Genomic DNA, 53081 nt, shown 5'->3' with positions numbered 1-53081 from the left:
TACAACATCTTCATCGGCGGGCCGGACCAGATCGCCGGAATCCTGACCGGCGTGCGCGGAGAGAGCGCCACGGGCGTCTTCGCCCAGAAGCTCGACGTGGTCTTCCTCGCCGTCCAGCAGGCGAGCGGGGACACCAAGGACATCAGCGCCTTCTCGCCGCCCGGGATGATGTGGATCGGGGCGATGCTGCTCCTGCTCGGCACGGTCGGCCTGCTGGTGACAGCGCGGATCGCGCTGGCGCTGCTGCTGGCGGTCGGGCCGATCTTCGTGGTGCTGGCCCTATTCGAGGGCACGCGCGGGCTGTTCACCGGCTGGCTCAAGGGGCTGACGATGATGGCGCTGGCGCCGCTCTTCGCGTTGCTGGGCGGATCGATCATGCTCGAGATGGCGGTGCCGGTGCTGGCCGCGCTGGTCGCCGTGCCGGGCCAGATCGACCAGCAGGCGGCGATGGCGTTCTTCCTCGTCGGCGCGGTGCACATGGCGCTGATGCTGCTTTCGCTGAAGGTCGCGGGCACGATGGTGTCGGGCTGGCAGGTGTTCGGCCTCGTGCCTTCGAAGGAGCGCGAGCGCGGGCCGGAAGCGCCGCGAGCCGTGCCGGTCGCCGGCCCCGTTGTCGGCACCGCGCCGCGCGGCCCCGCCCTGACCCCTGCGAGCGCGTCGCTGGCCCCCCGCCGGGTCGATGTCGCCCCACTCCAGCCCGGCCTTGCCGCCAACGACGCGGGGCCGGCGGGCACCGTTTCGCGCGAAACCCGCGTCTATGCGACCGGCGGCGGCAGCGGACAGACTGGCCCTGCAGGCCCCGCCGCCTCGCGCACCCGCGGGATCGGCAACCGCTTCCGCACGGCCTCGTCCGCCGCCCCCGCGCCGGCGCCCAAAGCCCCCCCTCCGGAGACCTATCGATGACCCGCGCCGTGCTCCTCGCGAGCCTCGCCCTCACGCTTGCCGCGCCCCTGGCGGCGCAGGATGACCGCCTCCAGACGCTCGTCTTCGACGAGAACGCCGTGGTGCGGATCGACGGCAAGGTGAAGGTCCAGACCACCATCAAGTTCGCCCCCGACGAGGTGATCGAGAACGTCGCCATCGGTGACAGCGCCGCCTGGCAGGTGCAGCCCAACAAGGCGCAGACGATCCTCTTCGTGAAGCCGCTGGAGCCCGCCGCGCGCACCAACATGACGGTGGTGACGGACAAGCGCACCTACCTCTTCGACCTCGTCGCCAGCCCCCGGAATTCGGCGCTTTATGTGCTGCAGTTCCGCTATCCCGAGCTCGAGAAAGCCGCCGAGGAAGCGCGCCTCGCCGCGATCGCCGAGGCCGAGGCGCAGGCCCTGCGCGCGGCGGCGGAACCGGCCGCGATGGGGGGAGACCCGGGGCAAGCCGCCGATCCGACGAAGCTCAACTTCGCCTGGGCGAGCGCGGGGGCGGCGGAACTGATCCCCACCCGCACCTATGACGATGGCGACGCGGTGTTCCTCACCTGGCCGCAGGGCATCGCCATCCCCGCCATTCTCGTCACCAACGAGGATGGCGACGAGGGGCCGGTCAACTACACCGTGCGCGGAGCCACCGTCGTGGTCGAGGGCGTGCCGCCGCAGATCATCCTTCGCTCGGGCCGCGACACCGCGACCCTCACCAACACCGGCCCCATGCCGCCCTCGGCACGGCAGGCGGGGCTCTCCGCGCCGCGGGGCAAGAAGAAGTGACCGCAACCATGATCCATTCCGCCAAGGAGACCGTCTGATGCGTCTGGCCATGCGACTGCCGCCGAAGAAGGGCGAGGGCGGCGACGCCGCCGACCCGCGCGAGCGGGAAAGCGCCGAGATCATCGACCTCGCGAGCCGCGCCGCCTTCCCGGCGGTGACCGACCGCAAGGCCAAGGGCGACGGGCTGCAGCTCGCCGCCGGGGTGGCGGTGGTCGGGCTGCTCGGGGCGGTGACCTTCTGGGCGATGAACGCCGCGCGCACCCCCGAACCGCAGGGCATCGGCAACCCCGCCGTGGCACCGCCGCAGGCTGCCGCCGCGCCCGTGGTGGTTCAGCCGGTCGATCCGGCGCAGCAGCCCGGTGCCGTGCCGGTCGTCCCGCAGGGCGATCCCGCGCCCGCGCCGGTGCTGGTCAACAATCCGGGGTTGATGCCCGAGGCGGCAGTCAATCCCTATGCCAGCCCGCAGCTGGTCTTCGACGCAAGCTCGGCGCGCAGCGTGCGCGTTGCCGAGGGTGCTGCCGTGCCGGCCCCGGGCACGCCGGGCGCGGCGGTCGGCGGTGCGGGCGGCGCGGCGGAGTTCGCCAGCCGCGTCGGCGGGGTCGGCGGCGCGCCCGCCCAAGCCCGCGCCATGACCAACCCCTCGACCACCGTGACCGAAGGCACGCTGATCCCCGCGATTCTCGAGACCGCGATCAACACCGACGTGCCCGGCTATGTCCGCGCCGTGGTGAGCCAGGACGTCAAGAGCTTCGACGGCCGCCGCGTGCTGATCCCGCGCTCCTCGCGCCTGATCGGCCAGTATCAGGCCGGCGTCCAGCAGGGCCAGCGCCGCGCCTACGTGATCTGGACCCGCCTGATCCGGCCCGACGGGGTGTCGGTCAATCTCGGCTCGCCCGCAGTCGGCTTCGACGGGGCGACGGGGCTGGAGGGCGACGTCAACAGCCACTTCTTCAAGCGCTTCGGCTCGGGCCTGCTGCTCTCGGTGGTGGGCGGCCTCGGCGCGGTGGCGACGGGCGGCATCGGCGGCGTGATCGTCGCCGGGGGCGCGCAGGGCGCGGCCAATTCGGCGGTGCAGTCGCAGGGCCAGATCAGCCCGACGATCCGCGTGCGCATGGGCGAGCCGATCCGGGTCTTCACCGCCCGCGATCTCGATTTCAGCGCGGTCGGCGGCTGAGAGCTATGGGCGCGGACATCCACCGGCTGGACTCAGGGGAGGGCGGGGCACCCGCGCCGCTCCCGGCGGAGCGCAGCGTCTATCTCGACGCCTATCTCGCGCCGTTCCGCCGCTGGCTCGACCGCGACACCGTGACCGAGATCATGGTCAATCGCCCGGGTGAGGTGTGGATCGAGGATGCCGCGCAGCCGGGGATGCAGCGCATCGAGACCCCGGAGATCGACGACCGGCTGGTGCAGCGCCTCGCCGAACAGGTCGCGCGCGTCTCGCACCAGGGCATCAACCGCGAACACCCGCTGCTCGGCGCGACGCTGCCCGACGGCGCGCGCGTTCAGTTCTGCGGACCGCCCGCCAGCCGCAAGCACTGGACGATGGCGATCCGCCGGCACCGCCGGCTCGACCTGCCGCTCGACGCCTATGACACGGGCCCGCTCGCGGGGGAGATGCAGTTCGACCTGCCCGACCCGCAGACCCAGCCGATCGCCTTCCTGCGCGCGGCGATCCGGGCGCGGCGCACGATCCTGATCTCGGGCGGCACCAGCACCGGCAAGACCACCTTCCTCAACGCCATGCTGGGCGAGATCCCCAAGGCCGAGCGCGTGGTCCTGGTCGAGGATACGCCGGAGCTGAAGTTCCCGGGCGAGAACGCGGTGGGGCTGGTCGCGGTCAAGGGCGAGCTGGGCGAGGCCAAGGTCACCGCCAACGAGCTGCTCCAGGCCGCGTTGCGCCTGCGCCCCGACCGTATCGTGCTGGGCGAGTTGCGCGGCGCGGAGAGCGTGAGCTTCCTGCGCGCAATCAACACCGGGCACCCGGGCAGCTTCTCGACGATCCACGCCAACAGCTTGCGCGGCGCGCTCGAACAGCTGTCGCTGATGGTGATGCAGACCGGCATCGGCCTCACCCGCTCCGACACCATCGCCTATGCCGCGAGCGTGATCGACGTGATCGTGCAGCTTGGCCGCGATGCCAACGGCAGGCGCGGGATCACCAGCATCGCCGACAGCCGCTCGCTCCTCTGAGCGCGCGGGCGCGCGATTGACATTTGTGTGACAAGCCCCTCATCCTGATTTACACCGGCCCCGTCTGGTAACACATGGCGGCCCGGCGCATCCATGCGCCGGGGTCAGGCCTCGCCCTTTGCGCCCAGTGCGCGGCGGGCGGGTGGAACAGGAAATCGATGAGCACGTCACCGACCGGCAAGAAGCACCGTGCTGCCAGCGCAGGCGCCGCCCAGATGGTGGAGCTGGGACCGGACGAATCCCCCTATTTCAACCGCGAGCTTTCGTGGCTCCAGTTCAACCAGCGCGTGCTGGCCGAGGCCTGCAACGAGGCCTATCCGCTGCTCGAGCGCCTCAGGTTCCTGTCGATCTCGGGCAGCAACCTCGACGAGTTCATGATGATCCGCGTCGCCGGTCTCGTCGGGCAGGTGCAGCGCGGCCTTGCGACCCCCTCGATCGACGGGCGCAGCCCCTCGCAGCAGCTCGCCGCGATCCGCGCCAAGCTGGTCGAACTGAGCGCGATGCAGCAGTCGATCTGGCGCGGCTTGCGGGCAGGGCTGGCCGAAGCGGATATCCACGTCGCCGACGAGGAGCGGGTCAGCCCGGCCGCCCACAAGTGGCTCAAGAGCTTCTTCCTCAACGAGATCCTGCCGATCATCACGCCGCAGGCGCTCGATCCGGCCCACCCGTTCCCCTTCGTCCAGAACGAGGGGATGGGCCTGCTCTTCACCCTGACGCGCGATGCCACGCGCGAACAGCTGATCGAGATGGTGCTGATCCCGAGCGCGCTCCCCCGCTTCGTGCGCGTGCCCGACGAGGTGACCGGGACGGGCGGGGCGCTCTACATCTCGATCGCACGCCTGATCCAGCGCTATGCCGAGGCGCTGTTCCCGGGCTTCACCATCGAGGGCGACGGGCTGTTCCGCGTGCTGCGCGACAGCGACATCGAGATCGAGGAAGAGGCCGAGGATCTCGTGCGCACCTTCCGCAGCGCGATCCAGCGCCGCCGGCGGGGGCAGGTGATCCAGCTAGAGATCGAGGAGGATTTCGATCCGGCGGCAGAAGGCCTGCTGCTCGAACAGCTCGGCATCAACGAGGCAGCGCTGATCAAGACCGACGGGATGATCGGGATCGACGGCCTTGCCGAGATCGTCCGCGAGGATCGCCCGGACCTCAAGTTCGACGCCTATTCCCCGCGCTTTCCCGAGCGCATCCGCGAGCATGACGGGGATGCCTTCTCGGCGATCCGCGAGAAGGACATCGTCATCCACCACCCCTACGAAAGCTTCGAGGTGGTGGTCGATTTCATCCGTCAGGCCGCCGCCGATCCCGAAGTGGTGGCGATCAAGCAGACGCTCTACCGCGCAGGCTCGCAGTCGGCGGTCATCAACGCGCTGATCGAGGCGGCCGAGGCGGGCAAATCGGTGACCGCCGTGGTCGAGTTGAAGGCCCGCTTCGACGAGGAACAGAACCTCAAGTGGGCGAGCAAGCTGGAACGCGCCGGGGTGCAGGTGATCTACGGCTTCACCGACTGGAAGACCCACGCCAAGGTCGCGATGGTGGTGCGGCGCGAGGGCGAGAGCTTCCGCACCTACTGCCACTTCGGCACCGGCAACTACCATCCCGTCACGGCCAAGGTTTACACCGACCTCAGCTTCTTCACCGCCGATCCCAAGCTCGGGCGCGATGCGGCCAAGATGTTCAATTTCGTCACCGGCTATGTCGAACCGCACGAACTGGAGCGCATCCACATCGCCCCGATCGACCTGCGCCAGGAAATCTGCCGCCGCATCGATATCGAGATCGCCAATGCCCAGAAGGGCAGGCCCGCCGCGATCTGGATGAAGTGCAACCAGATCACCGACGAGGCCATGATCGACCGGCTCTATGCCGCCAGCCAGGCGGGCGTGCAGGTCGAACTGGTGGTGCGCGGCATCTGCTGCCTCAGGCCCGGCATCGTCGGCCTGTCGGAGAACATCCGCGTCAAGTCGATCATCGGCCGTTTCCTCGAGCACAGCCGCATCTATGCCTTCGCCAACGGCCACCCGATGCCGAGCGCCCATGCGGCGGTGTTCATCGCGTCGGCCGACATGATGAGCCGCAATCTCGACCGCCGCGTGGAGACGCTGATCCCGATCCTCAACCGCACGGTCCACGACCAGGTGCTCCAGCAGGTGCTGCTCGCCAACATGCTCGACAGCGAGCAGAGCTGGTGGCTCCACCCCGACGGGCACTATTCGCGGGTCGAGGCGGAGCCGGGGGTCAAGCCCTTCAACTGCCACCGCTATTTCATGACCAACCCCTCGCTTTCGGGCCGGGGTGGCGCGCTCGAGGCGGGGGCCGTGCCCAAGCTCTCCCTCAGACGGGGCGCCGCGGCATGATCTGGAACAGGCGGCGGGAAAACCGCGAGAGCGCCGTGAGCGGCGGGACGCCGGAACGCGCGATCATCGACATCGGTTCGAACACCGTGCGTCTCGTCGTCTACGGCGGCACGATGCGCGCGCCCACGGTACTGCTCAACGAGAAGGTGACGGCCAAGCTCGGGCGCGAGATCGCGAGCACGGGGCGCCTCGCCGACGAGGCGATGGGGCTGGCGCTGCGGGGCCTCAGACGCTTTGCGCTGCTGCTCGGCGATCTCGGGATCAGGGATGTCGAGGTGGTCGCCACTGCGGCGGTGCGCGATGCCGCGAACGGACCGGACTTCGTCGCCGAGCTGCGCGCGATCGGCCTGTCTCCGCGGGTCATCTCCGGCGAGGAGGAGGCGCTGCTCAGCGCCCACGGCGTCATCGGTGCCTTCCCCGAGGCGCGCGGGATCGTCGCCGACCTCGGCGGCGGGAGCCTCGAACTGGTGCGGGTCGCGGGCGGCACGACCGAGGGGGCGAGCACGCTGCCGCTCGGCACGCTGCGCCTGCCCGAACACCGCGGCAAGAACCGGGGCGAGATGAGGAAGTCGCTCGACAAGGCGATCCGCAAGGCCGGTTGGGACCTCGCCGCAAACCCGCCCGAGGTGAACGGGGCGCTCTATCTTGTGGGCGGCACCTGGCGGGCGATGGCGGTCTTCGCGATGGCCGCGCGCGGCTGGCCGCTGAGCGATCCCCACGGCTTCGAACTCGACGCCGCCGGCGCCCGGCAGCTTGCCGAGATGCTCGCGCTGTCCGAGAGCGATGCACTCAAGGGTCGCGACCGGATCTCGGCGATGCGCGCCGAGAAGCTGCCCGATGCCGCGGTGCTGCTGCAGGCGCTGCTGGCGCGGCTGGCGCCGGAGAAGGTGGTGTTTTCCTCGTGGGGCCTGCGCGAGGGGCTGCTCTACGATCGCCTGCCCGCCCACACCCGCGCGGCCGACCCGCTGCTTGCCGGTGTGGCGGTCTTTGCCGGGCAGCGCGGGACGCAGGCGACGCTGGCGACGCGGATGGCCGCGTGGACGCTCGACGCCGCGCCTGCGCGCGAACACGGTTCGGAACGGCTGCGGCTCGCGGCAACCATGCTCGCGCTCGCCTCGATGCAGATCGAGCCCAACATCCGCCTGCCGCAGGCGATCAACTGGGCGCTGCACAAGCGCTGGATCGGGATCGACGGCAAGGGCCGGGCGATGCTCGCCGCGGCGATCGCCGCCAACGGCAACCAGCTTTCCCTGCCCGAAGAGGTGCGCGCGCTGGCGAGCGAGGCGGCGCTCGAGGAAGCCGTGCGCTGGGGCCTCGCCCTACGGCTTGCGCGGCGGCTGGGCGCGCAGGCGCCCCGCTCGCTGGAGGTCAGCCGGCTGCGGGTCGACGGGGGCGCACTGGTGCTGGAACTGGCGGAAAGCCACGCCGCGCTATTCGGCGCGCCGACCGAGAAGGACATGAAGCTGCTCGCCGGCCGGCTCGGGCTCGGCTGGCGGGTCGATATCGTCAGCGAGATCGAGATGTAGGCCTGGCGTCAATCCGTTCGTGCTGAGCCTGTCGAAGCACCGTCCTTGTCCTTGGCCGTCAGCAAAAGGAAAGGCAGCCGTTGACGCTGCGCGTCAGCTTCGCTTCCGACAAGCTCAGGGCGAACGGATGCTGGATTACGCCGGCTTTTCGCTCCCGAAGGGCGAGAAGTCGGTGTCGATGTCGTAGAGATCCACGCCCTCGGCCGCCTTCAGCCGGTTCACCACCAGATATGTCACTGGCGTCAGCACAGCCTCCCACACGACCTTCAGCGCCCAGTTGGTGACCATCACGGTCAGCACCGCATCGGTCGTCCAGATGCCGTAGAAGGCGACCGGATAGAAGATGAGGCTGTCCACCCCTTGGCCGACGAAGGTCGAGCCGATGGTGCGCGTCCACAGGGCGTGGCCCCGGGTCCAGACCTTCATCTTGGCCATCACGAAGGAGTTCACGAACTCGCCAGCCCAGAACGCGGTGATCGAGGCGACGACGATGCGCCAGGTGCTGCCGAACACGCTTTCATAGGTCAGCTGGCAGATCGCCCCGCCGGGGATCGCCGGATCGGCATTCGACGTCGCCGGGCGCTCTCCGCCAAAGCCGCTCGCGGCGCACTCCCACCCGTCGAACGGGGGGAGGGCGGTGACGATGTAGGACATGAAGGCGAGGAAGATCATCGCCGCCGTCCCCACCCAGATCACGCGGCGCGCCTTGGCGAAGCCGTAGATCTCGGTCAGCACGTCGCCGATCACGTAGCCCAGCGGGAAGAACAGGATGCCCGCGCCGTAGATGAAGGTGCCGTCGGGCGCGGGCCACCAGCCTTCGGGCCAGAAAGGCACGCTGACATAGGTCAGCTTGGCCGCGCCGATGATGTTGGAAAGCAGCAGGATCGCCACGAATCCCGCCATGACGAGGTCGTAATAGCGGAAGGTCACCGGCGGACGCGAAGTGGCGATGATCCCGTCGGTCGGATCGCGGTCGAAGGCGGCGGCGGGATCGAGGGGCTCGGGGGCGGTCGGAGCGGCGTTTTCCATCGCCAGCACGCCTAGCGCGTTTCCCTTGTGCGGCAAAGCGCGCTATTGGCGGCTCCGGCGCGCGCCCGTAGCTCATCTGGATAGAGCGCGAGACTTCTAATCTTGAGGCAGCAGGTTCGAGTCCTGCCGGGCGCGCCACCGTCGCATCGCGGCGTTTGTCACACCCTGCGCGCCGTGCTAGCCGCCCGCCATGCACTCCCCCGCACGCGAACCCCCCGGCGAACCGGTGCCCGGCGCGGCCCCGCCTGCGGCGGATGTCAGCATCGTCATCGTCAATTACCGTGCGGCGGACGAGGTGATCGATTGCCTCGCCAGCCTCTACGGGCAGGATCACGGCCGCAGTATCGAGGTGATCGTGGTCGACAATGCCTCGGCCGACGGGGGGGCGGCGCGGATCGCGGCGGCCTACCCTCAGGCCCGGGTGCTGGAAATGGCCGAGAACCTCGGCTTTGCAGGTGGCAACAATGCCGGCCTCGCGGTGGCGCAAGGGCAGTTCCTGCTGCTGCTCAACCCCGACACGCAGTTGCCCGAAGGCGTGCTGCGCGCGGTGTGCGACCGGCTTGCGGCCGACCCCGGCATCGGCGTGATCGGTGTGCCGCAGGAGGTGGGAGGCGGGCAGATCGTCAGCTCCGCGCTGCGTGACCTCACGCCCGGACATTTCCTCGTCCGCGCCTTTCTGCCCGCAGGGGTCATCGCGCGGTTCCTGCCGCGCTACAACATCCGCTATCCGGAGCACGAGCCCCGCGCCGAGTTCGCGTGCGAGGCGGTGGTCGGCTGTTTCATGGCGATGCGGCGCGACGTGATCGACACGGTTGGCCCGCTCGACCAGCGGATATTCATCTACGCCGAGGAGCGGGAGTTCTGCCACCGTGTCCGCCGTGCGGGCTACCGGATCCTGCACATGGGGGGGCTGTCGGTGATCCATCACCAGGGCGTGACGACGCGCTCGATCCCGATCTGGCGCGATGTGCAGACGCAGCAGGGGCAGCTGGTCTATATCCGCCTCACCCAGGGCACCGGCGCCGCGCGGCTGGCGGGGGCAGCGATGAGCCTGTCGCACCTCGTGCGCCTTCCGATCGAACTGGCAATGGTCGGCCCGCTGTGGAAGCAGCGGCTGGAATGCCGGTTGAAGCGCCTCAGCCGCTCCCTGAAGGCGGTTCTCACCCCGCCCGAACAGACCCGGCAGGCGATCGACTGACGCCCCGTCTGGCGTTCAGCCCCGCGCCACCGTTTCCAGCAATTCGCCCGTCACCGGATAGCCGGCATCGGCAAGGATCGTCAGCCACGGCTTGCCGTCCTGCTCGACGATCTGGGGCATGATGGTGCGCACCGGGATCGCCTCGGCCTGGGCCTTCGCCTCGGCGAAGCTTGCGAACAGGGCGAGGCGTTCGAGATTGCGGCGGGTGGGGAAGATCAGCTTTATGTCACCCTCGGCCGCGGCATCGAGCGCGCCCTGCGCCGTGGTCCAGAACAGACGGGTGTTCTCCGAGGCGTCGATCGACACCTCGACCGCGCCGGTGCCGAGGTCGGCGAGGTAGAAGCGCGTGTCGTAGACGCGCGGGATGTTCTCGTTTTTGGGGAACCAGCGCGCGAAGGGGACGATCTGGGCAAGATCGAGCCGCCAGCCGAACGCCGCGAGCACCGGGGCGAGCGCGCCGGTCTCGGCCAGCATCGCCCGTGCCGCCGCCGCGCTGGCGGCGTCGATCGCGCCCGCAAGGCCGAGCGCGAGGCCGGTCTCCTCAAGGGTCTCGCGCACAGCCGCGATCTGGTGGGCGGCCTCGTCGGGCGCGAGGCCGTGCTCGGCCGCGACGGTGTCGGCGAGCGCATAGTCCGCAGGGTCCACCCTTCCGCCGGGGAACACCGCCATGCCGCCCGCGAAGGTCATTTCGCGCGAGCGCACGGTCATCAGCACCTCCGGCGCACCCCCGTCGGGGGCGTTGCGGAAGATGATGATGGTCGCGGCGGGGATGCCCTGGGGCGCGGAATCATGGGTCATTGCGGCAAAGGATGGCCTTGCGGCAGGCGCTTGCCAAGGGGGAAGGCGCATCCCTGCCGCTTTGGAGAGGGGTGTCGGCGCGCTTTACAACTGCTCCCGGCGCGGCGATGCGCATGGCGCGGAAAACCGCAGATTTCCGTGCTTTCGCGAGTTTGGCACGGGCCCTGCATAGTATGTGGCGGTCCCAATGGTCTTCGACGCGAGGCGCGACCCTTCCTGGTCTCCGGGTTGCGCCTCCCCGAAAATGAAGAAGCGCCCCGCACTGGTCCTGCGGGGCGCTTTTTTGTTGCGCCTCAGGCGCCGGCGCGGGCCGTCCGGCCCGCCTGGCTATCCTCCGGGGGCCCGGCCCCTTGCGGGGCCACCCCTTCGGGCGCGCGTTCGCGCTTGCGGCCCTTCGGGCCGATCAGTGCCAGTCTGCCATGGAGTGCTGATATCGGTCGCGCCAGCGACCGCAAGGCCGAACGGCCGCCCGCAGGCGCCCCGTAGCGAAGCGCAGGGAAAAACGCCGAGGACCCACCCGCGCAAGGCGGGTGCGGAAAACAAGAAATCAACCGACCTTGGCAACGCCCTGCTGGTCGAGCAGCTGCTGCAGTTCGCCCGCTTCGAACATCTCCATCATGATGTCGCTGCCGCCCACGAATTCGCCCTTCACGTAGAGCTGGGGGATGGTCGGCCAGTCGGAGAAGCTCTTGATGCCCTGGCGGATTTCCATGTCCTGCAGCACGTCGACGCTTTCATAGGCGACGCCGCAATGGTCGAGGATCGCCACCGCGCGGCTGGAGAAGCCGCATTGCGGGAACAGCGGCGTGCCCTTCATGAACAGCACCACGTCGTTGGCGGTGACGAGATCGGCAATGCGGGCGTTGACGTCGGACATTGAATGGGTGCCCCTGAAGGTGGGTTGATCGTTGCGGTTTACTTGGGGACCACGGTGGTGACTTGCAAGGCGTGCAGCACGCCCCCCATGCGTCCGCCCAGCGCGGCATAGACCAGCTTGTGCTGCGCGACCCGGCTGAGGCCCGCGAATTGCGGTGCGGTGACGGTCGCCGCCCAGTGGTCATCGTCGCCGGCGAGATCGGTGAGTTCGACCTCGGCCCCCGGCAGCGCGGCGAGGATCGCGCCCTCGATCTCGGCGGCGGTCATCGGCATGAGGTCACACCCCGCCGAGCAGCTGGCGGCGCGCCTCGATGGTCAGCTCCTCGAGCTTCATGCGGATGTCGGATTCGCTGACACTGGCCTGCGCTGCGGTGAGATCGCCGAGCAGCTTGCGCACCACGTCCTCGTCGCCCGATTCCTCGAAGTCGGCCTGCACCACCGCCTTGCGATAGGCGTCGGTTTCCTCCGGGGTGAGCTTCATCAGCCCGGCCGCCCATTCGCCCAGCAGCTTGTTGCGGCGCGCAGCGATGCGGAATGCGGTTTCTTCCTCGAGCGCGAAGTGGGCCTCCTCGGCGCGTTCGCGGTCCTTGAAATCGGTCATGCGATATGTGTCCCTTCGGGTACGATCCGCCTGATCCGATAAAGCGGGCAGGGCGCGGCTTCAAGCACGAAGCCGCACCCCGCCCGCACAATCACGATACATTATTCCATCGTCACCACGAGCTTGCCCACCGCCTCGCGCGCTTCGAGCTTGGCGATGGCATCGCCGGCGCGGGCGAGGGGGAAGGTCTCGGAGACGAGCGGGTCGATCTTGCCGGCCTGCATCAGGTCGAACAGCTCGGCAACCTGCGCGCGGAAGGCCTCGGGCTCGCGCGCGGTGAAGGCGCCCCAGAACACGCCGCAGATGTCGCAGGACTTCAGCAGGGTGAGGTTGAGCGGCATCTTGGCGATCCCCGCCGGGAAGCCGACCACCAGGAAGCGGCCCTCCCAGGCGATGGCGCGCAGCGCGGGCTCGGAATATTGCCCGCCGACGATGTCGTAGACGATGTTTGCGCCTTCGGGGCCGCAGGCCTTCTTGAAGGCGTCTGCAAGGGCTTTGGAGCCGTCCTTGTCCATCGCCTCGCGAGGGTAGATCACGACCTCGTCGGCCCCCGCCTTGCGGGCGACCTCGCCCTTGGCTTCCGAGGACACGGCGGCGACCACGCGCGCGCCGAAGGCCTTGGCAAGCTCGATCGCCGAGAGGCCGACACCGCCCGCTGCCCCGAGGATCAGCACGGTGTCGCCCGCCTTGATGTGCCCGCGGTCCTTGAGGCCGTGGATGGTGGTGCCGTAGGTCATCAGCAGCGAGGCAGCCTTCTCGAAGGGCACGCCATCGGGCACCTTGAACATCCGGCCCGCGGGCACCACGACCTTTTCGGCAAGGCCCCCGTTGCCGATCCCGGCGAGCACCTTGTCACCCACCGCGAAGCCCTCGACCCCTTCGCCGACCGCCTCGATCACGCCGCTGATCTCGCCGCCGGGCGAGAAGGGGCGCTGCGGCTTGAACTGGTACATGTCGCGGATGATCAGCCCGTCGGGATAGTTGATCGCGCAGGCCTTGACCGCGACCAGCACCTCGCCCTTGCCGGGGGTCGGCGCGTCGATCTCGTCGAGCGTCAGGGTCTCTGGCCCGCCGGTCTGGTGGGTGCGGATGGCTTTCATGGTCTCTCTCCGTGTTTGTCGAATGTCAGGCGGCGGTGCCGCGCATCAGCCATGGCTGGGTGGCGGTGCGCTGTGCCTCGAAGGCGCCGATCGCCTCGCCGCGCGCCATGGTAAGGCCGACCTCGTCGAGCCCGTTCAGCAGGCAGTGCCGCCGGAAGGGATCGAGTTCGAAGGTGAAGCGGTCCTGATAGGGGGTGGTGACGGTCTGCGCTTCGAGATCGACGGTGATCTCCAGACCCTCGCGCGCGACCTCGAGCAGCCGGTCGACCGCTTCCTGCGGCAGGACCACGGGCAGGATGCCGTTCTTCACGGCGTTGCCCGAATGGATGTCGGAAAAGCTCGGCGCGATCACCACGCGGATGCCGAGGTCGAGCATCGCCCAGGCCGCGTGCTCGCGGCTGGAACCGCAGCCGTAATTGTCGCCCGCGATCAGGATCGGCGCGCCCTTGTAGGCAGGGTCGTCGAAGACATTGCCCGGCTCCGCGCGCAGCACCTCGAACGCGCCCGCGCCCAGCCCCTCGCGGCTGATGGTCTTGAGCCACTTGGCGGGGATGATGATGTCGGTGTCGACATTCTTGAGGCCGAGCGGAATGGCGCGGCCTTCGACGCGGGTGAGGGGCTGCATCGGGGTCCTTCGGTCAGTCGGCCAGAATCAATCGGCTAGAATCAATCGGTCTGCGGCGGCTCGCCCGAGGGGATCGGGCCGGGCTGGGTCGGGGTGTTCGGCTTCTTCTTGCGCTTGCCGGCATAGAGCAGCGCGGCAGCGATCGCCGCCGATCCGATGGCGCCGGCCGCGGCGAGCGCGGCGTTGCGGGCGGTGTTGTTCTTGGGCTTGTCGGTCATGGCAATCTCTTGCGCGGCAATTGTGCGGCTTGCAAGCCGTTCGCCACCTCGATGCGGCTAAAATAGGTCAGGCGCAGGCTGACGTGAGCCGTCGAGGCGGTTCCAGGTTTCGCGGGCACCTGAGTGGTCTTGCGCGCCTGCCCGTACGAGCGGTCGCAGCGACGCCGAGCCGTCCTCGTCCTTCGCTCTGTCTGGGGGGAACAGGAAGACTTCGTCGCCAAGGAGGTGCATCTGCTCGTCCCTCCGGTAGGGCTGGATCATTGTCAGCACGTGCGCCCCCGTCTCGTCGGCGAGGTCGATGATCAGTGCGTCAATGGCGCGCCCATCGTGGCGGAGCAGTCCATCCCGCGCGAAGGCGCAGGCATCGTATTCCGCCGCCTTAACCTCCATGAAGGCTTTTCCTCTGGCGACTGCCTCCTCCTGCGTGTCCGCCTCGAAAGAGTTGAGTTCGAGCTCACCCTCCTTCAGGCACAGGGCTTGCGGGACGTAATTGTCGGCAGGGCCGAGGTCGTCGATGATCCAGCTCGCGTGGGCGAGAAGGAACCCGCCAAGCTTGAGCATGGGCCCGGACAGCGCGCTCATACCAGTTCGCGCACGTCGGCGAGCCGCCCGGTCACCGCCGCCGCCGCCGCCATCGCGGGGCTGACGAGGTGGGTGCGCGCGCCCGGGCCCTGCCGCCCGACGAAGTTGCGGTTGCTGGTCGAGGCGCAGCGTTCGCCCGCGGGCACCTTGTCGGGGTTCATGCCGAGGCACGCCGAACAGCCCGGCTCGCGCCATTCGAAGCCGGCTTCGGTGAAGATGCGGTCGAGGCCTTCCTCCTCGGCCATGGCCTTCACGAGGCCTGATCCGGGGACGACGATCGCCCAGCGCACGTTGTCGGCCTTGCGGCGCCCCTTGAGGATCGCGGCGGCGGCGCGCAGGTCCTCGATGCGGCTGTTGGTGCAGCTGCCGATGAAGACGTTCTCGATGGGAACTTGCGTCATCGGCGTGCCGGGGACGAGCCCCATGTAGTCGAGCGATTTGCGGGCGGCGACGCGCTTGGATTCGTCGGCGAAGTCATCGGGGTGCGGGACGCGCCCGCCGATGGGCACCACGTCCTCGGGGCTGGTGCCCCAGGTGACGCTGGGCTCGACAGCGGCGGCGTCAATGGTGACGCTCTTGGCGAAGGCGGCGCCCTCGTCGGTGTGGAGCGTGCGCCAGTATGCCACCGCCGCGTCCCATTCCGCGTCCTTCGGGGCCATCGGGCGGCCCTTCAGGTAGGCGAAGGTCACATCGTCCGGCGCGATCAGGCCTGCACGCGCGCCGGCCTCGATGCTCATGTTGCAGACCGTGAGGCGCTCCTCGATGGTCATGCGCTCGAACACCTTGCCGCGGTATTCGATGACGTAGCCCGATCCGCCTGCGGCGCCGATGCGGCCGATGATGTGGAGGATCAGGTCCTTTGCGGAGACCCCGGGGCCGAGATCGCCCTCGACCCGCACTTCCATCGGCTTCGATTGCTGGAGCAGCAGGGTCTGGGTCGCCAGCACGTGCTCGACCTCGCTCGTCCCGATGCCGAAGGCGAGGGCCCCCAAGCCCCCGTGGCAGGCGGTGTGCGAATCCCCGCAGACGATGGTGGTGCCGGGGAGCGAGAAGCCCTGTTCAGGGCCAACAACATGGACGATCCCCTGTTCCTTCGCCGTCGCGGGGATGTAGCGGATGCCGAAAGCGGGCGCGTTCACCTCGAGCGCGGCGAGCTGGGCGGCGCTTTCGGGGTCGGCGATGGGTATCGGCTTGCCGTCCGCATCCCGTCGCGCGGTCGTCGGCAGGTTGTGGTCGGGTACTGCGAGGGTCAATTCGGGCCGGCGCACCTTGCGCCCCGCCACCTTCAGCGCCTCGAAGGCCTGCGGGCTGGTGACTTCATGCACCAGATGGCGGTCGATATAGATGAGCGCCGTCCCATCATCGCGCGTCTCCACCACATGAGCGTCCCAGATCTTCTCGTAGAGGGTGCGGGGGCGGCTGGCCATGTGCGGTTCCATCGTGAAAGAGGGGCAGGTGCGACCCGAAACGAGACGCCCATAATCCCGTTCCGCGAGCCGTGGCAAGATTGCGGCGATTTACCGACAAGCAGTGATGGAATTTGTCATAATCTTGCGCTAGTTTACATTTATGTCAGCAACCGAATCCCTGTCGCCCGCCTTTCATCACCCGATCAAGGTCGAACCGGCTGACATCGACTTCATGGGTCACGTCAACAACGCGCGCTACCTGAACTGGGTGCAGGACGCGGTGCTGGCGCACTGGAACAAGCTCGCGCCGGCCGAGGATGTGGCGACGAAGGCGTGGGTCGCGCTGAAGCACGAGATCACCTATCGCAAGCCCGCCTTCCTCGAGGACGACGTGATCGCGCAGACCGTGCTCGAACGCTTCAACGGCGCACGCGCGTTCTATTCGACGCTGATCAAGCGCGGCGAGGAGGTGCTGGCCGAGGTGCAGTCCTCGTGGTGCTGCATCGACGCCGAAACCCTGCGCCCGGCGCGCATCGGCGAACACCTGCGCGAGTTCTTCTTCCCCAAGGGCGAATAGCACCGCGGCGGCCTTGCGCGATTTCGCCGCCATCATCTTCGATTTCGACGGCGTGATCGCCGATAGCGAGATGCTCGCCGATCTGGTGCTGGCCGAGGAGCTCTCCCGCCTCGGCCTGCCGACGACGCTGGAGCAGTGCTACGCGCGCTATGTCGGCACGCGCTGGGACGAGATGATCGCGCGGATCGAGGAGGGGCTGGGCGGCCCTGTGCCCGAGGCCTGGGGCGACCAGCTTTCCGCCACGATGATGGCGCGCTTCCGGAGCGATCTGCGCGAGGTGCCGGGCGCGGGGGCCTTCATCGCGGCGCTGGGGGATCGGCCGCGCGGCATCGCCTCGTCGAGCAGCCCGGCGCGCTTGGCGCTGTGCCTCGATGTGCTGGGGCTGGCGCGGCTTTCGGCCCCAACGTGTTCAGCGCCGAAATGGTCGCGCGCGGCAAGCCCACGCCCGACATCTTCCTGCTCGCCGCGGAAAGACTGGCGGCGGCGCCCGAAGCCTGCCTCGTGATCGAGGACAGCCCATCGGGAGTCACGGCGGCCAAGGCGGCGGGGATGACGGTGATCGGGCTCACGGCAGGCGCGCATATCCAGCCGGGGCACGGTGCGCGGCTGCGGATGGCGGGAGCGGATCACGTTGCCGCCAGCTGGGCCGAGGTCGCCGCGCTCGCAGTCTAGCCGAACACCCGCTGGCGGTAGGTCACCCGGTCGGCCATCGCCATGGTCGTCAGCTGCGCGTTGACCCGGATGCAGCTCGGCATGACGCTGGCATCGCACACAAGCACGTTGGTGGTGCCGTGCACCCGCTGGTCGAGGTCGACCACGCCCTTGGCCGGATCGGCGTTGATCGCATTGCCGCCGTGGGGGTGGCTGGAGGAGAGCACGACATCGTCGGGCTCCCTGATCCTGTCGCTGAGGAGCGCGTCGAGCGCTTCGGGGCTGATCCCGGCCGGGATCGTCTCTCCCTTGAGCAGCGCGGGATAGACCGCCTCGGCACCGCCGGCGAGATGGATCCGCGTCAGCGTCGCCAGCGCGCGGCGCAGCACGGCGAGGTCCGCTTCCTGCAGCTGGAACTCGAGCTTGCCCTTCTCGATCCTGCCGCGCCGGTCGGCGGGGAAGAGCACGCCCGCAGAGGCGAGGCGGTTGTAGTTCAGCATCCGCCGGAAATGCTCGTCGAACCAGCCGGGCACCAGGGTCGCCATGCTCATCGGCGGCTGGAAATGGCTCTCGATCAGGAAGTCGCCGCGGTCGATGAAGGTCGCCATCTGGTCCTCGTCCCAGGCCAGCACCGGGGAGGGCATCAGCGCTGGGACAGGGCAGGCGATGTTGAGCGAGATGTCCTTGCCCGTGCCCCTGATTCCGCTTGCGGCGAGGATGTTGCTCGAGGCGATCGCGCCCGCGGCGACCACCACGCCCTTCGTCACGCCGATCCACTTGGCGCGTCCGTCGGGCCATTGCACCTGCACCCGGCTTGCCACCCGCCGCCCGTCGGCGGCAGGCGCGCCCCAGCCGATCCGCAGCACCTCGACATGGGCGAGGATGCGCGCCTTGCGCGGCGCGGCAGTGGTGGCGCGGGTGAGATAGCTTTCGGGCATGGCGCGCTTGCGGCCATAGGGGCAGCCGGTGTTGCAATAGCCGCAGGACAGGCAGCGGTTGGGCTCGTGCTTCGCGCCCCAGTTCTTGCGGAACCAGCCGGATTTCGCGCGCGCGTCCATCGGATCGCTCGATGCGGCCTTGTAGGCCTCCCATGCCGCGAGCAGGCGGGTGCCGTTGTTGCGCCCCAGCCGTTCGTCGATCCTGTGGATGCCGAGGAACTCCTCGACGCGCCCGTAGGCCGCATCCAGCGCGCCTGCCGGAATGTCCGCGCCGAGGCCCTTCCACGTTTCCAGCACGTCCTCGGCATCGGGATGGGTTTCCTCCCCGTCCTTGAGCCGCAGGCAGATGCCGTTGTTGATGACGGTCGATCCGCCCACCGTTCGGCCCTGGAAGACGATGATGTCGCGGTCGCGCGTAGTCTGGATCGCGCCGTCCTTGTAGAGGCTCGATGACATCCGCAATTCGTGCGGAGTGATCGCGGTGCTGGGGAGATAGGGGCCGGCTTCCACCACCAGCACCTCGTAGCCCTGATCGGCGAGGTTCGCCGCCGCGACCGCGCCGCCCGCGCCCGATCCGATCACCACCACCTCGACCGCTTCGGGGACGGCGCCCTCGGGGACGAAGACCGAGGGCGGCAGGTCGTTGGCGGTGTATTCCTCGATGGCCGGATCATCGGGCGTGCCGGCCCGCTCGCGGTGCAAGGGAAGGGTGAAGCCGATTGCCGCCAGCACCGGATTGGCGCGGTTGGCATCCTCCTGCGCGGCCTGATCCTCGGAAGGGGCGGGCAGCCAGTGGCCGTAATAGCCCGCGTAGACGATGCCGCGGACGCGGGCCATGTCCTGGAACAGGTCGATCCTGCTGTTCTTCAGCTTGTGTTCGATCCGCCGGATGCGCCAGCGGCGCGGGGCGAAGTGCCACAGGGGCCCGCCCAGCACCACCCACGCCGCCAGCACCGAGATCCCGGTATTGAACGGGGTGCGCCCCTCGATATTGCCGAACATCGCCTGGAGGTTGTCGACCACCTGCTGCGGGGTGATCGCCATGCGTTCGGGCTCGGCGAGCATGGTCTCGGCAAGGCGGCGCCAGATGGCGGCGATGAACGGACCGAACGGCCTCTTCGGCATGGCGTGATGATCCCCCCTCTCACGATTGCCCGCCCTGTGTGCCAGAGCGGCGGAGGAATGTAACCCCGTCGCGTGCTAGACCTGCGAGGCGGCGAAGCCCTGCAGGGCGGCCGTGTCGCGGATGCGCAGGCGGTTGTAATGCTTGGTGATCCACCCGGCCCGCGCGAAGTCGCCCAGCACCCGGTTGACGTTCGAGCGCGAGACGTTCGCCATCTCGCCCAGATCGCTCTGGCTGATGATGAAGCCCTCGGGGTGGTGGGGCTCGATCCCCTCCTCGGCCCCCGTGACACGCAGCAGCACCGCCGCGATGCGGTGCGGCACGGAAGGGATGAGCAGGTCCGAGATGACCCGCGTGCCGAGGATGTTGCCCCCGTCGGCGATTGTCCCGACGCAGCGCGCCGCCTGCGCGTCGGTCTCGAGCAGCGCGCGCAGCGGGGCGAGCGGGACATAGACGAGCTCGCTGTCCTCCATCGCCCGCATGTTCTGCACCCGGTGATCGCGCCCCGACATCGCCGGACCATGCCCGAACCAGCTGCCCGCGCGCAGGATATGGCCGAGGCGCGGGACATTGTAGGGGCCAGAGCCTTCGATCCCGATCCCGCCCGAGACGATCCCGTAGATGCCGCCCGCCGGGCCGTCAACGCTGAACACCGGCATGCTTCGCGGGGCGTGCATGGGTACGATCATCCGCAGGATCTGCTCGCGGAACCGCTCCGGCTGCCCGGCCAGCCAGCCGCGCGCGCGCAGCATCGCCGCGCAGTGATCGCGCCATGCCTCGGGCAGGGCCGCAGCGCCGCTGTCCGGGCCACCGGCGATCCTCGTGTCGTGAGCCGACATCACCGGTATCCCCCTGTCCCGATTTGTCCTTCAGGGCACAATCTCACCTCGGGCCGGATGATACAAGCGCCCCCTGCGAGGAAAGTCCGCCGGAGGGCCGCGGAGCCTTGCGTCAGAGGAGGGACATCATGACCAAGCCGCGTTTCCTTAAAGCCGCCGGCAGCGTGCTCGCGACCGCCGCGCTGGCCTTCGCCGCCGTCCAGACCGCCAGCGCGTGCAGCCGCGCGGTCTATTTCGGGCTCGAGGGCCAGACCGTCACCGGCCGCACGATGGACTGGTTCGAGGCCGATCTCGGCAGCAACATCTGGCTCTACCCGCGCGGGCTGGAGCGCAACAGCAACACCGCCACCCCGGTGGTGTGGACCAGCAAGTACGGCAGCCTCGTCACGACGCTCTACGAAGGCGCGGCGGCCGACGGGATGAACGAGAAGGGCCTCGTCGCCAATCTGCTCTACCTGCCCGAATCGGATTATCCGCCCGCCACGCCCGGCGACACCCGCCCGACGCTCCCCAATTCCGCCTGGGTGCAATATGTGCTCGATAACTATGCGACCGTCGCCGAGGCGGTGGCCGATCTCAGGCAGGAAAAGTTCCGCATGGTCGCGATCACCGCGCCGACCGGCGAGCCGGGCACGGTGCACCTGTCGATCTCGGATGCTTCGGGGGATTCGGCGATCTTCGAATACCTGAAGGGCAAGCTCGTCATCCACCACGACCGCAAGTATCAGGTGATGACCAACTCGCCGACCTTCGACCAGCAGATCGCTCTCAATAGCTACTGGAAGACCATCGGCGGACAGACCATGCTGCCCGGCACCAACCGCGCCTCCGACCGCTTCGTGCGCGCGTCCTATTACATCAACGAGGCCAAGCAGTCCGCCGATCCGCGTACCGCGGTGGCGACGGTGTTCAGCGTGATGCGCAATGTCAGCGTGCCGATCGGGATCAAGATCCCCGGCCAGCCCAACATCGCCGACACGCTGTGGCTGACCGTCGCGGACCAGAAGAACAGGGTCTACTACTATCAGGACACCAAGAGCCCGAGCGTGCTGTGGGCCGACATGAAGCGGCTCGATTTCAGCAAGGGCTCTGGGCCGCGCAGGCTAAAGCTCGCCGGCAATCCCGATGTCGGCGGCGACCAGACCGCGGGCTTCAAGCCGGCGCCGCTGTTCAAGTTCATGATCCCGCATAGCTGAGGTGCAAGGCGCAGGACGGGCGGCACGGGACCACGCGTCCCGGCCGCACCGGCCCTTCACGCAAACGCAATTGCCGTTTCGTCCGTGCGCTCTATACGCATCTCCATGACCGCTGCGCGCGTATCCTTCCTGCGATGAACCCGCATTTCGCCTTGCCTGCGCACGGCGTCCAGCGCGCCGTCGGCCTCGCCCTCGCGCTGGCGATCGCCGGGAGCTGGCTCGGCCTTCATGCCTATGCCATGTTCGTGTTCGAGCTGACATGGACCAACTGGCCCTACGCCCTCGTCATGGCGGTGGTGCAGTGCTGGCTTTCCGTCGGCGTCTTCATCGTCTGCCACGATGCGATGCACGGCACGCTGGTGCCGGGCCGCCCGCGGGTCAATGGCGCGATCGGGACGGTGCTGCTGGCGCTCTATGCGGGCTTCGGGTGGAAGCACCTGCGTGACGCCCATCTCGCCCATCACCGGCTGGCGGGCCATCCCGGCGATCCCGATTTCGACGAGAACAATCCGGCCGATTTCGTCCGCTGGTATGCGACCTTCTTCCGGCGCTATTTCGGCTGGCGATCGATCCTCTATGTCCACACCGTGGTAGGCATCTACTGGCTGGTGATCGGCATTCCGATGGCGCAAATCGTGCTGCTCTACGGGATGCCGGCGCTTGGTTCCTCGCTCCAGCTGTTCTACTTCGGCACCTTCCGCCCGCATTGCCACCGCGAGGGCCAGCCCTTCGCGGATCGCCACAATGCCCGCAGCAACGACTTCGGCACGCTCGCCAGCCTCGCCACCTGCTTCCATTTCGGCTATCATCTGGAACATCACCACCGGCCCGACGTGCCCTGGTGGGCCCTGCCTGCGGCGAAACGTGCCGGGGTGGGCGAGGTAGAACTGGCTGCAAGGGTGCCCGCATGAGCTGGCTCGAGATTTTCCTGACCGTCATGTCCTCGCTGATCGGGATGGAGCTGTTCGCGTGGTATGCGCACAAGTACATCATGCACGGCTGGGGCTGGGGCTGGCATCGCGACCATCACGAGCCGCACGACAACGTGCTCGAGAAGAACGACCTGTTCGCCGTGGTGTTCGGCACGATCAATGCCGCGATGTACATCTTTGGCTCGCTCTACTGGGACTGGCTGTGGTGGTTCGCGGTCGGCATCACGCTTTACGGGGTGATCTACACGCTGGTCCATGACGGGCTGGTGCACCAGCGTTACTGGAAGTGGGTGCCGCGCAAGGGCTACGCCAAGCGGCTGGTGCAGGCGCACAAGCTCCACCATGCGACCATCGGCAAAGAAGGCGGGGTCAGCTTCGGCTTCGTCTTCGCGCGCGATCCGGCGAAGCTGAAGGCCGAGCTGAAGGCCCAGAAGGACGCCGGTATCGCCGTGGTGCGCGACAGCGCCGGGGCAGGCGACTTCGAGACCGTGGGGCGTAACCTCTAGGCGGATTGCGTCAGGCTGAGATTGTTGCCTTCGGGATCGAGGAACCATGCGACCTTCGTGCCCGATCCCGGGTCGGTCCAGACGCCGCGCGCATCCTGACCGAAGCCCTCGTAGATCGCGAAGGTCACGCCCTTCGCCGCCAGCGCATCGACCGCCGCCTCGATGTCGGCGACCTGCCAGCCGAGCACGGTATGCGGGCCCGGCTTGTGGTCCTCGATCGCGGTGAGCCGCAGCGTGGTGCCCGCCAGATCGTAGCTGACGGCGAAAGGGTCCTCGCCGGTCTCGGTCAGACCCAGGGTGTCGGTATAGAAAGCGCGCGCGGCAGGCAGATCGGCGGTGAGCACAAAGCATACGGGTTTGGCACTGGCGAGCATGTCGGTTCTCCCCATCGGGGCGACTCGCCCTGCGCATGTCCCCCCGGGGCCGAGTTTACGCCATCAGCCGCTGCGCACCAAAGGCTCAGCCTGCCGCGAGCCTTGCGGCGTGCTCCTTCACCAGGGCGATCATGTTCGGCACGCCTTGCGTGCGGTTGCTCGACAGCTGGTTCTTGAGGTCGAACGGGGCGAGCGCCGCCATCACGTCCATGCCGGCGACCTGGGCAGCGGGCCTGTCCTGCACCGCGGCGATGACGAGGGCGACGATGCCCTTGGTGATCGCGGCGTTGCTGTCGGCGAGGAAGTGGAGCTTTGCCGCATCGGTGCCCGCCGGATAGACCCACACCGCCGCCGAACAGCCGCGCACCAGCGTGGCGTCGGTCTTGAGTGCCTCGGGCATGGGTTCGAGGCTGCGGCCGAGCTCGATCAGCAGGCCGTAACGCTCGTCGCCTTCGAGGAATTCGTACTCTTCGAGAATGTCGGAAAGGCTGCGCATGGCCCGCCCTTAGACAGGGCGGGGCTCCAACGCAAAGGGGTGCTTAGCCGCTCAGGCCCCCGGGACGGGTGAAGGCGTAGTAGATCACGTAGAACCAGCTGAAGAAGCCGTGGATGATCGCCCAGATGATCGACTGGTTGGCGCTCCAGCTGATCGCCACCGCGATCGCCGTGCCGAGGCCGATGCCCGCCTGCGCGGCGCCGTTGCGGACCGCGCTCACAGTTCCACCCCGCTGGCGATGGCCTCGAGCTTGCGGATGCGCTCCTTGAGGTCCGACAGCTCGATCCGCGCCGTGCCGAGGCCCGAACCTTCATCGGTCGCAGGCCGCGCCTGCGCCCGTTCGAGTTCGCGGCGCTTGAGGTCGAGCCAACCTGCCCAGGCCTGCAGCAGCGCCGCGACAACCAGCGCGAGGCCGATCAGGCTGCCGATGGTGAGTACCAGCACGGGATCGAGAAGAAGCGTGGTCATTCGCTCTGTTCCTTCCTCATGGCGGGATCCGGCGTCGGCAGGCCCCGCAAGGCTTCGATTTCGGCGGCGATCCGCGCCCGCTCGCGCGCATCGCTGGTGTTGCCGTCGGTGGCGATGCGTTCGAGCACCTTCACCCGCTCCCTGAGCTCGGCGATCTCGCGCCGGGCGGCTTCGAGTTCGGCCGGCGTGCGCTGGTCCTCGCGCGGGACGACCTTCTGGTTGCCGTCCTCGTCGGTCACGATCCCGGCGCGCGCCCGGACGGTCTCGACGATCCCCCAGATCACGATCGCCACAAGGGCGACGATGGCCCAGCTGCTCATTGCGCGGGCTCCTTCTGGCTGCCGACGCGCAGCGCCTCGATCTCGTCGGCGAGCAGGCTGCCGCGGTCGGTGGCGATGCGCTCCAGCACCCGCAGGCGATCCTCGATCATCTGCTGGCGTTCGGCGATCAAGCGCACGTCCTGCGGGACCATGTCGGACTTGGCTTCGTAGCGCAGCCGCTTGGCGCTCATCACCTTGTCGACGATGCCGTTGAGGCTCACGCCCGCGATGAGGACGATTGCGACGATGGTCATCGCGATGATCACCATCTCGCCCATCACGCCTCGCCCTTGTCCGTGAGGTTGGCGAGCGCGCGGTCGCGCAGCGCGTCAATCTCGGCGCCGAGGTGGTAGCCGCCGTCGGTGACGATCCGTTCGACGTTGGCGAGGCGATCCTTGATGCTGCCGAGTTCGGCCCGCAGCTCGGCGTTTTCCTGGGTCAGCAGGGTGACGCGGTGCGCGGTCTGCTTGTCGGAACCGGGCTTCAGGGACTGGCCCCACATGCCTTCGAGCGGATAGCCGTTCTTGATCTTCATGCGGGTCGTCTGGAACGAGACGAGGATCCCCAGAGCACCGAGCACGAAGGCTCCGGTGATGATCCAGCCGAGATAGGGGAGGAAAGGCGCAAGGTTCTCCATCACACGCGCTCCTTGGTAAGTGCGGGCGCATCGCGCAGCGCCTCGATTTCGGCGCTCAGCGAATAGCCGCGGTCGGTGACGATCTTCTCGAGCACGATCATGCGGTCCTGCATGGCGTCGAGCTTGTCATGGAGCGCCTTGTTCTCGGCGCGCAGGCGCTGGGTCTCGGCGGTGTCCGTGCGCTCGGTCTTGCCGCCCCACTCGTCTTCGAGGGCATAGCCGTGCTTGGCGCGGATCCAATTGTTGGCCAGCCAGCCGCCGATGCTCAGCGCGATGATCGTGAGGACAAAGAGTCCTTCGCCCGGCTCCATCACACGCGCTCCTTGTTGCCGAGGCCGAGCGGGACGCCCGCGCCTGCTTCATCCACGCGGCGCGTGTCGCGCAGCGCCTCGATCTGGGTGGCGATGTCGTAGCCGCGGTCGGTGACGATGCGTTCGAGCACCTGCACCCGGTCCTCCAGCCGCTGGACCTGGCTGGCGTATTGCGCGGCCTTTTCGGCGGTCTGCTCGGCGGTGGCGCCGACCTGCATCTCGGCCATCTTCTGCTGATGCTTCGTCCAGAGCGCGACGATCGGGATCATCAGCGCGAAGATCGGGATCATCAGGGCAAGGGTGCCTTCCATGATTTCAGTCCCCTGTTCAGTGGGTTGGAGTTCAGCGCAGCCGCTCGATCTCGGCGGTCAGGCGGGGGTTGCTGCTGACGTAGTGGGCTTCCACCGCGGCCAGCCGGCGATCGACGTCGCGGAAGGACGCGCGGATCTCGCGGGCGGTGCGCTTCGGGCTCTGCCGGACCGACTGCCAGTACTTCTGCTCGCTTTCGTCGCGGTAGAGATGCGGCGGCTTCTTGTTCAGCACGAAGCCGGCGATGAAATAGGCGAGGATCACCCAGCCGCCGGTGATGAAGGTCGAGAGCACGGCGCCGATGCGGATCCAGGCGACGTTGACGCCGGTGTAGTCGGCGATCCCCGAGCACACGCCCATCAGCTTGGCGTTGTGCTTGTCGCGGTAGAGCGTGGTGCGGGGGCTGTTCACGAGCGGGTTCCTTTCTTCTCGGCGAGGAGCTGCTCGAGTTCGCGCAGCTGCTGGTTGTCCTTTTCCTGGTCGGCGATCAGGCGGCGGGCGGGGGTGAAGCCGGGATCGTCGCTGGCGACGAGCCGTTCGACCGTGTCCATCCGTTCATCGAGCCGCTTGGCGAGGTTGTAGAGTTCCTCCAGCAGCACCTCGTCGTCGGCGGTGATGGTGGCGGCGGTCTTCCACTTGGTCATGTAGTGCAGCACGACCCAGGGCAGGCCGATGAACAGCGTGGCCATGACAAAAACGACATCGAAATCCATGGCTTATTCTCCCTTGCTGCTATCGGGCTTGCCGAGCGCTTTCTTCATGGCCTGCAATTCGTCGTCGATCGCGTCCGAACCGGCCAGCGCGTTGATTTCATCGGCGAGCGACGGGGGGCTGTCCTCGGCGATGCGCAGCGCATCGGCGCGGCCCTCGGCGTAGTCGACCCGGCGCTCGAGCTGGTCGAAGCGGGCCAGCGCCTCGTCGGTGCGCTCGGTGCTCATCAGGGTGCGCAGCTTGACGCGGTTCTCGGCGCTTTCGAGGCGCGCGGCGATCGCGGTCTGGCGGCTGCGGGCCTCGCGCAGGCGGTGCTGGAGCTTCTGGATGTCGTCCTCGTAGGCGCGCAGGGCATCGTCGAGCACGGAGATCTCGCTCTTGAGCTGGTCGGCCATGTCGGCGGCCTTCTTCTTCTCGACGAGCGCGGCGCGGGCGAGGTCCTCGCGGTCCTTGGAGAGCGCGAGCTGCGCCTTCTCGGCCCAGTCGGCCTGCAGGCGATCCAGCTTCACGCAGTGGCGGTGCATCTCCTTCTGGTCGGCGATGGTGCGCGCGGCGCTGGCGCGCACCTCGACCAGGGTCTCCTCCATCTCGAGGATGATCATGCGGATCATCTTGGAAGGATCGTCCGCCTTGTCGAGCATGTCGTTGAAGTTGGCGGCGATGATGTCGCGTGTGCGGCTGAAAATGCCCATGAAGGCTACTCCATCGAGAAACGAATTGACCCGGTCCGCAGGCGCGACTCGCTCGTCCTGCGGCGGGGCGGTGCGGCCGTGAGACTGCGCCTTGCCGGGGTTCCGGCGCAAGGCCTCGATTTCCTCGTCGAGCCGCGAGAGGCGGCCTGCCGAAAGCAGGCGGGAGGGTTGGGCCGGAGCGTCGCTGCTCTGGTCGGCGCGCGTGGGGCTGGCACCGCCGGCAGCATCTGCGGGGGGGACGTTGCGCTCCGGCCCGAGGGGGTCAAAAGGGTCGCCCACTTCAGGCGATCTCGATCACGGCGCCGGCCTGGGCGGCGGGGTGGGCGACGGGGGCGGCGTTGGCCGCGCCCGGCTGAAGCTGCGAGGACAGCGCGATCATCATCACCATCGCGGCGATGCTGGCCATCGCGGCCTGTCCGAGCTTGGAGTTCCAGAAGCTGCTGCTTTGGGCGTTGCGGTCGATCATTTTGGGCCTCCCCATTGGTGTCCGTGGGTCTTGCCCGGTATTTTGCAACCCGCGTGCCAAACTTGGCGAATGGCGGATTTGCACCGTTTTTGGTCTTGGGCGGCGGGGAGGCGTTGGTCTCTATTGCCAAGCCTTGGGAATTTTCACTATAGTTTGGACGTGAAGCTCGAAAGCCAGTTCATCGGCCAGTCGGGGGCCTTTCTGGACGCGGTCGAACGCGCCAGCCGCGCGGCGGCGATGAACCGTCCGGTGCTTGTGATCGGCGAACGCGGCACGGGCAAGGAACTGATCGCCGAACGCCTTCACCGCCTGTCGAGCCGCTGGGACGAGCCGCTGGTGACGATGAACTGCGCGGCGCTGCCCGAAACCCTGATCGAGGCCGAGCTGTTCGGACACGAGGCGGGTGCCTTCACCGGGGCGACCAAGGCTCGCGCCGGCCGCTTCGAGGAGGCGGACCGCGGCACGCTGTTCCTCGATGAACTGGGCACGCTCAGCATGGGCGCGCAGGAGCGGCTGCTGCGCGCGGTCGAATATGGCGAGGTCACCCGCATCGGTGCCTCGCGCCCGATCCGGGTCGACGTGCGGATCGTCGCGGCGACCAACGACGATCTCCCCGCGCTGGCGGCGGCGGGCGAGTTCCGCGCCGACCTGCTCGACCGCCTCAGCTTCGAGGTGATCACCCTGCCGCCGCTGAGGGTGCGCGAGGGCGACATCGGGGTGCTCGCCGAATATTTCGGCCGGCGCATGGCAGCCGAGCTAGAGTGGGACCGCTGGCCCGGCTTCGCGCCCCACGTGATGGACGCGCTCGAGGACCATCCCTGGCCGGGCAACGTGCGCGAGCTGCGCAACGTGGTCGAGCGCGCGGTCTATCGCTGGGACGCGCCCGACATGCCGATCGGCCATGTCCAGTTCGACCCTTTCGACAGCCCCTGGCGCCCGCGCCCGCCCGAACATCGTCGCAGCGGCGGGGGGAGCGCAAAGGCTGGCGGGGAGTCTGCGGGTGGTGCGGCTGTCGTCGCGATGCCGTCGGCAGGTCATTTCGATGCCGTCGACGATCTGCGCGCCGCCGTCGACGCGCACGAAAGGGCGATCCTCGCCCATGCGCTGGGCAAGCACCGCTGGAACCAGCGCCAGACCGCCCGCGCGCTCGGCCTCACCTACGACCAGCTGCGCCACTGCATCCGCAAGCATGGGCTGATGGAAGGGCAGGACTGAGAGCGTTCCTAACGGATTGGCAAGTCTTTTCGATTATTGCGGTGTTTCGGCTCAGGGCGACGCGACACCATGCATTTGCTTTGCGAAAATTTCCCGAGAAATTCCTGCATCCTGTGCAACGGCATGGGCGAATCGCGCTTGCCTGCGTCCCGGTTCGGCAAGGCGGCCTGAGATGCGTCCCGATCTGTCCGACAGCCCCCGTCACTCTTTGCCAGCGCCCCCGGTTTCGGATAGGGTGAATCCGGTCGCACCTACATCCACGGTCGAATCGTCCGCTCAATCGCCCGCGGGCCGTCCGGCTCTGGACCGACTGCGGGGTGAACAGGGGATGGTGGACCCGAAGCCCGAGGGCCCGGATGCGCCGGCGGTGCCGATCGGGCGTCGTTCCGCGCCACGCCTGCGTCTCAGCCTTCCGGCCCAGCTTGTTGCGGTGGAGAAGGTTCACACCTGCATCCTTCTCAACCTGTCGCGCACCGGCGCGCAGGTGGCGATCCTCGATTCGATGCGCGAAGGCGAAGGCGCGATCCTGCGCTGCGGCCTGATCAACAACTTCGCGATCATCACCCGCAGCGAGTTCGGCCTCAACGCGCTCGAGTTCGACGAACCGCTGACCGATGCGATCGTGCTCGAGGTGCGCCGCTATCACGAGAATTTCGAGGAACGCGAGAAGCGCGCGCTGATCGAGACCGCGCGCAAGTGGGTGACGGGCGACACCAGCGACGACCGCCCGATCTGACCGGCGATCCCGGCCTGACCGGCACGTAATCGTGCGGGGGTGGGCGCCGCGGCGATCTTCACCCTCTCCCTGCGAAACTGGCCGGGTCATGGCACCCGAACCGCCTTCAGCCGACGCACCTGACGAACCGGTAACCGCGGGCCGGCGGGCAGCGGCGCGCCTGCGGCTGGCCGTCCCTGCGAAGTTCGTGTCGATCTGCGAGACGCAGGACTGCGTCCTGATAGATGTCTCGCGTACCGGCGCGCGGGTCGCGCTGGCGCGGCCGCTGGCGGTGGGGCAGTCCGGCTATCTCGCGCTGGCGAAAACGGAGCTGTTCGGCGCCATTGTCCGCAGCGAGCGGGGGGAGGGCATGGCGATCAACGCGATGGCCTTCGATGAGCCGATCTGCCGAGAGGAGGTGCTCCGCATCAGAAGCTTCGCCGAGAGCTTCGAGCTTCGCCAGAGCCACGCGCTGCGTGAGCAGGTGCGGCGCTGGGTGTCGGGCGAGAGCTGACCGCGCACAGCGGCGAAGGCGCTTGCCAAACGGGGCGAAGGCGACTAGAGCGGCGACCAATCCCGACATTGTCGCGACAAGGTTTGGATGCTGGCGCCTCGCGGGGCCGGCCCCACACCGCGTTTCCGCAATGGCGCTGCAACGAAAGAACCGCGTGACCGATATTGCCCGCCTGACCGCCCTGATCGAACCCGAGGCCACCGCGCTCGGCTTCGAACTGGTGCGCGTGGCGATGGTGCCCTCGGAAGCGGGCGACGGCGGCATGGCGCTCCAGATCATGGCCGAGGACCCCGCGACCGGCCAGCTGGTGCTCGACCAGTGCGCCGCCCTCTCGCGCCGCATCTCCGACGCGATCGACGCCGCTGAGGAAGCGGGCGAGGAACTGGTCGAAGGCGCCTATCACCTCGAAGTCAGCTCGCCCGGCATCGACCGGCCGCTGACCCGCGACAAGGACTTCGCCAACTGGGCGGGCCACGAGGTCCGCATCGTCATGGACAAGGGCTATGATGGTCAGCGCGTCAACAAGGGCGTGCTCGGCGGCCTCGAGGATGGTATGGTCCTCGTCAAGGAAGTGAAGGCGGGCGACGTTCGCCTGCCGCGCGCCGCAATTCATTCCGCGAAGCTCGTCCTCACCGACGCGCTGATCGCCGCCACCCGCCCGCTGGACACCAGCGGGGCTGATGAACTCATCGAAGAAGATACAGAGAAGGCAGACGACTGATGAGTGCCATTTCCGCCAACAAGGCCGAACTCCTCGCGATCGCCAACGCGGTCGCCTCGGAAAAGATGATCGACAAGGCGATCGTCATCGAGGCGATGGAAGAGGCGATCCAGAAATCGGCGCGCAACCGCTACGGCGCCGAGAACGACATCCGCGCCAAGCTCGATCCCATGACCGGCGATCTGACGCTGTGGCGCGTGGTCGAGGTGGTCGAGGAAGTCGAGGACTACTTCAAGCAGGTCGATCTGAAGCAGGCCGAGAAGCTCCAGCCGGGTGCCAAGGTCGGCGACTTCATCGTCGACCCGCTGCCGCCGGTCGATCTCGGCCGCATCGACGCGCAGTCGGCCAAGCAGGTGATCTTCCAGAAGGTCCGCGATGCCGAGCGCGAGCGCCAGTACGAGGAATTCAAGGACCGCCAGGGCGAAGTCATCACCGGCGTGATCAAGTCGGTCGAATTCGGTCACGTGATCGTCAACCTCGGCCGCGCCGAGGGCGTGATCCGGCGCGACCAGCAGATCCCCCGCGAAGCCGCCCGCGTCGGCGAGCGAGTCCGCGCGCTGATCACCAAGGTCGAGCGCAATAACCGCGGCCCGCAGATCTTCCTCAGCCGCGCGCACCCCGACTTCATGAAGAAGCTCTTCGCGCAGGAAGTGCCCGAAATCTACGACAACATCATCGAGATCAAGGCAGCCGCCCGCGATCCGGGCAGCCGCGCCAAGATCGGCGTGATCAGCCGCGATTCGAGCATCGACCCCGTCGGCGCCTGCGTCGGCATGAAGGGCAGCCGCGTGCAGGCGGTGGTGCAGGAACTCCAGGGCGAGAAGATCGACATCATCCCGTGGAGCGAGGACACCGCGACCTTCGTGGTCAACGCGCTCCAGCCCGCCACCGTCAGCCGCGTCGTGCTCGACGAGGATGATGGCCGCATCGAAGTGGTGGTGCCCGACGACCAGCTGTCGCTGGCGATCGGTCGTCGCGGTCAGAACGTGCGTCTGGCGAGCCAGCTCACCGGCCACCAGATCGACATCATGACCGAGGAAGAGGCTTCCGAGAAGCGCTCCAAGGAATTCGCCGAGCGTTCGAAGATGTTCGAGGAAGAACTGGACGTCGACGAGACCCTCTCGCAGCTGCTGGTCGCCGAAGGCTTCGCCGAGCTGGAGGAAGTGGCCTATGTCGACCTCGCCGAACTCGCGAGCATCGAAGGCTTCGACGATGAACTCGCCGAGGAACTCCAGAGCCGCGCGCTCGAGGCGCTCGAGCGTCAGGAAGCCGCGCACCGCGAAGTGCGCCGTGGCCTCGGCGTCGAGGACGCGCTCGCCGAGATCCCGCACCTCACCGAGGCGATGCTGGTCACGCTCGGCAAGGCCGGGATCAAGACCCTCGACGACCTCGCCGATCTCGCCACCGACGAGCTGATCGCCAAGAAGCGCGAGGCCCCGCGCCGCCGCGCCGCGGCCGACGGCCCGCCGCAGCGCCGTCCGCAGCGCGAAAGCGACAAGGGCGGGGTGCTCGGCGAATACGGCCTCAGCGAAGAGCAGGGCAACGAGATCATCATGGCTGCCCGTGCACACTGGTTCGAGGACGAGCCCACCGAGGAGGCCGCCCATGCGGACTCCACCCAATGAGCGCCTGACGTCCGACATCGACGTGTCGCCGAGCTCCGCCAAGGCGGAGAGCGAGCGGCGCTGCATCCTCTCCGGGGCTTCCTCGGCGCGGGATACTCTGGTGCGTCTGGCGATATCGCCCGACGGACTGGTGTTGCCCGATGCCGCGGCCAAGGCTCCCGGGCGAGGGGCATGGATCGGCGTCACCCGGTCTGCGCTTGAAGATGCGCTGGCCGAGGGCCATCTCAGGAAGGCGCTGATGCGCGCCTTCAAGGGCGCGCCTCTCACCATTCCCGAGGATCTCCCCGCAAGGGTCGAGGCGGCGCTGGCGCGTCACCTGTGCGACCGGCTGGGGCTCGAACTGCGCAGCGGCAACATCGTGATGGGTTCCGCCCGGATCGAGGAGCAGGCACGGGGCGGGCGCATCGCGCTGCTTCTCCATGCGAGCGATTCCAGCGCGGACGGTCGCCGCAAGCTCGATCAGGCGTGGCGCGTGGGCACCGATGCCGAAGGCTCGGGTGCGCGCGGGCAGGTCTTGCCACTGGACCGCACCGCGCTGTCTGTGGCATTGGGCCGCGACAATGTGGTCCACCTGGGCGTCGCCGGCCACGCGGGCGACATGCGCGCGGCCGAACGCGTGCTTCAGGCGGTGTCCCGGCTGGTGCATTACGCCAGCAACGACCGGGCGAGCGCAACGAACGAAAGCGGCAGGGACACTCCCGGCCACGCTGACCAGCCGCAGGGCGGGGCAGCGCAAATCGACGAATACGTGAAGGACTGACGAGCGATAATGAGCGACGACAACGACAACCAGCGCATCCGCAAACCCCTGGGCCTCAAGCGCTCGGTGGATGCTGGCGAGGTCAAGCAGACCTTCAGCCACGGCCGCACCAACAAGGTGGTGGTCGAGGTGAAGCGCCGCCGCGTGCTCGGCAAGCCCGGCAGCGAGGGCGCCGCCCCGCCGCCGCCCGCCCCTGAACCGGTGGCTGCACCGCCCCCGCCGCCGCCCGCGCCTACCCCGGCTCCGCGCCCGGCCCGTCCCGCACCTGCGGGCGAGACCCCGCAGGAGCGCGTCAAGCGCCTCCAGCTCGAGGCCGAGGAAGAGCGCCTGCGCCTCGCCGAGGAAGCGCGCAAGCGCGAGGAAGCCGAGGCCCGCGAGCGCGAGGAGGAAGAGCGCCGCCGCGCCGAGGAAAACCGCCGCGCCGAGGAAGAGGCCGAGCGCCAGCGCGCCGAGGCCGCCAGTGCCGCGCCCGAACCGGAAGCCGCGCCCGCCGCGGAGGCTCCCGCTGCGCCCGCCGAGGCTGCCGCCCCGGCCGCGCGCACCGATGCCATGCCTGCCGCGCGCCGCTTCACCCCCGTGGAGCGGCCCGAGCCCAAGCGCCCCGCTGCCCCCGAGGTCAAGGGCAAGAAGAAGGAAGACGGCAAGCGCGCCGCGCCGATCGATTCGGGCAAGGACAACCGCCGCTCGGGCAAGCTCACCGTCACGCGTGCCCTCAACGAGGACGAAGGCCGCCGTGCGCGCAGCCTCGCCGCGCTGAAGCGCGCACGCGAGAAGGAGCGCCGCGGCCAGGGCGGCCCCAGCAAGCCGCGCGAGAAGCAGGTCCGCGACGTCGTCGTCCCCGAGGCGATCACCGTCGGCGAACTTGCCAACCGCATGGCCGAGAAGGGTGCCGACCTCGTGAAGGCGCTGTTCAACATGGGCATGATGGTCACGGTCAACCAGACCATCGATCAGGACACCGCCGAGTTGCTGGTCGAGGAATTCGGCCACAACATCACCCGCGTCTCCGCGAGCGATGTCGACATCGACACCAGCGCCGATGAAGATCCCATCGAGACGCAGAAGCCGCGTCCGCCGGTGGTGACGATCATGGGCCATGTCGACCACGGCAAGACCAGCCTTCTGGACGCCCTGCGCGGCACCGACGTGGTCAAGGGCGAGGCCGGCGGCATCACCCAGCACATCGGCGCCTACCAGATCACCACGAAGGACAAGTCGAAGATCACCTTCCTCGACACCCCCGGTCACGCGGCCTTTACCGAGATGCGGATGCGCGGTGCCAACGTCACCGACATCGTCATTCTGGTGGTGGCGGGCGATGACGGGCTGATGCCGCAGACCATCGAGGCGATCAACCACACAAAGGCGGCCGGCGTGCCGATGATCGTGGCGATCACCAAGTCGGACAAGCCCGAGTACAACCCGCAGAAGATTCGCGAGCGTCTGCTCGAGCATGAAGTCATCGTCGAGGCGATGAGCGGCGAGGTGCAGGACGTGGAGCTTTCGGCCAAGACCGGCGCGGGGCTCGACAAGCTGATCGAGGCGATCCAGCTCCAGGCCGAACTGCTCGAGCTGAAGGCGCGCCCCGACCGCGATGCCGAGGCGACCGTGATCGAAGCCCAGCTCGACAAGGGCCGCGGGCCGGTCGCGACCGTGCTCGTCACCCGCGGGACGCTCAAGCGCGGCGACAATTTCGTGGTCGGCACGCAAAGCGGCCGCGTGCGCGCGATCGTCGACGACAAGGGCCAGCAGCTCAAGGAAGCCGGTCCCTCGATGCCGGTCGAGGTGCTCGGTCTGGGCGGCGTGCCCTCGGCGGGCGACCAGCTCACCGTGGTCGAGAACGAACAGCGCGCCCGCGAGGTCGCCAAGTATCGTCAGGAAATCGCGACCGAAAAGCGCACCGCGCTGGCGCCGACCAACTTCGACACGATGTTCAGCAGCCTTGCCTCCAACGTCATCGAATATCCGGTGGTGGTGAAGGCGGACGTGCAGGGCTCGGTCGAGGCGATCGTCAACGCGCTCCACAACCTCTCGAACGACGAGATCAAGGTGCGCGTGCTCAACGCGGGCGTGGGTGCGATCACCGAGAGCGACGTGCTGCTGGCGGCGGCCTCGAAGGCGCCGATCATCGGCTTCAACGTGCGTCCCAACGCCAAGGCGCGCGACCTGGTGAAGCGCGACAACGTGCGGATGATGTATTACGACGTCATCTACCACCTCACCGACGCGGTCGCCAAGGAGATGGCGGGCGAGCTCGGTCCGGAGCGGATCGAAACCGTTGTCGGCCGTGCCGAGGTCAAGCAGGTCTTCCCGGCGGGCAAGAAGGACAAGGCGGCAGGTCTGCTGGTGCTCGAAGGCGCGATCCGCAAGGGTCTCTTCGCGCGTCTCACCCGTCAGGACGTTATCGTCTCGGCCACCAAGATCGCCTCGCTGCGTCGCTTCAAGGACGACGTGGACGAAGTCCGAGCAGGTCTGGAGTGCGGCGTGGTGCTCGAGGACACGAACGACATCAAGGCGGGCGACATGCTCGAAGTCTTCTCGGTCGAGGAGCGTGAGCGGACGCTGTGAGCCTCAACGACCCGCACTACCCCGAGGATGCCGGGCAGTCGCCGCACACGGCGCTGCTCGGCTCCGAGTTCGTGGGCTGGGACGAGGCTGCCCAGACCGCCACGATGCGCTTCACCGTCAAGCGCGAGGTCTGCACCTGGCGTGGCGGCGTGCAGGGCGGGCTGGTCGCCGGCTATCTCGATGATGTGATGGGCTATGCCTATGTCGCGGCCACCGGCGGCGTCATGGCGCCGCTCAATCTCGACATTTCGATGAGCCTCATCCGCCTCATCCCGGAAGGCGCGACCATCATCGGCAAGGGCCGGGTGGTGAAGGCGGGCCAGCGGGTGATCTTCCTCGAGGGCGAACTGATGGCGGAAGACGGGACGATCTATGCCCGCTCCACCTCCACCGCGATCCCGACCCCGCGCCCGACGCCGGAAACAACGGGGCTGCAACGCTGATGGCAAAGCAGCCCTTCACCGCCGAACAGCAATCGGTCCGCGTCCTCAAGGTGGGCGAGCGGGTGCGACATATCCTGTCCGAGCTGCTCGCGCGCGGCGAGGTGCATGACGACGTTGTGAGCGCGGCGCACATCTCGGTCACCGAGGTCCGGATGACGCCCGATCTGCGTCACGCGACGGCTTACGTGAAGCCGCTGCTGGGCGCTGGCGATGACGAGGTCGTCCACGCGCTGCGCCAGAACACCGCCTTCCTCCAGCGCGAGGTCGCCCAGCGGCTGGGGCTGAAGTTCGCGCCCAAGCTGAAGTTCCGCAAGGACGAGAGCTTCGCCGAGGCCGACCGGATCGAGGCGCTGCTGCGCGACCCCAAGGTGCTGCGCGATCTCGACGACGAGGACGCGGGCGAGGCCTAGCTCAGCCGCACTCGAAGGTCAGCTGCACCTTGTCCCACCGGCCCGCCGCGAGGTTTTCCGGGCTGATCCAGAACTGGTAGAGACCCATGTCGCCGAAGCGGAATTCGGGCAGGTCGTCATAGACGATCTGCAGCAGCAGGTGATCGCACATGTGATCGTAGCGGTTGGTCTGTCGGCATCCGCCGAGCCCGAACATCTGGTGCTGCCAGCTTGTCGGCAAGCGGTATTGTTCGTTGAGCAGAGCCAGCACCGCATCGGGGATTGCGGCGGCTGCGCGCTGATCGCCGGTGATCATGCGCCGGATCGTCGCATTGCGCACATCACGCAGGCTTAACGAGACATGGAAGCGGCACAGCTGTTCGAAGTCGCGGCGCGCCGTTTCCATCACTTCCTTGAGCAGAGCGGCTTCTTCGGCAGTCATCTCCGACCAGGGATCGCGGCCCGCGACGAAGGTTTCGAAGCGGGCGGCGAATTCCGCGAGCCCGCGGCCTTCGGCTTCGATCTTCGGAATGTCGGCGCGGTTGCGCTCTTCCCAGGCGCGCGAATCCGCCAGCGCCTTTTCGTCGAGCTCCGGTGCTGCGAGCAGGCGAGCCTGATATTCCTTTCCTTTCGCGATCGAACTCTCGCGTCCGGCGATGGCGCGGGGCACATAGGCCAATGCTGCCTGCAATTGTCGCAGGACCAGACCGGCGCCGTACCACCACATCGTCTCGGCCCCGGCGATCCCTTCGGTCAGACGTCCGCCCGTAGAGAACGCGTATTCGCGCCGCGGCGTGATGGCGGCGGACGCCGCGACCTGGGCGGCGTCGATGATCTCGAGATCGTCCTCGTCTTCGCTGACAGGTGGAAGGTCCTCGGGCAGGCGCATTCTCGCCGGTTCGACAGGCCAGAAGGGAAAGAGCGAATGGGTGAGCGGCGAGCGGACTTCGGGCAGCGGATAGCCGTCCTCCTCATAGGCGTGCGGCAGGTCGTCGGGGGCAGGGGTGGGCTGGTGATCGCCGGGCGGCACGTGCAGCACGGCGCCCTCGTTGATGAAGAAGGCCAGCGATCCCTCGCGGGGCAGCGGCGTGTCGGGGTTGGCAGCGGCGATCTCGGCAAGGTCGAGCTGCGCGACGAAGGGCAGGGGCACGCCGTTCTTGCCGCGCGGCCACGCCTGCCCGCCGAGCTTGGGCAGGCCGCCGAACCATGAGCGGTCATTGCTCCAGTCGCGGTCCTTGTCGCGGGCCTTGCGGATGATCGCGATCGGATCGACGCGCTGCCCATGCGGCGTGCCCCGGCGCTGCCATTCCGCGGCGAGCGACATCGCGCAGTCGGCGATGTCGTCGGTGAGGGTGAAATCGTCACCCAGCACCGCGCGCGCCTGCGCTTCGAGCGCGATCGTTTGCGGCTTGCGAGGCACGGTGGGTTCGGCTTCGGCAACCCGCAGCTCTGCCATCGCCGCCAGCCCGCGCCGCCTCGCGAGCGGGGCCACCGGCGTATCGATCTCCTCGTCCGGCGCAGGGCGCTCGGGCAGGGGCGGGAAGGCGGGGGCCGAGGGCCGCGGCAGCCGCAGCCCGAGCGCGTGACCCGCGCCGAGCGCTGCCACCATGCCCAGCGCGACGATCAGCAGCACCTTTCCGACCATGTCGACCAGCGGCAGGATCACCGCATCCAGCGCCGCCGCGACGAGTTCGCCCTTGGAGGTGTTGGGATAGGCCGAGACCGGCGCGAGCCAGACGAGCGCCGCCATCGCGCAGGAAAGCACGATAATCGCGCCGCCGCGCTTCATCTCCTCGAGCGTCTTGTCCATACCGGCCCTTTGCTACGTCACTCGGCGGGCCTTAGCAGGGTTATGGTTAAGCGGAGGCTAAATGCCTGCTTTCCCGCAAACTTAGCGGATCAGCGCGGCACCATCCGCGCTTTCAGGGTGATGTCGACCTTGTTGCCGACGATCAGCTGATAGCTCTTCATCCCGAAGTCGCGGCGGTCGATGGTGGTGGTGCCGGTGAAGCTGACCGGTCTGCCCGCCTGCGCCACCGGATCGGCATCGAAGGTGACGTCGAGCTTCGCGGGCCGGGTCACACCGCGCGCGGTGAGTTCGCCCGCCACGGTGCCGCGCGTCGCGCTCGCCAGCGTAAGCGATCGGCCGACGAAACGGATCGTGGGGTACTTCTCGACCCAGAAAAACTTCTCGCCGCGCAGCCGCGCCAGGGTCACGCTGTCGGGCGCTTCCAGCGCGGTCGCATCGAAGGTCACGTCGATCATCGCGCGTTCGGGAGCGCCGGGCACGATCGTCACGGCGCCCTGCATCCGGGGGAAGCGCGCGGTCTTGCTGGCGAGGCCGAAGAAGGGCACTTTCGCCGAGACATTGCTGGCGCTCGCATCGAGCGTATATCGCTGCGGCACGCTCGCCGCATTGGCCAGCACCATGATGGCCAGCAGCGGCAGCAGTGCCAGACGCAGGAGGCGGGTGCGAGGATTCATCACCTTTCCAATACGCATCAGGCGAGCAAAAAGGTTCAACTGAAGCCTCGCACGCGGCGCGGCGAGGGGTTAGGAGCCCCCTATGGCCAAGCTCTACTTCTACTACGCCAGCATGAACGCGGGCAAATCCTCGCACCTGTTGCAGGCGGACTTCAATTACCGCGAGCGCGGGATGGCGACGATGCTGTGGACGGCGGCGCTCGACAGCCGCTCGGAAGGGATGGTGCGCAGCCGCATCGGGCTCGAAAGCGGGGCGCACAGGTTCGCGCCAGAGACCGACCTGTGGGCAGCCATCAGCGCCGCGCACCGCGTGCAGCCGCTCGATTGCGTGATGGTGGACGAGGCGCAGTTCCTCAGCCCCGCGCAGGTCTGGCAGCTCGCCCGGCTGGCGGACGAGGCGGGCATTCCGGTGCTGTGCTACGGCCTGCGCACCGACTTCCAGGGCGCGCTGTTCCCGGGCTCCGCGGTCCTGCTGGGCATCGCCGACTCGCTGGTCGAGCTCAAGGGCGTGTGCCACTGCGGACGCAAGGCGACGATGAACCTGCGGGTCGACGAGACCGGCGCGGCGGTGCGCGAAGGCCGGCAGACCGAGATCGGCGGGAATGACCGCTATGTGGCGCTGTGCCGCAAGCATTTCTCCGAGGCCCTGAACGGATGAACGAACGGATGAGCGGGGCGCCCCTCTCGGGCTGGCTGATCCTAGATAAGCCGCGCGGGATGGGCAGCACGCAGGGCGTGAGCGCGGTCAAGCGCGTGTTGCGGCAGAACGGCTATCCGAAGACGAAGGTCGGGCATGGGGGCACACTCGATCCCCTAGCGGAGGGCGTTCTGCCGATCGCGTTAGGCGAGGCGACCAAGTTGGCCGGTCGGATGCTCGATAGCGACAAGATCTACGCCTTCACGATCCGCTTCGGCGAGGAGACCGACACTCTCGATACCGAGGGGCCGGTGATCGCGACCAGCGATGTGCGCCCGACGCTTGCCGAGGTGGAGGCGGTGCTGCCGCGTTTCACCGGGCCGATCGAGCAGGTGCCGCCTGCCTACTCGGCGCTCAGGGTCGATGGCCAGCGCGCCTATGACCTTGCGCGGGCGGGAGAGGCGGTGGAGCTGAAGGCGCGGGCGGTGACGATCCACTCCTTGTCCATTCGCCCTGAGCCCGTCGAAGGGCTGCACTTTTCTTCACGAGCGAAGGACGGGGCTTCGACACGCTCAGCCCGAACGGGGATTGGTGAGGTCACCCTCCTCGCCCACGTCTCCAAGGGCACCTACATCCGCTCTCTCGCACGCGACATTGCGCACGCGCTTGGCACCTGCGGCCACGTGACCTATCTGCGCCGCATCAAGGCCGGTCCGTTCCGCGAGGAACAGGCGATTTCGCTGGACAAACTGGAGGAAGCCGCTAAGGGCGCAGGCCTTGAACACCTCCTCCTGCCGCTGGAGGCAGGGCTGGACGACATCCCGGCCCTAAGCCTCGACCAGACAAGCGCGCAGGCGGTCCGACAGGGCCGGGTGCTGTCTGGCATGCCCCAATCATCCGGGCTCTATCTGGCGAAACTGGGCCCCGTTCCGGTCGCGCTGATGCAGATCACGGATGGGACGGCCACGGTCGTCAGGGGTTTCAACCTTCCCGATGTCGCTGAGTAGAAAGAGAATACTATGTCGGTGACCGCCGAAAAGAAGCAGGAAATCATCTCCTCGAACGCCCGTGATCCCAAGGACACCGGCAGCCCGGAAGTCCAGGTCGCGATCCTCACCGAGCGCATCCGCAACCTCACCGAGCACTTCAAGGATCACCACAAGGACAACCACTCGCGCCGCGGCCTTCTGATGATGGTGAACAAGCGTCGCACGCTGCTCGCCTACCTCAAGAAGAAGGACGTCGAGCGCTACAACGCCCTGATCCAGAAGCTGGGTCTGCGTAAGTAAGAGTTTCGCGTTGAAAGGCGGCTCGAGGGCCGCCTTTCTCGCATTTGGGGCCCGCAGACATCCGGTCTGCCGCGCCCCGGGGCCAGATCAGTGCCCCGCACCGGACCGGGACGGTCTTTTCCCCGGCACATGAGGCCCCGCCCGGCAATATGGCCGCGCGGGTCAGAAGGAAAACCAATGTTCGACACGAAAACCGTATCGCTGGAGTGGGGCGGAAAGACCCTCACTCTGGAAACCGGGCGTATTGCCCGTCAGGCCGATGGCGCCGTTCTGGCCACCTATGGCGAAACCGTGGTGCTCTGCGCCGTGACCGCCGCCAAGAGCGTCAAGGAAGGGCAGGACTTCTTCCCGCTCACCGTGCACTATCAGGAAAAGTTCTCGGCCGCCGGGCGCATCCCGGGCGGCTTCTTCAAGCGTGAACGCGGCGCGACCGAGAAGGAAACGCTCACCAGCCGCCTGATCGACCGTCCGATCCGCCCGCTCTTCCCCGAAGGCTTCTACAACGAGATCAACGTGATCGCGCAGGTCCTGTCGTTCGACGGCGAGACCGAGGCCGATATCGTCGCGATGATCGCGGCGTCGGCGGCGCTCACCATCTCGGGCGTGCCCTTCATGGGCCCGATCGGCGCTGCGCGCGTCGGTTATGTCGACGGCGAATATGTCCTCAACCCGAAGCAGGACAAGGCTCTCGCCGAAGGCCGTCTCGACCTCGTGGTCGCCGCGACCGACAAGGCCGTGATGATGGTCGAATCCGAGGCCAAGGAACTGACCGAGGACGAAATGCTCGGAGCGGTGATGTTCGCGCATGACGAGATCCGCAAGGTGATCGGCGCGATCGTCGAGCTGGCCGAGAAGGCCGCCAAGGATCCGTGGGACATCGATGTCAGCGACAACACCGCCGACATCAAGGCGAAGCTGAAGGAACTGGTCGGCGCAGACATCGCCGCGGCCTACAAGCTCACCGACAAGTCGGCGCGTTCCAACGCGCTGAACGAGGCGCGGGCCAAGGCCAAGGCGGCGTTTGCCGACGAAACCCCGCAGACCCAGATGGTCGCGATCAAGACCATGAAGAAGGTGGAAGCGGACATCGTGCGCACCGCCATCCTCAAGGAAGGTTCGCGCATCGACGGCCGCAAGCTCGATCAGGTCCGTCCGATCGAGGCGATCGTCGGCTTCCTGCCGCGCACCCACGGCTCGTCGCTGTTCACCCGCGGCGAGACGCAGGCGATCTGCACCACCACGCTCGGCACCAAGGATTCCGAGCAGATGATCGACGGTCTGGAAGGCCTGAGCTATTCCAGCTTCATGCTGCACTACAACTTCCCGCCCTATTCGGTCGGTGAAGTGGGCCGCTTCGGCGCCCCGGGTCGCCGCGAAGTCGGTCACGGCAAGCTCGCCTGGCGCGCGCTCAACCCCGTGCTGCCGAGCAAGGAAGACTTCCCCTACACCATCCGCGTTCTGTCGGACATCACCGAGTCGAACGGCTCGTCCTCGATGGCGACGGTCTGCGGCGGGTGTCTGTCGATGATGGACGCGGGCGTGCCGATCAAGGCGCCGGTGTCGGGCATCGCCATGGGCCTGATCCTCGAAGGTGACGAATTCGCCGTCCTCTCGGACATTCTGGGCGATGAAGACCACCTCGGCGACATGGACTTCAAGGTTGCCGGGACCGCCGAAGGCATCACCACGATGCAGATGGACATCAAGGTCGCCGGCATCACGCAGGAGATCATGGCCAAGGCGCTGGAACAGGCCAAGGCCGGTCGTCAGCACATCCTCGGCGAGATGGCCAAGGCCCTGACCGGTGCCCGCAGCGAAGTCAGCAAGCACGCGCCGCGCATCGAGACGATCCAGATCGACAAGTCGAAGATCCGTGACGTCATCGGCACCGGCGGCAAGGTGATCCGCGAGATCGTCGCCGAAACCGGCGCCAAGGTCGACATCGACGATGAAGGCGTGATCAAGATCTCGTCCTCGAACCTCGACGAGATCGAAGCCGCCAAGCGGTGGATCCTCGGCATCGTCGAGGAGCCGGAAGTGGGCAAGATCTACTCCGGCAAGGTCGTCAACATCGTCGATTTCGGCGCCTTCGTGAACTTCATGGGCGGCAAGGACGGTCTCGTCCATGTCTCCGAGATGAAGAACGAGCGTGTCGAGAAGCCGACCGATGTCGTCTCCGAAGGCATGGAAGTGAAGGTCAAGGTCCTCGAGATCGACAACCGCGGCAAGGTCCGCCTGTCGATGCGCGTGGTCGACCAGGAAACCGGCGAAGAGCTGGAGGACACCCGTCCGCCCCGCGAACCGCGCGAACCGCGCGGTGACCGTGGTGATCGCGGCGACCGTCGCGGGCCCAAGGGCGGACGCGGCGGAGACCGGGGCGGGCGTGACCGCGACCGCGGCGGCGACCGTGGCGGTCGTGATCGCGACAGCGGTCCGGCTGGCCTTCCCGACTTCCTGAAGGACTGATCGTCCGGGAGCGACAAACAAAAGCCCGCCGGGAGCAATTCCGGCGGGTTTTTTGTGTGCGGCTCGGCTAGGGGGCAGCGATGCTCAAACGCGAACTGATCGACACGACACAGATCGAGGACGGCGTCCTCCTCGAACTCTACAGCCATGGTCGCGATTTCATGATCGTGCTCGGGCGCAAAGAGCTGATGAGCACGCGCATGCGCTTTTCCGAGGAGCAGCTGGCCGAACTCACGCTCGACAAGCTCGGCAAGCCGAACGGGCGCATCCTGATTGGCGGTTACGGCATGGGCTTCACCTACCGCGCCGCCGCCGCGCGGATGGGCGACACGGCGCAGATCGTCATCGCCGAGATTTCCGAAAGCATCGTCGAATGGGCCAAGGGGCCGATGGCGGAGCTGACGGGCGAGAGCCTCTCGGACCCGCGTCTCGATCTGAAGATCTGCGATGTCGCCGCGCTGATCGATGATGCCAATGACGGGACTTGCGCCAAGTTCGACGCGATCCTGCTCGATGTCGATAATGGCCCCGACGGGCTGGTGCGCGATGCCAACAACCGGCTCTATTCGCGCACCGGGCTCGCCAAGGCGCGCGATGCGCTGAAGCCCGGCGGCATTCTCTCCGTGTGGTCAGCCGCGCCCGATCCGGCGTTCCGCAAGCGGCTGAAGGATGCAGGGCTCGAGGTCGAGGAACGCGGTATCCGTTCGCGCCCGAACAACAAGGGCGCGCATCACACCATCTGGTTTGCTCAGAAGTCGTAGACCAGCGTCACCCGGGTCAGCGTGTCGGTCTGCACCGCTCCGGGCGGCGGATTGCTGTCATATTCGATCGCATAGGAGAAACGCGCCGTCAGCTTGCTGCTGATCGTGGCGTTGAGGCCGGTGATCAGGTCGAGCGTCGTGTTGCGCGAATCGATGATGGCGATTGCCGATCCCCCCGCCTCGGCCACCGCATTGGTGTCCTGCGTCAGCTTCAGGCGGTCGGTGATGCTCCAGTCGAAATCGACCCCGATCAGCCCCGCGATGCGGCTTTCGACGCGCCCGTCGACGAAGTCGGTGACCCGGTAGGCGGGGCCGACCTTGAGCGCGAGCTGCACATCGTCCTTCTTGAGCGCCTGGTAGCCGATCCCGCCCGAGATCGCATAGCGCCCGGAAAAGCCCTGGAACCGGTCACGCTCGTACTGCGCAAGCGCATAGGCGTAGAAGCGGTCGGAGATCTTCACGTTGGGCTCGTAGCGGGCGAGGAACTGCTCGCGTGTGGTCACCCCGTTGGCGCGCTGGTAATCGACTCGCCCGGTCAGGTTGTGGCGCCAGGCGATGCCCTTGCGCGAAACGGCGAGGCCAGTGGTGATGCCGGTGTTCGAGCTGTTGCCGGTGGCACGGAAGGCGCCGAATTCGCCCTTGCCCGACCAGTTGTCGAACAGGCCGGCCGAACGGATCTTTGCCAACTTTGCCTCGGCCTCTGCCTGCTTGCGCGCGGCGACCGCCGTCTCGAACTCCGCGAGCATGGCATCGATCTCGGCCACGTCGGCCGGGTTGGCGACGCGCGCCAACTCGGCCACGGTGCGCACCTTGCCCTCGTCGCCGGTGGCGATCGCGGCATCGATCATCGCGCGCACCGCTTCAGGCAGCGCCGCGCTGGCCGCGCCGTGCGACACCAGCAGCGCGGCGGCAGCGAGCACGCCGAGACGGCCGGACAATCCCGTCATCGCCGATTTCCCTGAGCTGCCGGTTCAGCGCACCCGCGGACCGCCGAAAGGCAGCGGCGGGGGCGGGCGGCGCACGCCGCGCGGCAGCTGGGCCTGATAGGCGCGGCCGCAATGCTCGACGCAATAGGGGAAGCCCGGGTTCACCGGCTCGCCGCAGAAATGGAAATCAGGTTCGCCCGGATGGCCCATCGGCCAGCGGCACACCTTGTCCGACAGGTCGAGCAGGCTGGTCTTGCCCGCGATCTCCGGGCTGGGCTTGGCCGGCACGAGGCGGCGCGGCGGTGCCGGCGGGATCGGAGCCTGCTGGTCGCCCGGGCCCTGACGCAGGAAGCCGCCGGGGCCGACCGAGACGATCTTCGGCAGATCGGCGGCGGGCGCAGGGGCGGCGGCCTGTGCGGGGGCGGCGCTGTCTGCCGGAGCCTCGCTGCGCACCGGCTGCGCTGTCGGGCGCGGGGCGGGCCGCTCCGCCGCTTCGACCGGAGGGCTGACCCTTTCCGTCGGCTCGGCAGGACGCGCGGGCGCAGCCGGGGCGGGCTTCTTGACGGCGGGCGCGGCCTTCTTCTTCTCGTTCGCCTTGACCGGCGAGGGACGTGCCTTCAGCCCGAGGCGGTGTGCCTTGCCGATCACCGCGTTGCGGCTCACGCCGCCCAGTTCGGTGGCGATCTCGCTGGCAGTCGCGCCGCCTTCCCACATCTTCCTGAGCGTTGCGATGCGCTCGTCCGTCCAGCTCATATGTTCTACCTGTTCCTGTGTCCGGCGCCTGCCCGGGTGGAGCGTGCTTGTCAGGAACGTGCCCCGGGCCTAGGCACCTCGGCCATGGCCCACGACATTCCTGCAAACCCGCCCGGCAAGGCCGCTCCCGTGACCGAATTGACGGATGATGACAAGACCGGCGGGAGCATCCGGTTCACCCCGCGCGGCCAGCCCGTCATCACCGGGATCAATCGCGTGGGGCTCTCGGCGCTCTATATGAAGGAGGTCCGCCGTTTTCTCAAGGTCCAGACGCAGACGATCTGGGCTCCGGCCTTCACCACGCTGCTGTTTCTGGTGATCTTCAGCGTCGCGCTGGGGCGGCAGGGGCGCGAGGTGCTGGGCGTGCCCTTCGCCAGCTTCGTCGCGCCGGGGCTGATCGTGATGGCGATGATGCAGAACGCCTTCGCCAATTCCAGCTTCTCGCTGCTCGGGGGCAAGATCCAGGGCACCATCATCGATTACCTGATGCCGCCGCTTTCGCCGGGCGAGATGATGGCGGGGATCCTCGGGGCGGCGGTCACCCGTGCAGTGGCAGTCGGCCTTGCGGTCGCGGCGGCCATGCTGCTGTGGCCGGGGGTGTCGCTCGGCATGGCGCATCCCTGGGCGGTCGTGTGGTTCGGCCTCATGGGATCGCTGATGCTGGCGACGATCGGTCTCGCCACATCGGTCTGGGCCGAGAAGTTCGATCACAACGCGGCCGTCTCCAATTTCGTGATCGCGCCGCTCTCGCTGCTGTCGGGCACCTTCTACGTGATCGAGAACCTTCACGGCGTGTTCCAGACCGTGAGCCGCCTCAACCCGTTCTTCTATGTGATCTCGGGCTTCCGCTACGGGTTCCTCGGAGCGAGCGACATCGGCGGGGCGGGGCAGGTGCTGGCGGCGGCGGGCGGCCTGCTGGTGCTCAACGCGGTTCTGGCTGGCTCGGTCTTCGCGCTGTTGCGCAGCGGGTGGAAGCTCAAAAGCTGAGGCTGCAATGATTTCGTTTCCGGGCAGCAGGCCTGCAAGGCCGAACGGCCGCCCGCAGCGGGCGCAGCTTCGCTGCGCGCATAGCGAGGATGCCGTCCCCGAGGGGACGGCGCAGACAAATCAGTGCGTGAGCGAGCGCCGCATCCGGTAGCGGCCGTCCTTGAAGCTCTCGAACAGCTGCCTCACGGTCGGGTGATCCACCGGCCCGCCTTCCGCATCGGCGACGAGATTCCCCTGGCTCACATAGGCGACGTAGGACGAATCCTCGTTCTCGGCGAGCAGGTGGTAGAAGGGCTGGTCGCGCCGCGGGCGGATGTCCTCGGGGATCGACTGGTACCATTCCTCGGAATTGGCGAAGACCGGATCGATGTCGAAAACCACGCCCCTGAAGGCGAACAGGCGGTGACGGACCACATCGCCGATGCCGAAGCGGGCGCGGGTCTGGCGCGGCGCGATGATGGTGCGACCGGCCTGGCTCGAGAAGAACTCTGCGCGTTCCATGCGGGCAATATGGACCTTTGATCGCGCAAAACAAGCACGGGTCTTTCGCGGGTGCGAGATATGCCCGCATTTTGTGTGCGAGCGGGTCTTGGCAAGCCCTGCGGCTTGGGCTAACGGGCGCGCTTCCCGCCGCCCGCCGCCTTCGACCAGGTGGCCCATTCACGGGCGCGACGGGCCTCGCGGAGAGGTGGCAGAGTGGTCGAATGCGCCGCACTCGAAATGCGGTTTACCGGCAACGGTAACGTGGGTTCGAATCCCACCCTCTCCGCCAGTCACCCTTCCGCAAGCGTCCAAAAAACCGCTGTTTTCCTTGATTTTTGGCCATTTCGTGCTAGAGATTGTTCTGCATTTGTTTCGATATTTCCGCATGCATCCGCAACGATTGGGGGCATTTCTGGGGGCATCGAAACGCAGTTTTGGGGGCACAGATGCTCAGCGAAATGGCAGTCCGGCAAGCGAAGGCGAAGGACAAGGATTACAAGCTCTCCGATTCTGAAGGGCTCTATCTGTTCGTGGCCAAATCTGGCCGTCGAAGCTGGCGTCTAAAGTACCGTTTTGCGGGGAAGGAGCGACGGCTGATCTTGGGTGCCTATCCCGAGTTGTCGCTGAAGGAAGCGCGTGACAGGAAGTGTGATGCTCGCAAGCTCCTTGCGGAAGGGAGGGACCCCGGTCTCGAAGCAAAGAAGGCAGCCATTGCGCGAGCTATGTCAGCGTCAAACACCTTCGAGGTTGTGGCGCGCAATTGGTTTGCACTTCAGGAAGATCGGTGGACGCCTGTCCACGCAAGGGACGTAATCTCCAGCTTGGAAAAGGAGGTGTTTCCGTGGATCGGCGGCTTGCCAATCGCTGAGCTTGATGAGCCGATCGTGCTTTCCGTACTCAGAAAGATTGAAAAGCGAGGGGCCATCGAGACGGCTCATCGCGTACGCCAACGCATGTCAGCCGTTTTCGTGCAGGCGATTGCTGAAGGGCTTGCGGCGAGGGATCCGGCCGCTGTGGTGGGCAAAGCCCTCAAGCCCGTACCACGTGGACGCAAGCGGCCTGCAATTGTGAGCATCGAAGCGCTTCACGACATGATCCGCAAAACGGAAGCGGAACTGGCTTCGCCGCTCACTAAGCTCGCATCGCGTTTCGCGGCACTGACGGCTCAGAGACTTGGGGCCATCAGAAGCATGGCATGGGGCGAGTTCGAAAACATCGACTGGGATGGAGACGGGCTGTGCCCCGAGGCTCTTTGGCGTGTTCCTGCAGGTCACATGAAGTTGGCAAATGACTTGAAGCAGGACGAGAAGTTCGATCACCTGGTGCCACTGGCGCCTGAGACCGTTGCTGTCTTGCGGGCGGCCAAGCAGCTCACCGGGCGGGGACCCATTGTATTCCCGAGCAACCGGAGCGCCCGAGTTCCGATGAGCGAAAATACGCTGAGCTATTTCTACAACCGCTGCGGATATCAGGGCAGGCATGTGCCGCATGGCTGGCGGGCATCATTCTCGACGATCATGAATGAGTGGGCCGAGAGGAACGGAACGGCGAGCGACAGGCTGGTCATAGATCTGATGCTTGCCCACATTCCAGAAGGGGTGTCGGGCTCTGAAGGTGCCTACAATCGAGCGGCATTCCTTGAGCGTCGCCGGGAAATCGCCGAGGTGTGGGCGAAGATGTTGTTCGAAGGCTTTCCAGAGCCGTCGAAGCTATTGGGGCTTCCCGCACGCTAGGCGCACCCAATCCAGTCGGCCTTGATGCGATCTGCCGCCGTTGAAATGCCGTCGACGATGACGTTTTTGCCAACGAGGGTTTGGTCGACATCCAGCGCGTCGACGATCCAGGTCTGCGCATCGGGAGTCGTGAGAAGGAGGCTTCGCGCTCATTTCGTCAGTCGACCTGATAAGCGTTTCCGCTGGGTGCTCACCGTAAACCGTCCCCTGTCAAAGCTTCCATCGCCGAAGCACGTTGCGCACGTAGGCTGGCGTTTCGCCGTTCCGCGGAATGCCGCCAGCTTTGCTGACTGCTCCGGGCCCGGCGTTGTAGGCTGCCAAGGCGAGGTGCACCACTCCGAAACGATCCAGCATCTGCCGAAGATATCGGGCGGCACCGTCGATATTTGCAACAGGATCGAAGCGGTTGGCCACGCCGAGCTCTCTGGCGGTGGCCGGCATCAGTTGGCCGAGGCCCGCTGCTCCGACACGGCTGACGGCCAATGGATTGTATCTGGATTCCGTCCAGACGAGCGCGTCGAGCAAGCCCGGGGGCAAGGCGTACTTTGCTTCGGCTGCATAGACGTGGGGCAAAAAACTCGCTCTCCGAAAGCTCGACGTGCTCGTTCTGGCGGCATGCTTGTAGCGGGGCGAAAGGTCGTCACGTGGTGCGGCGCCGATATCGAAGTTGGCGGGCGTAGCCTCATCATGAGTGCGCCATAGTCCATGTTCGACCAGCTGGAACCCGTTTGAAGCCTCCGCGATCCGGACGCCGCTAGCGGAATGTCTGGATACCTCCTGATCAGGTGATCGCTCTTCTTCTTGCGCGTTGACCGGGAAGCCGAGCGCAGTTGTGAGGCAGGCGCTGGCGAAGAACAGGATTTTTGGGGTCATTGCTCGATCCTCGATGGCCGACTCAGCTAAGAACATATATAGAACATAGCGTGGAGGGAAATCAGTTGGCGCGCCTGCAGAGCGGAGGCTGCGCGTGAGGGGCACATCAAACGGAGTGGGTCGATGCCCCAACAAACTAATGCTCATCACCTTGATCGTCGCGCTCGCACGATCGTCGAAAGCCTGGGTGGAACATGGCGTCAGAACAAGGGCATGTGCTGCTGCCCAGCGCATGACGACCGAACTCCCTCGCTCAGCGTGACACTGGGTCGGAAAGCGATCCTGTTTCATTGCTTCGCAGGATGCTCGAACGAGGAGGTCATTGCGGCACTGGACCGCCAGGGTGTTCGAAGTCGTGACCTGTTCGATAGCGCTGGCGCCGTGGCCGCTGATCGATTGGAAAAAAAGGCCTTCAATTCCAACGCACGACGGTTGTGGCACTCTGCGACGGCGATCCCCGGCACCCCCGCCGAAGTATACCTCGCACAGCGCGGGATTCTGCGTGCCTCTGATCAGCTCCGTTATCTCGAGCGAACGCCGCTCGGGCCACGCGGTGCAGTCCAATTCCTCCCGGCCATGTTGGCGGCCGTCACAACTGACGTCGGCGTAATCGCGGTGCACCGGACTTTCCTTGATTCCGGAAGCGGCAGGTTGGCAGGTTTCGAGCGTCCCAAGCGTGCATTGGGAGGCCTCGGCTGTGGTGCTGTCAGACTTGCCCCGCCAGCAGCGGGCCGGTTGGGCCTTGCCGAAGGTATCGAAAGCGCCCTTTCAGCCATGCAGCTGTTTGGCGTCCCTTGCTGGGCAACGCTCGGTAACGAGCGGTTCGGCCTCGTCGCGATTCCAGAGGGCGTGCGCGAGCTCTACCTGTTCATCGACAATGATGAGGGAGGCGAGCTCGCAGATCAGCGCGCGCGAAGGGCATATTCTGAGCCCGCCCGGGTGATCCAGTCGCGAGCGCCAGCGTCCACCGGTTTCGACTGGAACGATGAACTCAAGGCGAGGCTCGCTCGGAAAACCTGATCAGCGAGCCAAAGGGGAGGGGGCCTTCGGCTGATTGAGGCCTGCGAGACGCAGGACCTCGTCAGGAGGTTTCCCATGTCCAACTCTTCCCTCGCTTTCGCATTCGATCCACCATCTCCGCCGCTTGTCGTGACAGCAGCCAAAGCAATGGCGTCGCAGTTTGCAGCAGGCCGCACGATTTCGCGCAGTGACGTCAACCGCACCATGACGGACCACTTCGGCGGAACCGATGCACTCGGGACATGGTCAGTCCGTGATGCTCACGCTGCGCTCGAGCTGGCGCAGGTTCAACACCTGCAAGCATCAGATCAGATCCAGCTCACGAGTCCGATCGGCGAGGCCGAACAGTTCTTCTGCGGCCTCGATGCCCGAGTTCCGACCCAGACCAATCGCAGCGACGAGCAGATCGAATGGCAGCAGTTTGCGACGCCGCCGCGCCTTGCCTGGCTTGCTGCCCGGGCTTGCGCGCTGGCCACTGGCGAGCTTGTGCTCGAACCCTCGGCCGGAACGGGCATGCTCGCGGTCTGGGCTGCCAAGGCCGGCTCGCGCCTTGCCCTCAACGAAATCTCGCCGCTGCGCCGCGACTGCCTGACTGCTGTGTTCCCCGCTTCCCGTGTGACCGGATATGATGCCGAGCTGATCGACGAATTGCTCGATCCGGCCATCAGTCCCAGCGTCGTGCTGATGAACCCGCCCTATTCACACGGGATCGAGCGGGGCCACGATGGGCGCACCGGGGCGAGGCATCTGCGATCGGCCTGGAACCGGCTTGCGCCCGGCGGGCGGCTTGTCGCGATCATGCCTGAATGGTTCGACTGTGCGCGGTTTCTGGCAGGGATGAAGGGGCCAGTTTCGTTGCGGCTCAATGTTGCGGTCGAACGTGCGTTCGTCAAGAATGGCACCGGGATCACCACGCGGTTGCTGGTTCTCGACAAGTTTCAAGGCCCCAACGAGCCTGTCGCTATCCGCACGAACGTGTTCCGCCAGCTGGCCGAACTTGTCGATGCTTTACCGGCTCGCGCCAGCCTCAGGGTCGCTCCCCAAAAGTCGAACCTTCCAGCTCGTGCTCCGTTCCTTCCGGTTACTGCGCCGCGCAGGCCGCTGCCGACGCCAGCAAGGATTACGCCGGCAGCCTCCGCCATCGGTTCGCTGACCTACGTGTCTCTTGAAATCCCTGCACCGCTTGCCCCTCAGGTCGGCCACTATCTGCCCTATCGCCCGAGCAGGATCGTCATTGATGGCGCGTCAGGGCATCCGACGCCGCTCGTCGAATCCGTCGCCATGGGGTCGATTTCGGCACCCAAGCCCGACGCGGTGCCGCAGCTGCCTGACGGGCTTATCGCCAAGGGACTGCTGTCGGCCGCCCAAGCAGAGACCCTGATCTATGCTGCAAGCGCTCATGCGCGCGATCTTCCCGGCCGGTTCGAGCCCGAGGACAAAGGCTGTTTGCTCAAGGCCTCGGCGGAAGGTCAGGTCTACCGACAGGGCTACTTCCTTGGGGACGGCACCGGCGCTGGTAAAGGTCGCCAGGTCGCGAGCGTCATTCTCGATCGCTGGGTGCGCGGTGAGCGCCGCCATATCTGGATTTCGAAGAACGAGGCGCTACTGGAAGATGCCCGGCGCGACTGGGCCGCGCTTGGCGGTCTCCCGATCGACATCCAGCCGTTGGCGTCCTGGAAGCTGGGCACCCCGATTGCGATGCACGACGGGATTCTCTTCGTCACTTGTCCAACCCTACGTTCGGGCCGGAGCGACGCAACGCGGCTGGATCAGATCCTCGCCTGGGCCGGTGAAGATTTCGACGGCGTTATCGTGTTCGACGAAGCGCATGCCATGGCAAATGCCGCTGGCGGCGAAGGATCGCGGGGTAAGGTCAAGGGCTCGGAGCAGGGTATCGCCGGGGTGCGCCTACAGAACCTCCTGCCTCGCGCACGCGTGCTCTACGCCTCGGCCACCGG

Annotated in this window: 62 protein-coding genes, 2 tRNA genes and 1 pseudogene (2 of these 65 running past the window's edge); 33 read left to right on the top strand and 32 right to left on the bottom strand. The window is 67.2% G+C overall.

Annotation, left to right across the window (positions count from 1 at the left end):
- From CBR61_RS14785 to CBR61_RS14760, 6 genes are all read left to right on the top strand, one after another.
- Positions 1-903: the 3' portion of a type IV secretion system protein gene (locus tag CBR61_RS14785; protein ID WP_088915064.1), read on the top strand. Its footprint begins 300 nt before the window's first position; 903 of the gene's 1203 nt are visible here — the last part of the coding sequence; its start codon lies beyond the left edge, outside the window; its stop codon occupies positions 901-903.
- Positions 900-1700: a TrbG/VirB9 family P-type conjugative transfer protein gene (locus CBR61_RS14780; protein ID WP_088915063.1), complete on the top strand. Its 801-nt coding sequence runs from the start codon at positions 900-902 to the stop codon at positions 1698-1700. Before CBR61_RS14785 ends, CBR61_RS14780 begins: the two co-directional genes overlap by 4 nt.
- A 37-nt stretch (positions 1701-1737) precedes the next feature.
- Positions 1738-2874, top strand: coding sequence for a TrbI/VirB10 family protein (locus CBR61_RS14775; RefSeq protein WP_233996752.1), 1137 nt, complete (start codon positions 1738-1740; stop codon positions 2872-2874).
- A gap of 5 nt (positions 2875-2879) precedes the next feature.
- Entirely contained in the window at positions 2880-3893 is a 1014-nt protein-coding gene (virB11, locus tag CBR61_RS14770) for a P-type DNA transfer ATPase VirB11 (RefSeq protein WP_088915062.1), read from the top strand.
- Between the two features lie 215 nt (positions 3894-4108).
- Positions 4109-6253 (top strand): RNA degradosome polyphosphate kinase, encoded by a 2145-nt coding sequence (locus CBR61_RS14765; protein ID WP_088915650.1) that lies wholly within the window; start codon positions 4109-4111, stop codon positions 6251-6253.
- A complete protein-coding gene (locus CBR61_RS14760; protein WP_088915061.1) occupies positions 6250-7779 on the top strand; it encodes a Ppx/GppA family phosphatase in 1530 nt (509 codons plus the stop codon). Before CBR61_RS14765 ends, CBR61_RS14760 begins: the two co-directional genes overlap by 4 nt.
- A 135-nt stretch (positions 7780-7914) precedes the next feature.
- On the opposite strand, the gene CBR61_RS14755 is transcribed toward CBR61_RS14760, so the two are convergent.
- The gene (locus CBR61_RS14755) at positions 7915-8808 is read right to left on the bottom strand and encodes a queuosine precursor transporter (protein ID WP_088915060.1); all 894 of its coding nucleotides are present in this window, start codon (positions 8806-8808) and stop codon (positions 7915-7917) included.
- 61 nt (positions 8809-8869) lie between these two features.
- Here CBR61_RS14755 and CBR61_RS14750 point away from each other — a divergent pair.
- Both CBR61_RS14750 and CBR61_RS14745 read left to right on the top strand, forming a co-directional pair.
- Positions 8870-8946 (top strand) — tRNA-Arg (locus CBR61_RS14750).
- A 52-nt stretch (positions 8947-8998) separates the two neighbouring features.
- The gene (locus CBR61_RS14745; protein ID WP_088915059.1) at positions 8999-10006 is read left to right on the top strand and encodes a glycosyltransferase family 2 protein; all 1008 of its coding nucleotides are present in this window, start codon (positions 8999-9001) and stop codon (positions 10004-10006) included.
- Between the two features lie 15 nt (positions 10007-10021).
- Here the strand turns inward: CBR61_RS14745 and CBR61_RS14740 are convergent, their stop codons facing one another.
- The 9 genes from CBR61_RS14740 to leuC form a co-directional block, all read right to left on the bottom strand.
- Positions 10022-10804 carry an NUDIX hydrolase gene (locus CBR61_RS14740; RefSeq protein WP_088915058.1) on the bottom strand — a complete coding sequence of 261 codons (783 nt, stop codon included), beginning with the start codon at positions 10802-10804 and terminating at the stop codon, positions 10022-10024.
- 547 nt (positions 10805-11351) lie between these two features.
- Positions 11352-11681, bottom strand: coding sequence for a Grx4 family monothiol glutaredoxin (grxD, locus tag CBR61_RS14735; protein ID WP_088915057.1), 330 nt, complete (start codon positions 11679-11681; stop codon positions 11352-11354).
- A gap of 38 nt (positions 11682-11719) precedes the next feature.
- Positions 11720-11953, bottom strand: coding sequence for a BolA/IbaG family iron-sulfur metabolism protein (locus tag CBR61_RS14730; protein WP_088915056.1), 234 nt, complete (start codon positions 11951-11953; stop codon positions 11720-11722).
- A 4-nt stretch (positions 11954-11957) separates the two neighbouring features.
- The gene (locus CBR61_RS14725) at positions 11958-12281 is read right to left on the bottom strand and encodes a DUF1476 domain-containing protein (RefSeq protein ID WP_088915055.1); all 324 of its coding nucleotides are present in this window, start codon (positions 12279-12281) and stop codon (positions 11958-11960) included.
- A 101-nt stretch (positions 12282-12382) separates the two neighbouring features.
- Entirely contained in the window at positions 12383-13381 is a 999-nt protein-coding gene (locus CBR61_RS14720) for an NADPH:quinone oxidoreductase family protein (protein ID WP_088915054.1), read from the bottom strand.
- A 25-nt stretch (positions 13382-13406) separates the two neighbouring features.
- Complete coding sequence (gene leuD / locus CBR61_RS14715) at positions 13407-14006, bottom strand: 3-isopropylmalate dehydratase small subunit (RefSeq protein ID WP_088915053.1); 600 nt, start codon at positions 14004-14006, stop codon at positions 13407-13409.
- A gap of 41 nt (positions 14007-14047) precedes the next feature.
- Entirely contained in the window at positions 14048-14224 is a 177-nt protein-coding gene (locus CBR61_RS14710) for an LPXTG cell wall anchor domain-containing protein (RefSeq protein ID WP_088915052.1), read from the bottom strand.
- Between the two features lie 57 nt (positions 14225-14281).
- On the bottom strand, positions 14282-14806 hold the full coding sequence (locus CBR61_RS14705) for a hypothetical protein (RefSeq protein WP_088915051.1): 525 nt from the start codon (positions 14804-14806) through the stop codon (positions 14282-14284).
- The gene (gene leuC, locus CBR61_RS14700) at positions 14803-16233 is read right to left on the bottom strand and encodes a 3-isopropylmalate dehydratase large subunit (protein WP_088915649.1); all 1431 of its coding nucleotides are present in this window, start codon (positions 16231-16233) and stop codon (positions 14803-14805) included. Before leuC ends, CBR61_RS14705 begins: the two co-directional genes overlap by 4 nt.
- A 142-nt stretch (positions 16234-16375) precedes the next feature.
- Between leuC and CBR61_RS14695 the strand changes: the two genes are divergently transcribed.
- The 3 genes from CBR61_RS14695 to CBR61_RS14685 are packed head-to-tail and all read left to right on the top strand — an operon-like array spanning position 16376 to position 17464.
- Positions 16376-16792 carry an acyl-CoA thioesterase gene (locus tag CBR61_RS14695; RefSeq protein WP_088915050.1) on the top strand — a complete coding sequence of 139 codons (417 nt, stop codon included), beginning with the start codon at positions 16376-16378 and terminating at the stop codon, positions 16790-16792.
- 13 nt (positions 16793-16805) lie between these two features.
- Complete coding sequence (locus CBR61_RS14690; RefSeq protein WP_088915049.1) at positions 16806-17297, top strand: HAD family hydrolase; 492 nt, start codon at positions 16806-16808, stop codon at positions 17295-17297.
- Positions 17213-17464: an HAD-IA family hydrolase gene (locus tag CBR61_RS14685; protein ID WP_088915048.1), complete on the top strand. Its 252-nt coding sequence runs from the start codon at positions 17213-17215 to the stop codon at positions 17462-17464. Before CBR61_RS14690 ends, CBR61_RS14685 begins: the two co-directional genes overlap by 85 nt.
- Here CBR61_RS14685 and CBR61_RS14680 read toward each other — a convergent pair.
- Both CBR61_RS14680 and CBR61_RS14675 read right to left on the bottom strand, forming a co-directional pair.
- Positions 17461-19506 (bottom strand): GMC family oxidoreductase N-terminal domain-containing protein, encoded by a 2046-nt coding sequence (locus tag CBR61_RS14680; RefSeq protein WP_088915047.1) that lies wholly within the window; start codon positions 19504-19506, stop codon positions 17461-17463. The genes CBR61_RS14685 and CBR61_RS14680 overlap by 4 nt on opposite strands.
- 75 nt (positions 19507-19581) lie before the next feature.
- Positions 19582-20343: a helix-turn-helix domain-containing protein gene (locus CBR61_RS14675; protein ID WP_157696627.1), complete on the bottom strand. Its 762-nt coding sequence runs from the start codon at positions 20341-20343 to the stop codon at positions 19582-19584.
- A 128-nt stretch (positions 20344-20471) separates the two neighbouring features.
- Here CBR61_RS14675 and CBR61_RS14670 point away from each other — a divergent pair, with 128 nt between their 5' ends.
- The 3 genes from CBR61_RS14670 to CBR61_RS14660 all read left to right on the top strand — a co-directional run bounded on the left by CBR61_RS14670 (position 20472) and on the right by CBR61_RS14660 (position 22977).
- Entirely contained in the window at positions 20472-21539 is a 1068-nt protein-coding gene (locus tag CBR61_RS14670) for a linear amide C-N hydrolase (RefSeq protein ID WP_088915045.1), read from the top strand.
- Positions 21540-21673: 134 nt separating this feature from the next.
- A complete protein-coding gene (locus CBR61_RS14665; RefSeq protein ID WP_088915044.1) occupies positions 21674-22450 on the top strand; it encodes a fatty acid desaturase in 777 nt (258 codons plus the stop codon).
- On the top strand, positions 22447-22977 hold the full coding sequence (locus tag CBR61_RS14660; RefSeq protein ID WP_088915043.1) for a sterol desaturase family protein: 531 nt from the start codon (positions 22447-22449) through the stop codon (positions 22975-22977). Before CBR61_RS14665 ends, CBR61_RS14660 begins: the two co-directional genes overlap by 4 nt.
- Here the strand turns inward: CBR61_RS14660 and CBR61_RS14655 are convergent.
- The 13 genes from CBR61_RS14655 to CBR61_RS14600 form a co-directional block, all read right to left on the bottom strand.
- Positions 22974-23351 carry a VOC family protein gene (locus CBR61_RS14655; protein ID WP_088915042.1) on the bottom strand — a complete coding sequence of 126 codons (378 nt, stop codon included), beginning with the start codon at positions 23349-23351 and terminating at the stop codon, positions 22974-22976. The two genes, CBR61_RS14660 and CBR61_RS14655, sit on opposite strands and share 4 nt — an antisense overlap.
- Positions 23352-23436: 85 nt before the next feature.
- Positions 23437-23847, bottom strand: a complete 411-nt coding sequence (locus tag CBR61_RS14650) for a SufE family protein (RefSeq protein WP_088915041.1) — start codon at positions 23845-23847, stop codon at positions 23437-23439.
- Between the two features lie 43 nt (positions 23848-23890).
- Positions 23891-24067, bottom strand: coding sequence for a hypothetical protein (locus CBR61_RS17025; RefSeq protein WP_172835976.1), 177 nt, complete (start codon positions 24065-24067; stop codon positions 23891-23893).
- Entirely contained in the window at positions 24064-24315 is a 252-nt protein-coding gene (locus CBR61_RS14645) for a hypothetical protein (RefSeq protein ID WP_088915040.1), read from the bottom strand. Before CBR61_RS14645 ends, CBR61_RS17025 begins: the two co-directional genes overlap by 4 nt.
- A complete protein-coding gene (locus CBR61_RS14640; protein ID WP_088915039.1) occupies positions 24312-24635 on the bottom strand; it encodes a hypothetical protein in 324 nt (107 codons plus the stop codon). The genes CBR61_RS14645 and CBR61_RS14640 overlap by 4 nt, the downstream gene beginning before the upstream one ends.
- Entirely contained in the window at positions 24632-24913 is a 282-nt protein-coding gene (locus tag CBR61_RS14635) for a hypothetical protein (RefSeq protein ID WP_088915038.1), read from the bottom strand. Before CBR61_RS14635 ends, CBR61_RS14640 begins: the two co-directional genes overlap by 4 nt.
- Positions 24913-25272, bottom strand: a complete 360-nt coding sequence (locus CBR61_RS14630; protein ID WP_088915037.1) for a hypothetical protein — start codon at positions 25270-25272, stop codon at positions 24913-24915. Before CBR61_RS14630 ends, CBR61_RS14635 begins: the two co-directional genes overlap by 1 nt.
- Positions 25272-25583, bottom strand: coding sequence for a hypothetical protein (locus CBR61_RS14625; RefSeq protein WP_088915036.1), 312 nt, complete (start codon positions 25581-25583; stop codon positions 25272-25274). The genes CBR61_RS14630 and CBR61_RS14625 overlap by 1 nt, the downstream gene beginning before the upstream one ends.
- A complete protein-coding gene (locus CBR61_RS14620) occupies positions 25583-25894 on the bottom strand; it encodes a hypothetical protein (RefSeq protein ID WP_088915035.1) in 312 nt (103 codons plus the stop codon). The genes CBR61_RS14625 and CBR61_RS14620 overlap by 1 nt, the downstream gene beginning before the upstream one ends.
- A gap of 31 nt (positions 25895-25925) precedes the next feature.
- Positions 25926-26303: an envelope stress response membrane protein PspC gene (gene pspC, locus CBR61_RS14615; protein ID WP_088915034.1), complete on the bottom strand. Its 378-nt coding sequence runs from the start codon at positions 26301-26303 to the stop codon at positions 25926-25928.
- Positions 26300-26605, bottom strand: coding sequence for an envelope stress response membrane protein PspB (gene pspB, locus CBR61_RS14610; RefSeq protein ID WP_088915033.1), 306 nt, complete (start codon positions 26603-26605; stop codon positions 26300-26302). Before pspB ends, pspC begins: the two co-directional genes overlap by 4 nt.
- A gap of 3 nt (positions 26606-26608) precedes the next feature.
- Positions 26609-27454, bottom strand: a complete 846-nt coding sequence (pspA, locus tag CBR61_RS14605; RefSeq protein WP_233996978.1) for a phage shock protein PspA — start codon at positions 27452-27454, stop codon at positions 26609-26611.
- 121 nt (positions 27455-27575) lie between these two features.
- Positions 27576-27761, bottom strand: coding sequence for a hypothetical protein (locus tag CBR61_RS14600; RefSeq protein WP_088915032.1), 186 nt, complete (start codon positions 27759-27761; stop codon positions 27576-27578).
- Between the two features lie 159 nt (positions 27762-27920).
- On the opposite strand from CBR61_RS14600, the gene pspF reads away from it, so the two are divergent.
- From pspF to rbfA, 9 genes are all read left to right on the top strand, one after another.
- Complete coding sequence (gene pspF, locus CBR61_RS14595) at positions 27921-28976, top strand: phage shock protein operon transcriptional activator (RefSeq protein WP_088915031.1); 1056 nt, start codon at positions 27921-27923, stop codon at positions 28974-28976.
- A gap of 328 nt (positions 28977-29304) precedes the next feature.
- On the top strand, positions 29305-29712 hold the full coding sequence (locus tag CBR61_RS14590) for a PilZ domain-containing protein (RefSeq protein ID WP_088915030.1): 408 nt from the start codon (positions 29305-29307) through the stop codon (positions 29710-29712).
- Between the two features lie 88 nt (positions 29713-29800).
- On the top strand, positions 29801-30205 hold the full coding sequence (locus tag CBR61_RS14585) for a PilZ domain-containing protein (protein ID WP_088915029.1): 405 nt from the start codon (positions 29801-29803) through the stop codon (positions 30203-30205).
- Between the two features lie 154 nt (positions 30206-30359).
- Positions 30360-30926, top strand: coding sequence for a ribosome maturation protein RimP (rimP, locus tag CBR61_RS14580; protein WP_088915647.1), 567 nt, complete (start codon positions 30360-30362; stop codon positions 30924-30926).
- A complete protein-coding gene (nusA, locus tag CBR61_RS14575) occupies positions 30923-32551 on the top strand; it encodes a transcription termination factor NusA (RefSeq protein WP_088915028.1) in 1629 nt (542 codons plus the stop codon). The genes rimP and nusA overlap by 4 nt, the downstream gene beginning before the upstream one ends.
- Complete coding sequence (locus CBR61_RS14570; protein ID WP_088915027.1) at positions 32532-33311, top strand: DUF448 domain-containing protein; 780 nt, start codon at positions 32532-32534, stop codon at positions 33309-33311. Before nusA ends, CBR61_RS14570 begins: the two co-directional genes overlap by 20 nt.
- A gap of 9 nt (positions 33312-33320) precedes the next feature.
- Positions 33321-35879, top strand: a complete 2559-nt coding sequence (gene infB / locus CBR61_RS14565; RefSeq protein ID WP_088915026.1) for a translation initiation factor IF-2 — start codon at positions 33321-33323, stop codon at positions 35877-35879.
- Complete coding sequence (locus tag CBR61_RS14560; protein ID WP_088915025.1) at positions 35876-36322, top strand: PaaI family thioesterase; 447 nt, start codon at positions 35876-35878, stop codon at positions 36320-36322. The genes infB and CBR61_RS14560 overlap by 4 nt, the downstream gene beginning before the upstream one ends.
- A complete protein-coding gene (rbfA, locus tag CBR61_RS14555; RefSeq protein WP_088915024.1) occupies positions 36322-36732 on the top strand; it encodes a 30S ribosome-binding factor RbfA in 411 nt (136 codons plus the stop codon). The genes CBR61_RS14560 and rbfA overlap by 1 nt, the downstream gene beginning before the upstream one ends.
- Position 36733: 1 nt before the next feature.
- Here the strand turns inward: rbfA and CBR61_RS14550 are convergent, their stop codons facing one another.
- Positions 36734-38521: a DUF1963 domain-containing protein gene (locus CBR61_RS14550; protein ID WP_088915023.1), complete on the bottom strand. Its 1788-nt coding sequence runs from the start codon at positions 38519-38521 to the stop codon at positions 36734-36736.
- Between the two features lie 89 nt (positions 38522-38610).
- The gene (locus CBR61_RS14545; protein WP_233996751.1) at positions 38611-39195 is read right to left on the bottom strand and encodes a YceI family protein; all 585 of its coding nucleotides are present in this window, start codon (positions 39193-39195) and stop codon (positions 38611-38613) included.
- 82 nt (positions 39196-39277) lie between these two features.
- Here CBR61_RS14545 and CBR61_RS14540 point away from each other — a divergent pair, with 82 nt between their 5' ends.
- From CBR61_RS14540 to CBR61_RS14520, 5 genes are all read left to right on the top strand, one after another.
- Complete coding sequence (locus CBR61_RS14540) at positions 39278-39853, top strand: thymidine kinase (RefSeq protein WP_088915022.1); 576 nt, start codon at positions 39278-39280, stop codon at positions 39851-39853.
- A gap of 8 nt (positions 39854-39861) precedes the next feature.
- On the top strand, positions 39862-40839 hold the full coding sequence (gene truB, locus CBR61_RS14535; protein ID WP_088915645.1) for a tRNA pseudouridine(55) synthase TruB: 978 nt from the start codon (positions 39862-39864) through the stop codon (positions 40837-40839).
- A gap of 12 nt (positions 40840-40851) precedes the next feature.
- Complete coding sequence (rpsO, locus tag CBR61_RS14530; protein ID WP_067403000.1) at positions 40852-41121, top strand: 30S ribosomal protein S15; 270 nt, start codon at positions 40852-40854, stop codon at positions 41119-41121.
- Positions 41122-41298: 177 nt separating this feature from the next.
- Entirely contained in the window at positions 41299-43587 is a 2289-nt protein-coding gene (pnp, locus tag CBR61_RS14525) for a polyribonucleotide nucleotidyltransferase (RefSeq protein ID WP_088915021.1), read from the top strand.
- Between the two features lie 80 nt (positions 43588-43667).
- Positions 43668-44348, top strand: coding sequence for a spermidine synthase (locus tag CBR61_RS14520; protein WP_088915020.1), 681 nt, complete (start codon positions 43668-43670; stop codon positions 44346-44348).
- On the opposite strand, the gene CBR61_RS14515 is transcribed toward CBR61_RS14520, so the two are convergent.
- Both CBR61_RS14515 and CBR61_RS14510 read right to left on the bottom strand, forming a co-directional pair.
- A complete protein-coding gene (locus tag CBR61_RS14515; RefSeq protein ID WP_088915019.1) occupies positions 44336-45295 on the bottom strand; it encodes a DUF481 domain-containing protein in 960 nt (319 codons plus the stop codon). The two genes, CBR61_RS14520 and CBR61_RS14515, sit on opposite strands and share 13 nt — an antisense overlap.
- Before the next feature lie 24 nt (positions 45296-45319).
- Positions 45320-46027, bottom strand: a complete 708-nt coding sequence (locus tag CBR61_RS14510; protein ID WP_088915018.1) for a GcrA family cell cycle regulator — start codon at positions 46025-46027, stop codon at positions 45320-45322.
- A gap of 84 nt (positions 46028-46111) precedes the next feature.
- Here CBR61_RS14510 and CBR61_RS14505 point away from each other — a divergent pair, with 84 nt between their 5' ends.
- Positions 46112-47014: an ABC transporter permease gene (locus CBR61_RS14505; protein WP_088915017.1), complete on the top strand. Its 903-nt coding sequence runs from the start codon at positions 46112-46114 to the stop codon at positions 47012-47014.
- A gap of 120 nt (positions 47015-47134) precedes the next feature.
- On the opposite strand, the gene hspQ is transcribed toward CBR61_RS14505, so the two are convergent.
- A complete protein-coding gene (gene hspQ, locus CBR61_RS14500; protein ID WP_088915016.1) occupies positions 47135-47515 on the bottom strand; it encodes a heat shock protein HspQ in 381 nt (126 codons plus the stop codon).
- 181 nt (positions 47516-47696) lie between these two features.
- Here hspQ and CBR61_RS14495 point away from each other — a divergent pair.
- Together CBR61_RS14495 and CBR61_RS14490 are read left to right on the top strand one after the other, a co-directional pair.
- Positions 47697-47786, top strand: a tRNA-Ser gene (locus tag CBR61_RS14495).
- Between the two features lie 157 nt (positions 47787-47943).
- The gene (locus tag CBR61_RS14490; RefSeq protein ID WP_088915015.1) at positions 47944-49230 is read left to right on the top strand and encodes a tyrosine-type recombinase/integrase; all 1287 of its coding nucleotides are present in this window, start codon (positions 47944-47946) and stop codon (positions 49228-49230) included.
- On the opposite strand, the pseudogene CBR61_RS17320 reads toward CBR61_RS14490, so the two are convergent.
- Positions 49227-49364: pseudogene (locus tag CBR61_RS17320) on the bottom strand (DUF5818 domain-containing protein); the annotation flags it as partial. The gene CBR61_RS14490 and the pseudogene CBR61_RS17320 overlap by 4 nt on opposite strands.
- Positions 49365-49440: 76 nt before the next feature.
- The gene (locus CBR61_RS14485; protein WP_088915644.1) at positions 49441-50103 is read right to left on the bottom strand and encodes a lytic transglycosylase domain-containing protein; all 663 of its coding nucleotides are present in this window, start codon (positions 50101-50103) and stop codon (positions 49441-49443) included.
- A gap of 123 nt (positions 50104-50226) precedes the next feature.
- Between CBR61_RS14485 and CBR61_RS14480 the strand changes: the two genes are divergently transcribed.
- Complete coding sequence (locus tag CBR61_RS14480; RefSeq protein WP_088915014.1) at positions 50227-51123, top strand: DUF7146 domain-containing protein; 897 nt, start codon at positions 50227-50229, stop codon at positions 51121-51123.
- A 75-nt stretch (positions 51124-51198) separates the two neighbouring features.
- On the top strand, positions 51199-53081 hold the beginning of the coding sequence (locus CBR61_RS14475) for a bifunctional class I SAM-dependent methyltransferase/DEAD/DEAH box helicase (RefSeq protein ID WP_088915013.1). 2359 nt of this gene lie beyond the right edge of the window; only the first 1883 of its 4242 coding nucleotides appear in the window; its start codon is at positions 51199-51201; the stop codon falls past the right edge of the window.

It is taken from the genome of Porphyrobacter sp. CACIAM 03H1 (genome assembly GCF_002215495.1).
Classification (GTDB): domain Bacteria; phylum Pseudomonadota; class Alphaproteobacteria; order Sphingomonadales; family Sphingomonadaceae; genus Erythrobacter.
The sequence above is the reverse complement of the archived record's forward strand: the minus strand, read 5'-3'. Positions and strand labels throughout refer to the sequence as shown.

What these genes read in the sequence shown, in the direction of transcription:
- CBR61_RS14780 (WP_088915063.1), top strand. Translation starts at nt 900, where the DNA reads ATGACCCGCGCCGTGCTCCTCGCGAGCCTCGCCCTCACGCTTGCCGCG.
- CBR61_RS14775 (WP_233996752.1), top strand. Translation starts at nt 1,738, where the DNA reads ATGCGTCTGGCCATGCGACTGCCGCCGAAGAAGGGCGAGGGCGGCGAC.
- virB11 (WP_088915062.1), top strand. Translation starts at nt 2,880, where the DNA reads ATGGGCGCGGACATCCACCGGCTGGACTCAGGGGAGGGCGGGGCACCC.
- CBR61_RS14765 (WP_088915650.1), top strand. Translation starts at nt 4,109, where the DNA reads ATGGTGGAGCTGGGACCGGACGAATCCCCCTATTTCAACCGCGAGCTT.
- CBR61_RS14760 (WP_088915061.1), top strand. Translation starts at nt 6,250, where the DNA reads ATGATCTGGAACAGGCGGCGGGAAAACCGCGAGAGCGCCGTGAGCGGC.
- CBR61_RS14755 (WP_088915060.1), bottom strand. Translation starts at nt 8,808, where the DNA reads ATGGAAAACGCCGCTCCGACCGCCCCCGAGCCCCTCGATCCCGCCGCC.
- CBR61_RS14745 (WP_088915059.1), top strand. Translation starts at nt 8,999, where the DNA reads ATGCACTCCCCCGCACGCGAACCCCCCGGCGAACCGGTGCCCGGCGCG.
- CBR61_RS14740 (WP_088915058.1), bottom strand. Translation starts at nt 10,804, where the DNA reads ATGACCCATGATTCCGCGCCCCAGGGCATCCCCGCCGCGACCATCATC.
- grxD (WP_088915057.1), bottom strand. Translation starts at nt 11,681, where the DNA reads ATGTCCGACGTCAACGCCCGCATTGCCGATCTCGTCACCGCCAACGAC.
- CBR61_RS14730 (WP_088915056.1), bottom strand. Translation starts at nt 11,953, where the DNA reads ATGCCGATGACCGCCGCCGAGATCGAGGGCGCGATCCTCGCCGCGCTG.
- CBR61_RS14725 (WP_088915055.1), bottom strand. Translation starts at nt 12,281, where the DNA reads ATGACCGATTTCAAGGACCGCGAACGCGCCGAGGAGGCCCACTTCGCG.
- CBR61_RS14720 (WP_088915054.1), bottom strand. Translation starts at nt 13,381, where the DNA reads ATGAAAGCCATCCGCACCCACCAGACCGGCGGGCCAGAGACCCTGACG.
- leuD (WP_088915053.1), bottom strand. Translation starts at nt 14,006, where the DNA reads ATGCAGCCCCTCACCCGCGTCGAAGGCCGCGCCATTCCGCTCGGCCTC.
- CBR61_RS14710 (WP_088915052.1), bottom strand. Translation starts at nt 14,224, where the DNA reads ATGACCGACAAGCCCAAGAACAACACCGCCCGCAACGCCGCGCTCGCC.
- CBR61_RS14705 (WP_088915051.1), bottom strand. Translation starts at nt 14,806, where the DNA reads ATGAGCGCGCTGTCCGGGCCCATGCTCAAGCTTGGCGGGTTCCTTCTC.
- leuC (WP_088915649.1), bottom strand. Translation starts at nt 16,233, where the DNA reads ATGGCCAGCCGCCCCCGCACCCTCTACGAGAAGATCTGGGACGCTCAT.
- CBR61_RS14695 (WP_088915050.1), top strand. Translation starts at nt 16,376, where the DNA reads ATGTCAGCAACCGAATCCCTGTCGCCCGCCTTTCATCACCCGATCAAG.
- CBR61_RS14685 (WP_088915048.1), top strand. Translation starts at nt 17,213, where the DNA reads ATGGTCGCGCGCGGCAAGCCCACGCCCGACATCTTCCTGCTCGCCGCG.
- CBR61_RS14680 (WP_088915047.1), bottom strand. Translation starts at nt 19,506, where the DNA reads ATGCCGAAGAGGCCGTTCGGTCCGTTCATCGCCGCCATCTGGCGCCGC.
- CBR61_RS14675 (WP_157696627.1), bottom strand. Translation starts at nt 20,343, where the DNA reads ATGTCGGCTCACGACACGAGGATCGCCGGTGGCCCGGACAGCGGCGCT.
- CBR61_RS14670 (WP_088915045.1), top strand. Translation starts at nt 20,472, where the DNA reads ATGACCAAGCCGCGTTTCCTTAAAGCCGCCGGCAGCGTGCTCGCGACC.
- CBR61_RS14665 (WP_088915044.1), top strand. Translation starts at nt 21,674, where the DNA reads ATGAACCCGCATTTCGCCTTGCCTGCGCACGGCGTCCAGCGCGCCGTC.
- CBR61_RS14660 (WP_088915043.1), top strand. Translation starts at nt 22,447, where the DNA reads ATGAGCTGGCTCGAGATTTTCCTGACCGTCATGTCCTCGCTGATCGGG.
- CBR61_RS14655 (WP_088915042.1), bottom strand. Translation starts at nt 23,351, where the DNA reads ATGCTCGCCAGTGCCAAACCCGTATGCTTTGTGCTCACCGCCGATCTG.
- CBR61_RS14650 (WP_088915041.1), bottom strand. Translation starts at nt 23,847, where the DNA reads ATGCGCAGCCTTTCCGACATTCTCGAAGAGTACGAATTCCTCGAAGGC.
- CBR61_RS14645 (WP_088915040.1), bottom strand. Translation starts at nt 24,315, where the DNA reads ATGACCACGCTTCTTCTCGATCCCGTGCTGGTACTCACCATCGGCAGC.
- CBR61_RS14640 (WP_088915039.1), bottom strand. Translation starts at nt 24,635, where the DNA reads ATGAGCAGCTGGGCCATCGTCGCCCTTGTGGCGATCGTGATCTGGGGG.
- CBR61_RS14635 (WP_088915038.1), bottom strand. Translation starts at nt 24,913, where the DNA reads ATGGGCGAGATGGTGATCATCGCGATGACCATCGTCGCAATCGTCCTC.
- CBR61_RS14630 (WP_088915037.1), bottom strand. Translation starts at nt 25,272, where the DNA reads ATGGAGAACCTTGCGCCTTTCCTCCCCTATCTCGGCTGGATCATCACC.
- CBR61_RS14625 (WP_088915036.1), bottom strand. Translation starts at nt 25,583, where the DNA reads ATGGAGCCGGGCGAAGGACTCTTTGTCCTCACGATCATCGCGCTGAGC.
- CBR61_RS14620 (WP_088915035.1), bottom strand. Translation starts at nt 25,894, where the DNA reads ATGGAAGGCACCCTTGCCCTGATGATCCCGATCTTCGCGCTGATGATC.
- pspB (WP_088915033.1), bottom strand. Translation starts at nt 26,605, where the DNA reads ATGGATTTCGATGTCGTTTTTGTCATGGCCACGCTGTTCATCGGCCTG.
- CBR61_RS14600 (WP_088915032.1), bottom strand. Translation starts at nt 27,761, where the DNA reads ATGATCGACCGCAACGCCCAAAGCAGCAGCTTCTGGAACTCCAAGCTC.
- CBR61_RS14590 (WP_088915030.1), top strand. Translation starts at nt 29,305, where the DNA reads ATGGTGGACCCGAAGCCCGAGGGCCCGGATGCGCCGGCGGTGCCGATC.
- CBR61_RS14585 (WP_088915029.1), top strand. Translation starts at nt 29,801, where the DNA reads ATGGCACCCGAACCGCCTTCAGCCGACGCACCTGACGAACCGGTAACC.
- CBR61_RS14570 (WP_088915027.1), top strand. Translation starts at nt 32,532, where the DNA reads ATGCGGACTCCACCCAATGAGCGCCTGACGTCCGACATCGACGTGTCG.
- infB (WP_088915026.1), top strand. Translation starts at nt 33,321, where the DNA reads ATGAGCGACGACAACGACAACCAGCGCATCCGCAAACCCCTGGGCCTC.
- rbfA (WP_088915024.1), top strand. Translation starts at nt 36,322, where the DNA reads ATGGCAAAGCAGCCCTTCACCGCCGAACAGCAATCGGTCCGCGTCCTC.
- CBR61_RS14550 (WP_088915023.1), bottom strand. Translation starts at nt 38,521, where the DNA reads ATGGACAAGACGCTCGAGGAGATGAAGCGCGGCGGCGCGATTATCGTG.
- CBR61_RS14545 (WP_233996751.1), bottom strand. Translation starts at nt 39,195, where the DNA reads ATGAATCCTCGCACCCGCCTCCTGCGTCTGGCACTGCTGCCGCTGCTG.
- CBR61_RS14540 (WP_088915022.1), top strand. Translation starts at nt 39,278, where the DNA reads ATGGCCAAGCTCTACTTCTACTACGCCAGCATGAACGCGGGCAAATCC.
- truB (WP_088915645.1), top strand. Translation starts at nt 39,862, where the DNA reads ATGAGCGGGGCGCCCCTCTCGGGCTGGCTGATCCTAGATAAGCCGCGC.
- rpsO (WP_067403000.1), top strand. Translation starts at nt 40,852, where the DNA reads ATGTCGGTGACCGCCGAAAAGAAGCAGGAAATCATCTCCTCGAACGCC.
- pnp (WP_088915021.1), top strand. Translation starts at nt 41,299, where the DNA reads ATGTTCGACACGAAAACCGTATCGCTGGAGTGGGGCGGAAAGACCCTC.
- CBR61_RS14520 (WP_088915020.1), top strand. Translation starts at nt 43,668, where the DNA reads ATGCTCAAACGCGAACTGATCGACACGACACAGATCGAGGACGGCGTC.
- CBR61_RS14515 (WP_088915019.1), bottom strand. Translation starts at nt 45,295, where the DNA reads ATGACGGGATTGTCCGGCCGTCTCGGCGTGCTCGCTGCCGCCGCGCTG.
- CBR61_RS14510 (WP_088915018.1), bottom strand. Translation starts at nt 46,027, where the DNA reads ATGAGCTGGACGGACGAGCGCATCGCAACGCTCAGGAAGATGTGGGAA.
- CBR61_RS14505 (WP_088915017.1), top strand. Translation starts at nt 46,112, where the DNA reads ATGGCCCACGACATTCCTGCAAACCCGCCCGGCAAGGCCGCTCCCGTG.
- hspQ (WP_088915016.1), bottom strand. Translation starts at nt 47,515, where the DNA reads ATGGAACGCGCAGAGTTCTTCTCGAGCCAGGCCGGTCGCACCATCATC.
- CBR61_RS14490 (WP_088915015.1), top strand. Translation starts at nt 47,944, where the DNA reads ATGCTCAGCGAAATGGCAGTCCGGCAAGCGAAGGCGAAGGACAAGGAT.
- CBR61_RS14485 (WP_088915644.1), bottom strand. Translation starts at nt 50,103, where the DNA reads ATGACCCCAAAAATCCTGTTCTTCGCCAGCGCCTGCCTCACAACTGCG.
- CBR61_RS14480 (WP_088915014.1), top strand. Translation starts at nt 50,227, where the DNA reads ATGCCCCAACAAACTAATGCTCATCACCTTGATCGTCGCGCTCGCACG.